Below are 57,671 nucleotides of genomic sequence, written 5' to 3' on the forward strand. Positions count from 1 at the left end.
AAACGCCCGGTCCCATTCCGAACCCGGAAGCTAAGCCCTCCAGCGCCGATGGTACTGCACTCGACAGGGTGTGGGAGAGTAGGACACCGCCGAACACAACTTGAACCAGACAACCCCCGACCATCACGGTCGGGGGTTGTCTGCATTCGAAACCACCTACAGTCACAACAGTATTCGTGGCCTTGCCCGTCGTCGGTATTCCTGAATTCCAGGGCTCCGACATCTGCACCGCAGGTCCCATCATTGCGATGCGGCCGCGCGTCTCGCCCCCACCCGGGTCGCACACGCGAGCGCACTCGCCAGACGCGAGCAGAACAGCGACACCAGACTGCGCGCACCTGACAAACGCACGCGCATTCGCATAATCCAGAGGTGTCAGCACCGCTGGTTGCCTCCAATAGTGCCGGCCGCCGACCTTTTACTGTCACCTCCCTCGCACACGCAAGCGCATTTCCCGTAGACAAAGGGAATCGGCGATGCCCAGCCGGGTCGGCCGGCTGACTTGTCGGTGCCAACCCTGGTCACAAACGCGTGCGCGTTTGCGAGACGCGAGCAGAACAGCGACACCAGACTGCGCGCACCTGACAAAAGCGCGCGCGTTTGCGGGCCGCCGAACCGGACTGAACCCCAACAAGTCGAGTACTGCTATCGAAGCTTGGCGATCGAAGTTCGCGGGCTTACGCAACACCTGGATTCTGCAGACGCGCTCGCCTTCGCGAGGCGCGCGCAGAATCGTCAGCGATTTCGTGAGCGTTCGACAAACGCGAGCGCGTTTGCGAGGGGGACCGGGCAAAAGACGGCCGAGTCGTCAGTGATGAAAACGGCAGGGACGCAGGGCATTACACCTACCGAGCCCAACGATCGGGTCAGGCGCGAACGGCTTCGGGCTCATCCTCCGCGACCTTGACGTCCTTCGGATTTGCGAGAACTGTTTCCGCAGACCGTCCGCGAAGGGTGACTGCATCACCGAATTCCCAACGATGTGCTTCCTCGTCAGCAGCGCCGTCGACGGCAGTCTTGGACGCGAGGATGGCTCCGGGCGAATTCTTTGCCAGTTCGGAGAGACGAGCGGCCTCGTTCACCGGGTCTCCGATAACGGTGTACTCGAATCTGGACTTTGCACCGACGTTGCCGGCAACCGCCCGTCCGGCAGCGACGCCGACAGCGGCGCTGCATTCGGGCACTTCCACCAACAACCGTCGAGCAATTGCCCGTGCTGCAGCCAGTGCGGAGCCGCAGTGGTCGGAAATTTCGTTCGGGGCTCCGAAGATGGCCAGCGCGGCGTCGCCCTCGAACTTGTTGATGAAGCCGCCGTGCTCGTCCACCTCGTCGACCACGACTGCGAAGAATCGGTTGAGTAGGTCCACGACCTCGGTAGGGGGCCGGGACGCTGCCAGCTCCGTCGATCCCACGAGGTCGATGAAGAACACTGCGATATCGCGTTCTTGTCCGCCGAGTTCGCTCTCGGACTGCAATGCCTTCTCGGCAACTTCGTGTCCGACGTGTCTGCCGAACAGATCACGGATCTTCTCTCGATCGCGCACACCGTCGGCCATGCGGTTGAAGCCACTCTGCAGCTCGCCGAGTTCGGTGCCGTCGTACACCGCAAGGCGGACGTCCATGTTGCCCTTCTCCACCTCGGCCATACCCGCGCGGACATTGTTGATGGGGGAGGTGGTCGCGAAGCCGCCCAGCACGGTCAACGCGAGTCCGAACACGATGGTGATGCCACCCAACGCGAGGATGGAGATGGCCAACTGAGTCGATGTGGTTTCGGGGTTGATGAAGCGGAAGATCGCGATGATCATCAAGCCGCTGACCGGGACGCCCGTTCCCAGTAGCCACGACAGGATGGAGCGGCCCATGACTCCTGCAATACGAATTCGTCGAGGATCACCGGCTTCGAGGGCCCGAGCGGCAGCGGGACGAAGCGCAAACTCACTGAGTAGGTAGCTGAACGCACAGACGACGGTGCCACCTGCTGCGATGGTGAACGCAACCTTGGGAATCGACGCCGAGTCGATGATCCCGTCGATCGTGGGGAGCAGCAGCAAGGCTCCGATCCAGAGCAGAATCTGGATTCGCGTCAGTCGCCAGGGCATTGCGAGTGTCGCGACCTGCTCCTCGCGGCTGGGTTGACGGTCTTCGATTGCCCACCGCAAGCTTCGCAGTGCGTGCGTGGTGCCCCAGACAGCACCGACGACGAATGCCACGAACACGTAGACCGGTACGACGATGTAGTTGACCCACCAGTACTTGCTCGGATCGAGCACGTTCGGTCCCGGCACGACAACGCTGATCAACACACCGACGATGACGGCGCCGATCAGGTTCGACAGGATGAGGAAGACCGTCAGCAACAGCTGGATGCGAACCCGTCGTCGGCGCGGGGACTCGGAGGTGTCGCCGAGCAGTCGGGAACCCAGGGGAGCGGCAGATCGTCTCAATTGCGGCATGGTCGTCACAGACTAACGGGGAGCCTGCCTTATGGTGGTCGAGTGCGTTTAGTTATTGCTCGTTGCCAAGTCGACTACGTCGGCCGTCTCACCGCACACCTTCCGTCGGCTCGCCGTCTGTTGCTCGTGAAGTCCGACGGATCGGTCAGCGTGCATGCGGACGACCGCGCGTACAAGCCGCTCAACTGGATGTCTCCGCCGTGTTGGATGGTCGAGACCACCGAAGACGAGACGATCAAATGGGTCGTCACCAACAAGGCGGGCGAAGAACTTCGGATCACCATCGACGACGTCGAGCTCGACTCGAGTCACGAGCTGGGCATAGACCCGGGTCTGGTGAAAGACGGTGTGGAGGCCCATCTTCAGGAGTTGTTGGCCGAGCACGTCAGCACCTTGGGGGACGGATACACCCTCGTCCGACGCGAATACATGACGGCTATCGGACCGGTGGATCTGCTGTGCCGCAACGCTGATGGCGGAACAGTGGCCGTCGAGATCAAGCGACGTGGTGAGATCGACGGCGTCGAGCAGTTGACCCGGTACCTGGAGCTTCTCAATCGTGATCCGCTGCTGGCCCCGGTGAGCGGAGTCTTCGCTGCCCAGGTCATCAAGCCGCAGGCGAAGACGCTGGCCACCGACCGCGGCATACGTTGTCTCACACTCGACTACGACGTCCTACGGGGAACCGACAGCACCGAGTTCCGTCTTTTCTGACGACTGTCGGCACGAATCGGCCTGTTCTCTACACTGGACGGGTGCCCCGTCGTAACCAACCCCGCCGACCGAATCGGAGCGGCCCGAGTGATCTCGGTCCGGCAACCGACTCGGTACTGGGTGGCAACCGGGTCGAGGTCGGTCCGGATGGAGACACATACACGACGCGGATGATCCCGGGTGCCAAGGCCGTCAAGACGTATCGCTGCCCCGGCTGCGATCACGAGGTGCGGCCGGGCGTCGCGCATATCGTCGCGTGGCCGTCGGACGATTTCGGAGGCGCGGACAACCGTAGACATTGGCACACCGGATGTTGGAGCGGCCGAAACACGCGAGGCCTTACCCGCAGGTGGTCGTAGCGGGGGAGGCCCAGCGTGTACTGCGAAGTCAGGACGCCGAGTCGGCCGATTCCTTCTCGTCCTCGGCCTTCGCGGCTGCCTTCTCTTCTTCCTTCTTGAGGATTGCCGTCGGGTCGGGATTGTCGAGCAGTTCGCTCTCGCGGTTGACCGAGGCGAGCATGGCCGGAACCGAATCGAGCTGTCCACGGATTCCGAGCAGCTGGGCGAGTACGCGGCTGCGCAGCACGCGCAACTCCTCGGCCAGTTCCTTGGAGTGGGCGATCCGCCGTTCGGCTTGTTCGCTGGCGGATTGAAGCCGTCGAGCAGCCTCGGTGGTTGCCTCCTCGATGCGGCGGGCAGCATCGGCCTTGCTCGACGCTTCGAGTTCTTCGAGCGCGGTCAGCACCTTGGTGCGGCGCTCGGCCATCGTGATCTCGAAATCTTCCTGAACCTTGGCGCGCTTGGCCTCGGACTCGGCGGCCAGCTTGTCGCGCTCGGCCTGCGCGGCCTCGACCACCCGGGCTGCCTCGGTGCGCGCCTGCGCCATGGTCTGCTGGTGCTCGGTCTCGAGCGCCGTCCGGCGCTCTTCGAGTTCTGCCACCAGTGACTCGTGCCGTCCCCGCAGTCGCGCACTCTCTTGCTGCGCAACCGAAATCATTTCCTCGGACTCCGAGTGCGCCTTGGCGCGTACCTCGGATGCCTCGTCGGAGGCCAACCGCAGCATGCGCGAGATGCGATCACTCATACCCTCCGCTGTGGTGGGCGGAACCGACAGGCGATCGATGTCCTTGCGCAGTTCGTCGATCTCGTCACGCGCGTCGTCGAGTTGCTTGGCCAGATCACGAGCCTGGGCTGCGGCCGCATCACGATCAGCGGTCGTCAGCCGGAGCTCGGCGTCGAACCGCTCGAAGTAGTTGGTGACTTCGTCGCGATCGAACCCCTTCCGGACGATGGAAAAGGGAAGTTGCACCGTGGAAGTGCGCTCATGATCGATGGCCATGGCCGTCAATTTACCGGTGAGTCAAGTGGAGAGCCATACGGCTCGTTCACAGAGTTCGATCAGTGCGCGTCGGGATTCGGCTCGACAAGTTCAATGAGCACGCCACCGGCGTCCTTGGGATGGACGAAGTTGATCCGAGAATCGGCAGTGCCCCGGCGCGGGGCGTCGTACAGCAGCCGAACGCCGCGGGCGCGCAACTCGGTCGAGATCTCCTCGATATCGGTGACGCGGTACGCCAACTGCTGAAGTCCCGGTCCGTTGCGTCCGATGAACTTGGCGATGGTGGACGACTCGTCGATCGGGGCGAGCAACTGCAGTGCAGCGGACTTCTCTCCGGCACCGGGGAACGAGAGCATCGCCTCGCGAACGCCCTGTTCTTCGTTGATCTCCTCGTGCACGGCGACCATGCCGAGGTGGTCGGTGTACCAGGCGATTGCGGCGTCGAGATCGGGCACCGCAACACCCACGTGGTCGATAGCCGTCACCAGGTCGGAGCGCAGCGGGGCTCCCGTGTAAGACTGCGTGCTGGAGGTCATGGCCATGACGTTAGCGCCAGCTGCGTTTCGGTGCTCCGCCCGGCCGGTATCGGTAGGGGGCGTCGGAGCGTTGATCTCGACAAGGCCGTCTTCACACTTTCGGAGGAAATCGTGACCACAACAGTCATCGTTGCCGGTGCTCGTACGCCCGTCGGGCGCTTCTCGGGCGCACTCAAGGACTTCTCGGGATCGGACCTCGGCGGAATCGCCATCAAGGGTGCCCTCGAGAAGGCCGGTGTTGCACCGGATCAGGTCGACTACGTCATCATGGGACAGGTTCTGACCGCCGGAGCCGGCCAGATCCCGGCCCGTCAGGCTGCCGTCGCCGCCGGCATTCCGATGACCGTGCCTGCACTGACGATCAACAAAGTGTGTCTTTCCGGCGTCGACGCGATCGCGCTGGCCGATCAGCTCATTCGCGCCGGTGAGTTCGAGATCGTCGTCGCTGGTGGACAGGAGTCGATGACCCAGGCCCCGCACATGCTCGAGAAGTCGCGCGCCGGGTTCAAGTACGGCGACGTCACGATGCGTGATCACCTCGCATACGACGGTTTGTACGACATCTTCACCGACCAGGCCATGGGCGCACTCACCGAGCAGCGGAACCAGAGTGCCGAAGCCATCAGCCGCGAGGAGCAAGACGCTTTCGCTGCCGCGTCGCATCAGAAAGCCGCAACCGCCTGGAAGAACGGCGTATTCGACAACGAGGTTGTCGCCGTGTCCGTACCGCAGCGCAAGGGCGATCCGATCCAGGTCACGCAAGACGAAGGCATCCGCGCCGACACCACGGTCGATTCACTCGGCAAACTTCGACCCGCCTTCGACAAGGCCGGAACCGTCACCGCGGGATCGGCGTCGCAGATTTCCGACGGTGCTGCCGCCGTCGTCGTGATGAGCAAGGACAAGGCCGAGTCGCTCGGTTTGACCTGGCTCGCCGAGATCGGTGCCCACGGAGTCGTGGCCGGTCCCGACTCCACGCTGCAGTCGCAGCCGGCCCGGGCGATCGCCAAGGCGTGCGAGAAGGACGGCATCGATCCGAAGGACCTCGACGTCGTCGAGATCAACGAGGCGTTCGCGGCGGTCGGAATCGCCTCGACACGCGAGCTCGGCATCGATCCGGAGATCGTGAACGTCAACGGTGGCGCGATCTCCATCGGACATCCCCTCGGCATGTCCGGTGCCCGCATCGCATTGCACTTGGCCCTCGAGCTGCAGCGACGCGGCGGCGGAGTCGGCGCAGCCGCACTGTGCGGCGGCGGTGGACAGGGCGACGCCCTCATCGTTCGAGTACCGAAGAAGTAGGACCGCGGTGGCTCTGGTCGGGAGTGAGACCAGAGCCACTACGTTCTGTCGTAGCAAACCGGGCACAATGGCTGGCATGACCAACTTCTTCAACCTGAGCAGCACGGCCACCCGCTTCCGTTTCATCGCTGTACTCGAAGCGTTCACCTGGCTGGGACTGCTGATCGGAATGGCGTTCAAGTACATCCCCGCCGATGGCAACGAAATCGGCGTGAAGATCTTCGGGCCGATCCATGGCGGCGTGTTCGTCGTGTACCTGGGCATCGCGGTGTTGACGGCAGTGAAGTTGAAGTGGGACGTCAAGGCAACACTGCTGGCGCTCGTCGCAGCGTTCCCGCCGTTCGGCACGGTGATCTTCGAGGTCTGGGCCGCGCGCACCGGACGCCTCGCCGAGCTGAGCACGGACCGACCCGTAGCCGACGCGAAGGTCCTGTCCTGACTGCCCGCCAGTGGATGACGCATCGGGTTAGTGACAAACTGTAGGACGTGACTCGACCCGGTTCCCGTCCTCCCGTCCGCCCGTCAGCTGCCGTCCCCGCCTCGATCGCCGGTGCTGTCGACCTGTCCGTTCTCAAGGACCGTCCGGCACCTGCTCCCGCGGCCCAGCCCGCCGGTGAATCCGGGGGACTCGCACCGATCGTGGACGTGACCGCGGCGACGTTCGAGGCCGAGGTTCTGCAACGATCCACTCAGGTCCCGGTGATCGTCGATCTCGGTTCGGCCCGCTCCCCGCAATCGCAGGCGTTGACGCGACAGCTCGGCCAACTGGCCGTCGAGGCAGGCGGCACGTGGGTGCTGGCCCGCGTCGACGTCGATTCCAATCCACAGATCGCGCAAGCGTTCGGTGTGCAAGCGATTCCGACGGTGGTTGCCGTTGCGGCCGGTCAGCCGCTGGCCGACTTCCAAGGAACTCAGTCGGACGAGCAGCTGCGTCAGTGGCTGCAGGCCGTCGAGCAGGCGACTGCAGGAAAGCTCACCGGGCCTCCCGGGGCGGCTGCCGCCGAACCGGAACCCGAGATCGAGGACCCCAGAATCGTCGCTGCCGAGGAAGCCATCGACGAGGGCGACTTCGACAAGGCAGAAGCTGCCTACCAGGCGATCATCGACGCCGAACCAAAGAACACCGACGCCGTCGCGGCGCTGCGTCAGGTCAGGTTCTTGGCTCGGGTGCAGAATATTGCACCTGACGCCATCGAGATCGCCGACGCCGATCCCGCGAACGTGCAGGCCCGGATCGAGGCCGCGGACGCCGAGATGGCTGCTCAGCAACCGGAGCAGGCTTTCGCTCGGTTGATCGACGGCATCAAGATCAGTGCGGGCGACGACCGGACCGCACTGCGCACTCGACTTCTCGAGCTGTTCGAGTTGTTCGACGCAGCCGATCCGCTGGTGGTGTCCGCGCGGCGCAAACTCGCGTCCGCTCTGTACTGAGTTCCTCAGCTGTAGCGCGAGTCGCACAGCTCCTTGCCGCCGAGTACTCCCGAGCGGAAGGCGTCGACTCGGGAGAATCCGGATGGCAGCGTCGTTCCGTTGACGTCGCTGGCTGCGAGTCCGTCGCTGAGTAGGCCCGACACCGCCTCGTCGAGATCGCCGGGGGAGAGAAAGACTTCGAGGCCCGTCGAACCGTTCTCGGCGCTCATCGCCGAGGTGATGACCCCGGACAGGCACGCCGAACGCAGAGCGGTCTGCGGGTCGTCGAGGGTCTGGCCGGCTTCCTTCTGCACCGCGAGCGTGTAGCGGGAGGCGAACAGCACGTACGCGCTGTAGTCACCGGAGACGTTGAGCGGCAATATGTCTCCGCGCTGCGGGGTCTCGGGCTGGCCGACTTCGGCCAGGGCCTCGACGTCGACGCCGATGGTATTGGTCGAGGGGCAGTACGACACCGGCGCAGTGGCTTCGGCGTCGGCGCATCCGACGTCCGAACCGGTGTAGTCGACGGCCGGGGGAGCGGTGACGGGCAGTACCTGCTCGAAGGATCGAGTGAAGGCGTCGAGGGAGTCCTCGGTGACCGGTAGTTCACCCGAGTCGTCGGGATCATCGAACTTCTGCGGCAACGATGCTCGACGCGAGTCGATTTCGGCCTCGTCGATGCTCGTGCATGCCCCGGCACCGTCGGTGAAGCCGATCTGCACAGCCGTGACGCGCTCGAAGGCAGAGCCGTGCACCGATTCCGGATCGTTGGGATCGACATCGCGCACGGCGACGGTCGCGGCGAGAACGCCGTTGAGTCCGTCGGAGGTATTGATGGTGAAGTGCGGCGAATCGTCCTCTGCGACATGGCGAATGAACGCGCCGGCAAAACAGTCGGCCTGTTGCTCGGCCACGATAGTCGGTGTGTCGTCACCGACGAGTCCCGATTGATGCTGGATGGCATGACCGTATTCGTGTGCGATCACCATCACCACCGACATCGGTCCGAATGCGTCGACCAGAGCAGGAAGCAGAATGGTGCGATCCCACCCGATCGAGTCGTCGCGTGTGCAATACGCGGCATTGGGGACACCACCGGTTCGGTCTCCGCAGAACCTGACGCCGGATCCCTCGTCCTCGGACGCGTCCCACGAGACCACGTTCGAGATCGGTGTGAACGAGCCCTTGAAGAGGGCCGGGTACTGCTGGGCCCAGAACTGTTGAATGTCGTCGATCGCGTTGGTGGCGAGGACATCGGAGTCGGTGCCCTCGGCGTTCTCGACCTCGATCGTCGAATCGGGGACACCCGGTCGTGGCCCGCTCGGTCCGCTCGTGACCGGCAGTCCGGCGACAGTGAACGGGTTCTCGTAGATGGACACGGCGTTACCGCCGACAGTCTGCGCGCACGAGGCGAGGAGAAGGAGTCCTGCAGTGGCGGCCGCGGCCAGTAGTCGGGGTGTGCGGCCGCCACTCATCTATCGCTCCAGTTTTATCCAGATCGCCCCGTTGGCGGGAAGTGCGACCTGGCCTGACGCCGGTCGACCGTGCCACGAGTGCGATGTTGCCGTCACTTCACCCAGGTTGCCCATTCCGGAGCCGCCGTATTCCGTTGCATCGGTGTTCAGAATCTCGATCCAACGGCCGGGTTCCGGTAGTCCCACACGATAGCTGCCGTGCTCGGAACCGGAGAAGTTGAAAATACACGCGATGACCGAACCGTCGGACCCGTACCGCAGAAAGCTCAGCACGTTGTTCTCGGTGTCGTTGGCGTCGATCCACGAGTACCCGCTCGGCGAGGTGTCGAGTGTCCACAATGCCGGATGCGACTTGTACGTCGAGTTCAGATCGGAGACAAGGGATTTGACGCCGTTGTGCAGGGGCTCCTCGTCGATCTGGTACCAGTCGAGGCCGCGTTCTTCGGACCATTCACGGGTCTGGCCGAACTCCTGGCCCATGAACAGCAGTTGCTTGCCCGGGTGCGCCCACATGTAGGCGAGCATGCCGCGCAGCCCTGCTGCCTTGGTGTAGTCGTCACCGGGCATCCGAGTCCACAGCGTCCCCTTGCCGTGCACCACCTCGTCGTGGCTGATCGGGAGCAGGTAGTTCTCGCTCCACGCGTAGACGAGGGAGAAGGTGATCTCGTGGTGGTGGTAGCTGCGATGGATCGGATCACGCCCGAGGAATCCCAGGGTGTCGTGCATCCAGCCCATGTTCCACTTCATGTTGAAGCCGAGTCCGCCGACGTTCGTCGGGCGGGTGACACCGGGCCATGCCGTCGACTCCTCGGCCACGGTGACGACGCCGCGGTGCTTCTTGTGCACCGTCGCGTTCATCTCCTGCAGGAACGTGACGGCCTCGAGGTTCTCCCGGCCGCCGTAGATGTTCGGCGACCAACCGCCCTCGGGGCGGGAGTAATCCAGGTACAGCATCGATGCCACGGCGTCGACACGGAGGCCGTCGATGTGGAACTCGTCGATCCAGTACAGCGCGTTCGCGACCAGGAAGTTGCGCACCTCTCGGCGGCCGAAGTCGAAAACAAGTGTGCCCCAGTCGAGTTGCTCGCCGCGCTGCGGGTCGCCGTGTTCGTAGAGCGGGCCGCCGTCGAATCGAGCGAGGGCCCACTCGTCCTTGGGGAAGTGCGCAGGCACCCAATCGACGATGACGCCGATTCCGGCGCTGTGCAGATGATCGACGAAGTAGCGGAAATCGTCGGGGCTGCCGAAACGTGATGTGGGTGCGTAGTAGGACGTGACCTGGTAGCCCCACGACCCGCCGAAGGGGTGCTCCGCGACCGGGAGGAGCTCGACGTGGGTGAAGCCGGTTTCGGTGATGTACTCGGCCAATTGCTCGGCCAGTTCGCGGTAACCCAGGCCCGGTCGCCACGACGCCAGGTGGATCTCGTAGACACTCATCGGTGCCTGCGTTGGCTCGATTCCGGCCCTGGTGTCGAGCCACTTCTCGTCGTTCCACGTGTACGACGACGCGGTGACGACCGATGCGGTCGACGGCGGAACCTCGGTGGCAAAGGCCATCGGGTCTGCCTTGTCCTTGACCGAACCGTCGGCACCGTGAACGCGGAACTTGTACAACGCACCCGGCGCGATGTCGGGAACGAAGAGCTCCCACACACCGGTCGAGCCCAGTACTCGCATGGGCCAGCTGCGGCCGGTCCAGCCGTCGAAGTCGCCGACGAGGGTGACGCCCTGCGCTGCGGGGGCCCACACTGCGAACGAGGTGCCGACCACTGGACCGTCCGGTGTCGCGTACGACTGCTGATGCGCGCCGAGGATGTCCCACAGCCGCTCGTGCCGACCCTCACCGAACAGATGTAGGTCGAGCTCGCCGAGAGTGGGGAGGAACCGGTATCCGTCGGCGGATTCGGAGACGTGCCCGCCGGGCCACGTCACGACGAGCCGATAGTCGATCAGGTCCTCGAACGGCAGCAGCGCCGAGAAGACCCCGTGCGCGACGTGGGTCAGCTCGTGGTCGACACCGCCGACTCGGGCGACGACCTTCTCGGCGTCGGGCTTGAGCGCTCGGATGGCCGTTCCGCCGGGTACCGGATGGGCACCGAGAACGGAATGCGGGTTGTAGTGCCGACCCGCCGCGATGAGTTCCAGATCGTTGTCGGACGGGGCTGCGACGGTGTCTTCGGGCGTCGTCGGATTCTTGGTCACGTTGAATCCACTCACTTTCGGTTGCCGCGGTAGGCCAGTTCGATTCGTGCCGGGTAGGGAATGTGGGGGAGCGTGAAGATGTGCGCCACCGACGTCCAGGGCTCGAGTCGGACGAAATTGGTGTGGCCCCAGTCGTAATGAACGCCGCTCACCTCGTCCTTGATCGTGAGGGTGTCCTGCCAGTCGTGGCCGAGGGCAGGCATGTCCAGGTGGATGGTGCCTTCCTCGGCCCCGAACGGGTTGAGGTTGATCACCACCAGAACCGAGTCGCCGGTCTGCGGGTCGAACTTCGAGTACCCGATCAACGCCTCGTTGTCGATGGTGTGAAAGTGGATGTTGCGAAGCTGCTGCAGCGCCGGATGCGCACGCCTGATCGCGTTCAGCGTGGTGATCCAGGGCTCGAGCGACTCGCCTCGGGCGAGCGCACCCTCGAAGTCGCGCGGACGCAACTGGTACTTCTCCGAGTCCAGGTACTCCTCGCTGCCCTCACGCACGGCCTGGTGCTCGAACAGCTCGTACCCGGAGTAGACGCCCCAGGTCGGTGCCATCGTCGCCGCGAGAGCCGCTCGCAGAGCGAACATTCCGGGCCCGCCGTGCTGCAGGCTCTCGTGCAGGATGTCCGGGGTGTTGACGAACAGGTTCGGGCGCGCGTCGTCGGCGCGTCGAGCATGTTCCTCGGCGAACTCGGTCAGCTCCCACTTGGCGGTACGCCAGGTGAAGTACGTGTAGGACTGGGTGAACCCGCGCTGTGCCAATCCGTACATGCGAACCGGCCTGGTGAATGCCTCGGCAAGGAAGAGCACGTCCGGGTCGGTCTTCTTGACCTCGGCGATGAGCCACTCCCAGAAGTCCGGTGGCTTGGTGTGTGGGTTGTCGACTCGGAAGACCTTGACCCCCAGCGAGATCCAATACCGGACCACGCGCAGTACCTCTTCGTAGATGCCGCGTCGGTCGTTGTCGAAGTTGACCGGGTAGATGTCCTGATACTTCTTCGGAGGGTTCTCGGCGTAGGCGATTGTGCCGTCCGGCAGCACGGTGAACCACTCGGAATGTGTTGCAGCCCAAGGATGATCGGGTGCGGCCTGGAGGGCGAGGTCGAGTGCCACTTCCAAGTTGTGCTCCTGCGCGGCGGCTACGAAGGCACGGAAATCGTCCTCGGTTCCCAATTCGGGATGAATGGCGTCGTGCCCGCCGTCCTTGGATCCGATCGCCCACGGCGACCCGACGTCCTCGGGGCCCGGAGTCAACGTGTTGTTCGGACCCTTGCGGTTGATCGTGCCGATCGGGTGGATCGGCGGCAGATAGACGATGTCGAATCCCATCCGCTGGATGCGGGGCAACTGCTCGATCGACGTTGCGAACGTGCCGTGCCGCGGCGATCCGTCCTCGTTCCACCCGCCGGTCGATCGAGGGAAGAACTCGTACCAGGCACCGTTGAGAGCGAGATTGCGATCGACCCAGATGTTGACCGCGCGCGAGCGGGTCACCAGCTCGCGCAGCGGGTGCGCGAACAGCAGTTCGGCGACCGACGACGCGAACGCCGACGACACTCGGGCCGGCAGCGGTCGGTCGGTGTCGCGCAGCGCGGCAGCGACGTCGGCCAGCAGTTGCCTGCTTTCGGCAGGAACCCCGGTGGCGGCGCGCAGGAACAGGCGCGCCCCGATCTCCAGATCGTTCGCGAGTTCGTGCGCGCTCTGGCCCACTCCGAGCTTGGCTTCCACGGCATGCCGCCAGGTGCTGATCGGATCGCTCCACGCTTCGATGCGGCAGATCCAGTAGCCCGGCCGAGAGGGGACGAACACCGCGTCGAACGTGTCGGGTTCGCGGCCCGGTGTCATCGGGATGCGTTCGAGTTTGCCTCCCGGTCCGCGCACCGACAGTGTCGCGGCCACCGCGTCGTGACCCTCGCGCCAGACGTCGGCGGAGACTGGAAACGTCTCGCCCACCACCGCTTTCGCGGGGTACTTCCCGGTCGTCGTATCTGGAAGGACATTGTCGATACCAAGTCGACCTGTCACTTCACACTCCATTCTTCGCTAGAGGTATGGCTGCGCGGGCGCAACCTCTGATCGAACCGATATTGGTGTGCTTCTATTCGTCAACCGTAATGCAGCAATGCAGATAGCGCGTGCGCCGACGCATACTGCCCGCGACGGGCACCGCGGTGCAGATTTCGCGTAAGCCGCCCATCGACACAGGTGTCCGTGGGTAGGGTTCGATCCTGTGAAAGCTTTGCGCCGATTCACCGTCCGAGCCCATCTTCCCGCCCGCTTGAATGCCCTCGCCGAGCTCTCGACAAACCTCAGGTGGTCGTGGCACTCGGCGACGCAGGATCTGTTCGAGCACATCGATCCACTGTTGTGGACCGAACTCGAGCGCGATCCGGTGGCCGTACTGGGAGCCGTCGCACCCGCGCGGCTCGAGGAACTCGCGGCCGACGAGCGTTTTCTGGCCGAGCTGGACGCCGCCGAGGCGGATCTGCACGACTACCTCGCCCGTCCGCTCTGGTACCAGAACGAGCTGTCGAAGGGGCGGGCTCTGCCGTCGGGCATCGGGTATTTCTCCATGGAGTTCGGTGTCACCGAAGTGCTGCCGAACTACTCGGGCGGGCTCGGCATCTTGGCCGGGGACCACCTCAAGGAGGCCTCCGACCTGGGCCTGCCGTTGATCGGTGTCGGCCTGCTCTATCGCTCGGGGTATTTCCGCCAGTCGCTGACTGCCGACGGCTGGCAGGCCGAACGCTATCCGTCCCTCGACCCGCACGGTCTGCCGCTGCGGTTGCTCACCGACGACGGCGATTCTCCGGTGCTGATCCATGTGTCGATGCCGGGATCTCGCGTTCTGCGGGCGCGTGTGTGGATCGCCCAGGTGGGGCGCGTCCCGCTGTTGTTGCTCGACTCCGACATCGCCGACAACGATCCCGAGCTGCGCGGGGTGACCGACCGGTTGTACGGCGGCGACCAGGATCACCGCATCAAGCAGGAGATCCTCGCCGGTATCGGCGGAGTACGAGCGATCCGGGCCTACACCCGTGCACACGGACTGCCCGACCCCGAGGTGTTCCACATGAACGAGGGCCACGCCGGCTTCTTGGGCGTCGAACGCATCCGCGAACTCGTCACCTCGGGAACCCTGGATTTCGACGCGGCGCTGGCTGCGGTGCGGGCCGGCACCGTCTTCACCACCCACACCCCTGTCCCCGCCGGAATCGACCGGTTTCCGGCCGATCTGGTGCGGCACTACTTCGGAAGTGCGGACGGCGGTGCGGACTCGGCGCTGCTACCGGGTTTGGCGATGGATCGAATCCTCGCCCTCGGCGGCGAGAGTGACGCCTCGGTGTTCAACATGGCGCACATGGGATTGCGGCTCGGCCAACGAGCCAACGGTGTGTCGAAACTCCACGGCATCGTCAGCCGCGAGATGTTCAACGGTCTGTGGCCGGGATTCGATGCGTCCGAGGTGCCGATCGGATCGGTCACCAACGGCGTCCATGCCCCGACGTGGTCTGCTCGGGAATGGGCACAGGAGGGGGAGATGTCCTCGGAGCGCGTGTGGTCCACACGTAACGCTCTGCGTGCGCAGTTGGTGGACGAGGTACGCCGCCGAGTGCGGCGGTCGGCACTCGAACGCGGTTCCACGCAAGCCGAGATCAATTGGACCGCAAGTGTTTTCGATCCGAACGTGCTGACCGTCGGGTTCGCTCGACGCGTACCGACGTACAAGCGACTGACTCTGATGCTGCGCGAACCCGAGCGACTGCGGGCGATGTTGCTGGACCCGGAACGGCCGGTCCAACTCGTGGTCGCAGGCAAGTCGCATCCCGCCGACGACGGCGGAAAGGCGCTCATTCAGCAGATCGTCAGATTCGCCGATCAAGCCGACGTGCGGCACCGCATCGTGTTCCTGCCCGACTACGACATGTCCATGGCGCGCTTCCTGTACTGGGGATGCGATGTATGGCTGAACAATCCGCTGCGGCCGCTCGAAGCGTGTGGCACCTCGGGCATGAAATCGGCACTCAACGGCGGCCTCAACCTCTCGATCCGCGACGGCTGGTGGGACGAGATGTACGACGGCGAGAACGGCTGGGCCATCCCGACGGCCGATGGTGTCACCGACGACAATCGACGGGACGATCTCGAAGCAGCTGCTCTGTACGAGCTGCTCGAACAGGCTGTGCTGCCCAAGTTCTACGACCGCGGCGAGGACGGCGTGCCCGGTCGATGGATCGAAATGGTGCGGCACACCCTCGAACAGCTGGGCCCGAAGGTGTTGGCGTCGAGAATGGTTCAGGACTACACGCTCGGCTACTACGCGCCTGCTGCCGAGTCCGCTCGTGCGGCGTCGGCCGACGGTCACCGCGGTGCCACGGACGTGGCGTCGTACCGTCGCCGCATCGAACAGGCTTGGGGCGCAGTGAAAGTCACCCGCGTCGACAGTGAGGGGCTACCGGATACTCCGGTGATCGGTGCGGAACTGTCGCTGCGCGCGAACGTCGATCTCGGCGGCTTGGACGCGGCGGACGTCGTGGTGCAGGCGGTGGTCGGTCGCGCCGATGACGAGGAGAACCTCACCGACATCTCGGCGACGCCCATGACGCACGTGGGCACGGAGGGCGGCGAGCACGTCTATGCCGGCGAGAGCACGCTGCCGCACAGCGGCGCAGTGGGATACACCGTGCGGGTGCTGCCGCATCACGACGGCCTGGCCTCGGATGCCGAGCTCGGATTGGTCTCGACTCCGTAGCGGTAGTGGCGCTACTTTCCCGCCAGACGGGTGAGCGCCTTGCGCACCACCTCCGGGTCCGAGGTCTCCCAGAACGGAGGCAACGAGGCTCGGAGGTAACCGCCGTAGCGGGCGGTGGCGAGACGTGAATCGAGAACGGCGACAACGCCTTTGTCGTCCACGCTGCGGAGGAGCCGGCCGACGCCCTGCGCGAGCAGCAGGGCGGCATGGTTGGCGGCGACAGCGAGAAACCCGTTGCCGCCGCGGGATTCGACGGCCTGCTGACGGGCTACGAGCAGCGGATCGTCGGGCCGCGGAAACGGAATCCGATCCAGAATCACCAGACTGAGCGACGGGCCCGGCACATCGACTCCCTGCCACAGCGACAACGTCCCGAACAGGGAGGTGGCCTCGTCGCCGGCGAACTTCTGCACCAGTGCGCCGGTGGAATCGTCGCCCTGGCACAGGATCGGCGTATCGAGTCGCTCGCGCATTTCCTCCGCGGCGGCCTTGGCTGCACGCATCGACGAGAAGAGTCCGAGTGTGCGTCCTCCGGCTGCGCTGACCAGAGACTCGATTTCGTCGAGGTAGGACTTGGAGAGGCCGTCGCGTCCGGGCGGCGAGAGGTGCTTGGCGATGTACATGATGCCGGCGCGGGCATGATCGAACGGCGACCCGACGTCGAGCGAGTTCCACCGGATCGACCCGGTATCGGACGGCGGTTCCACTCCCGACGCCATCGCGGTATCGCTGCGGGACGGCGTCTCCGCAGGCAGGCCCCAGTTGACGGCCAACCCGTCGAACGACCCGCCGACGGTCAAGGTTGCCGACGTCAGGACCACGGTGGACTCGGCGAACAGGCGCGCTCGGAGCAGTCCGCCGACCGAGAGCGGGGCGATACGGACCGTGCGTTTGACGTTGCCGCGGAAATCGTCGACCGCGTGCCAGACGACGTCCCTGCGTTTGGCCGGATCGGGTTCGTCGAAGGCCGTGAGAACTCGGACGGCGCTGTCGTGCACCTCGTCGACCGCGACGAGTGCTGCGCTGCGGGCCGCGGCAGCCTCGGGATCGCTGGCCGCCATGCCCTGCTTGTTGGGGCCGATCGCGGTGCGCACTGCCCAGGCGGCGTCGCGGATGGAGGCGAGGGCCGGCCCGACGCCGTCGGGCAGAGATTGCCAGCGACTCGGGGGCAGCTCGTCGAGAATCGCGGCCCAGTTCTCGGCTGCACCTTCGAGCTGGTCCACCGTCTCTTCTTCGATCAACTTCGCGCTCCGGCGCGCCGCGGCGGTGACGGTCGCGGCAGACAGTTCCTCGGTGGCAACGCCGGTCACTCGGTCGACCAATTCGTGGGCCTCGTCGACGACCACGACGTCGTGCTCGGGCAGGATCTGGATGCCGGTGATCGCGTCGATCGCGAGCAGGGCGTGATTGGTCACCACGACGTCGACCTGGGCAGCCTCGGTGCGGGCGCGCTCGGCGAAGCAATCCTCGCCGACGGGGCAGCGGGACTTGCCGAGGCATTCGCGCGCAGTGACGCTGACCTGGCGCCAGGCCTGATCGCTGACTCCGGGCACGACGTCGTCCCGGTCGCCGGTCTCGGTCTCGGACGACCACTTGGTCAGCCGCACCACCTCTCGGCCCATCCGCGAGACCGCAAACGGGTCGAACAGTTCTGCATCCGGTGCCTCCTGCGCGGCACCGGTGTGGATCTTGTTCATGCACAAGTAGTTGTTGCGGCCCTTGAGGATCGCGAACTTCGGTCGTCGACCCAGAGCCTCGGTCAGTGCGTCGGACAGGCGCGGCAGGTCGCGATCGACCAACTGCCGCTGCAGCGCGATGGTGGCCGTGGAAACGATGACGGTCTTTCCGGATTCGACCGCGTGCCTGATGCTCGGAACCAGATAGGCGAGGGACTTTCCGGTACCGGTGCCTGCCTGCACCGCGAGATGCTCACCGGTATCGATCGAGTGCGCCACCGCCGAGGCCATCGTCAGCTGATTGCTGCGTTCCTTGCCGCCCAGTGAGTGCACCGCGACCTGCAATAGAGCGGGAACGGTTGGCAACTCGGTCTTCGACGGCACCGAAGAAGACTACTGCCGATTGCCCACCGGGTTCGGCATCGACACCGCCCCTAACCTTCGACGAAGCGGGTGGGTATCGCCGGTTCGCCCTGGGACAGTTTCAGGCCCTCCCACGGGAGGCTGACCAGGCGCCCGGCCAGTAGTTCACGGCCTTCGGCCAGCGTCGGCAGGCCGGGGACGCGCTCGCCGCCGCGGACCAACGGCGTGGTCAACGTCTCCACCGTCAGATCGTCGCCGATGGTCGGTGGAGAGTCGAAGGGGTGCACGATCTCCTCGACGGCGGTGCCGGTGCTGCGCGCCGTTCGTACCGCGGCCTTGGTGCCTCCGCGCGATTCCTTGTGACTGCTGCGTTTGGCGACAGGGATGCCGTCGACCGTGACCAGCTTGTAGACCATGCCCGCCGTCGGGGCACCGGAACCGGTGACCAGTGACGTGCCGACGCCGTAGGAGTCCACTGGTTCGGCCCGCAGTGCGGCGATGGCGTACTCGTCGAGGTCGCCCGAAACGACGATCCTGGTCTTCGGCGCACCCAGAGCGTCCAGCTGGTCGCGAACCTGCCGCGCGAGCACTCCGAGGTCGCCGGAATCGATGCGTACCCCGCCGAGTTCGGGCCCGGCGACCTCGATGGCGTTGGCGACGCCCTGGGTGATGTCGTAGGTGTCGACGAGCAGCGTGGTGCTCACGCCGAGTGCTCGTACCTGCGCCGCGAATGCGGACCGTTCGTCCGGGCCGTCGACGGTGGTGTGCAGCAGGGTGAACGCGTGAGCCGATGTGCCGGCTCCGGGGACGCCGTGCCGGCGGACGGCCTCGAGATTGGACGTCGCGGTGAACCCGGCGAGGTACGCCGCACGCGATGCGGCGACGGCCGCTTCCTCGTGGGTTCGACGCGATCCCATCTCGATGATCGGCCTGGACTTCGCGGACGCCACCATTCGTGCTGCCGCGGAGGCGATCGCACTGTCGTGATTGAGGATCGAGAGCACGAGCGTTTCGAGGACGACGCACTCGGCGAAGGTGCCGCGGACCGTCAGAACGGGGGAGCCGGGGAAGTACAGCTCGCCCTCGCGGTAGCCGTCGATGTCGCCGGTGAAGCGGTAGTTGCGCAGCCATTCGACGGTATCGGCGTCGAGGAATTCGGCGACGATCCGGAGCTCGTCCGGGCCGAATCGAAAGCGCGCGATGGCGTCGAGGATGCGGCCGGTGCCCGCGAGAACTCCGTACCGGCGGCCCGCAGGCAGCCGTCGCGCAAAGACCTCGAAGCTGCAGACACGATCTGCGTTACCGCTGGCCAGAGCGGCCGACAGCATCGTGTACTCGTACTGATCGGTCAGCAGCGCGGTACTGACGTCGTCGGTGAAAATCGCGTGATCTTTGGTCGCGTCGTTGCTCACCTCGCCCACACTACGAGCGCAGGGGCGAGCGTGTGACGCTGGCCCGACACGCCGTACCCTGTGGACATGCCTTGGTTGACGGTGGATGGAACGCTTCTGCCCGTGGACGGCGTCTCGGCAGGTGATGTTGTCGCTGCGTCACCGCAGGCGGTTCCGGCCCAGACCGAGGCCGTTGCTGCCGACGAGTCACACGACACTCCATGGGTCACGATCGTGTGGGACGACCCGGTCAACCTGATGCACTACGTGACCTACGTGTTCCAGAAGCTCTTCGGCTACAGCAAGGCCAAGGCCACCGAGCTGATGATGCAGGTGCACTCCGAGGGCAAAGCCGTTGTGTCGAGCGGCGAGCGCGACGCGATGGAGAACGATGTTCGACGCCTGCATGCGGCTGGTCTGTGGGCCACGATGCAGCAGGACAAGTAGTAGCTCACCACCTCTTTCGTCAGACAAGGACATCAGCAACAGTGCGCACGTGGACGAGACGGAATTCGCTGTCCGGGGTCAAGATCAAATCCGAGATCGACGCGCGTGAGGCGGCAGTGCTTCGGTCTCTCGTCGGCTCGGTACTGGGACTGCTGCGCGACCGATCCGCCGCTGCCCCCACCGACGAGCTGGCCGCGCTGACCGGTCTGCGTACCGGCCACAACACTCCGCCCGACGATGCCGCGCTGGCGCGGCTGCTTCCGGACTTCCACCGCGCCGATCCCAGCCGCGACGAGGAGGATCCGACCGACCTCAACGGCGCTCTGCGTGGCCTCCACGAGCCCGAGATCATCGACGAGAAGTTGGCGGCCGGATCGATCATCCTGGCCACGCTTCCCGAAGCCGGTGGCAAGATCGTGCTGACCCAGGAGCAAGCGGATGCATGGTTGACCGGCCTCAACGACGTGAGGCTGGCGCTCGGCACGACGCTGGGGATCAGTGCGGACACACCGGACGTCCTCGACGAGGGTGATCCTCGCGCTCCGCATCTCGATGTGTACCACTGGCTGACCTGGATGCAGGATTCACTCGTACAGGTCCTCATTCCCTAGGACGCGCGCGTGACCGCAGCCTTCTCCAACCCCGGACCGCGGGACTCTCTGACCGACGTGGCAGGTCTTCTGGTCGGTCACCATCACGAACTCGACGACGACGTCACGATGGGATCCGGCTCGGCCACCGGTGCCACCGTGGTGCGTGCACTCGGTGGAGCGACGGCCGCAGTCGACGTCCGCGGCGGCGGGCCGGGAACGCGCGAGACCGATCTGCTCGATCCGAGCCATTCCGTTCAGCACGTCAACGCGATCCTGCTGACCGCGGGCAGTGCGTACGGACTCGCGGCCGCGGACGGCGTCATGCGATGGCTGGAAGAGCACGGTCAGGGCATTCCGATGGGCAGTCCCGATCACGTCGTTCCGATCGTGCCGGCTGCGGTGATCTTCGATCTTCCGGTCGGTGATTGGACGGCGCGTCCGACCTCGGAGTTCGGCTATCTCGCGGCGGCAGCAGCGGCGGCCGAATTCGCGACAGGATCGGTCGGAGCAGGAGTCGGTGCTCGTGCCGGAGTGCTCAAGGGCGGCGTGGGCACCGCGAGCACGGTGATCGAAGGCGGTCCGGCCGACGGGGTGACGGTCGCGGCGCTGATGGTCGCCAATCCTGTAGGCGCGGTATTCGACCCCCGCACCGGATTGTTGTGGGGCACCGGCACACTCGGGCCTGCAGCGTTCGGCATGCGCAAGCCCGACGTCAACGAGGTGTGGACCGCCTCGGCGCTCGACCCCAAGGGCACTGCCCTGAACACCACGATCGGTGTGGTCGCCACCGACGCGACACTGTCGTCGGCGTCGTGCAAGAGGATTGCCGTCGCGGGTCACGACGGTCTTGCCCGGGCCATCCGGCCTGCGCACTCGCCCCTCGACGGCGACACGATCTTTGCCGTGTCCACGGGCACCAGAGCCGTCACTGCCGAGTCCGCGGTCCCCGCCGCGTTCTCGGCGGAGCTGCCGGTGCTGGCCGCGGTCACCGAAGCCGCGGCGATCGTCGTCGAGCGGGCCATCGTGCGTGCTCTGCTCGACGCCACCTCGGTGGCCGGCATCCCTACCTACCGCCAGATCTTCCCGTCGGCGTTCGCCGCGTCGCGTACCTGAGGGCAGGTCTCGACCCGTCCCTGACCGGTACCGTGGAGGAACCGAGGTTGGAGGCGATCATGAGTGATATCGGCAAGCTTCCCGGCAAGCGTGAGCGGCCGGTCTGGATGCAAGCCGCCGTCTACGTCGGGGCATTCACCGCTCTGCTGTGGATCATCGAGATCATCGATGTGGCCAGCGGGTCGAGGCTCGAACGCAACGGGATCCAGGCCCGCTCGGTCGAGGGGTTGTGGGGCATTCTGTTCGCGCCCGTGCTGCACGACGACTGGCAGCATCTGATCGCGAACACCGTGCCGATCGTCGTGCTCGGTTTTCTGGTGTTGCTTTCCGGTATGGCGCGCGGTCTGGCTGCCACCGGGATCATCTGGGTGGTCGGCGGGTTCGGTACCTGGCTCACCGCTGGCTCGTACACGAACACGATCGGCGCGTCGATTCTGATCTTCGGGTTCATCGCGTACCTGTTGGTGCGCGGCTTCTTCACTCGCAAGCTCGGGCAACTCGCGATCGGTGTGGTGGTGTTCGTGCTGTACGGCAGCGCCCTGTGGGGCGTGCTCCCGAGTGATCCGAACATCTCGTGGCAGGGACATCTGTTCGGTGCGGTGGGCGGAGTCATCGCCGCTCGACTGTTGTCGGCCGATGCGCGCGCCGAGAGGTCGCGCGCGAAATCGCTCGATCGGCTCACTCCGTAGGCGCGAGGTAACTGCAGACACACCTGTCGTCGCTGGTGAATTTCGCCGACTCGCGCTGTGAATACTGCCCGAACGTTTCTGGTGATGCTCTCGGCGTGGCAGCATGGCTTTCATGCGAATTACCGTCCTGGGATGTTCGGGCAGCGTGTCCGGACCCGATTCACCCGCGTCGGGCTACTTGCTGGAAGAAGAGGAGACCGCTCCGGTCGTTCTCGACTTCGGTCCCGGCGTGCTCGGGGCGTTGCAGCGTTACGCCGACCCGGGGGATGTGAGTGTTCTGCTCTCACATCTGCACGCCGATCACTGCCTCGATGTTCCTGGTCTGCTGGTGTGGCGTCGCTACCATCCGAACCCGCCGGAAGGTCGAGCGATCGTCTACGGGCCGAAGGACACGGCGTTTCGACTCGGAGTCGCCTCGGCCGAGTGCGGCGGGCAGATCGACGACATGTCCGACACGATCGACCTGCGACGCTGGGTGGACGGCCGCACCGTGGAGTTCGGCAAGCTGTCGATTCTGACGCGGCAGGTGTTCCATCCGCCGGAGTCGTACGGCATGCGGATCACCACCGGGGAGGGCCGCACCTTCACGTACAGCGGCGACACGGGAATGTGTCAGGCGGTGCGGGATCTGGCGCACGGAGCCGATGTGTTCCTGTGCGAGGCATCGTGGACCGACAGTCCCGAGCGACCCGAGGGCGTGCATCTGTCCGGAACCGAGGCCGGCCGAATCGCTCGCGAGGCCGGGGTCGGAGAATTGCTGCTCACTCACATTCCGCCGTGGACGTCTCGCGAGGACGTCATAGCCGAGGCCAAAGCGGAGTTCAGTGGACCGGTGCATGCCGTTCTTCCGGGGGACGTATTCACCGTCTGAGGACGCGCTAGGCTTCGAGTCGTGTCCAGACGAGAAGACGGCAGGGCGGACGACGAGCTCCGCAACATCAAGATCACCCGTGGATTCACCAGCCATCCGGCAGGGTCGGTGCTGGTCGAGTTCGGCAATACAAGGGTGATGTGCACGGCCAGCGTCGAGGAGGGCGTGCCGCGTTGGCGAAAGGGATCCGGCCTCGGTTGGCTCACCGCCGAATACGCGATGCTGCCGGCCGCGACGCATACCCGCAACGGCCGCGAGTCCGTCAAGGGCAAGGTCGGCGGACGCACCCAGGAGATCTCTCGCTTGGTCGGACGTTCACTGCGTGCCTGCATCGATCTGGCCGCCATCGGTGAGAACACCATCGCACTCGACTGCGACGTACTCCAGGCGGACGGCGGCACCCGAACTGCTGCCGTCACCGGAGCGTTCGTGGCGCTCAACGACGCCGTCACCTACCTGCGGGCAGCGGGACGCCTGGCCGATCCGCAGCCGATTTCGTGCATGATCGCCGCAGTCAGCGTCGGCGTCGTCGACGGACGGGTACGTCTCGACCTGCCGTACGAAGAGGATTCGCGCGCCGAGGTCGACATGAACGTGGTCGCCACCGACACCGGCACCCTGGTGGAAATCCAAGGCACCGGAGAAGGCGCGACCTTCCCGCGCACCACACTCGACAAGTTGCTCGACTCCGCGTTCGTCGGCATCGAGAAGTTGTTCGAGGTTCAGAAGGAAGCTCTGGCGCTGCCGTACCCGGGGGATCTGCCCGAGCCGGCCGCCGCGGGATCGAAGAAGAAATTCGGTGCCTGATACCAAGCTCCTGGTCGCGAGTCGCAACGCGAAGAAGTTGCGTGAACTGCGGCGAGTTCTCGACGCTGCCGGCCTCGTCGGCATCGAGTTGATCGGTCTCGACGAGGTGCCTCCCTTCCCCGAGGCACCCGAGACCGGAGCGACCTTCGAGGACAACGCGCTGGCCAAGGCTCGCGACGGAGCCGCGGCCACCGGATTGCCTTGTGTTGCAGACGATTCCGGAATCGAGATCGATGCACTCAACGCGATGCCCGGGGTGCTGTCGGCTCGCTGGTCGGGTACACACGGGCAGGACGAGGCCAACACCGCGCTGGTGCTGGCTCAGTTGACGGACACGCCCGACGAGCGCCGCGGGGCGGCATTCGTATCGGCATGTGCTCTGGTGCTGCCGGGCGGTAGCGAGACCGTGGTCCGCGGGGAATGGCGGGGGGTCGTGGGGCGAGAGCCCATGGGGGAGAACGGTTTCGGCTACGACCCGGTCTTCGTTCCCGAAGGCGACGGCCGCAGTGCAGCGCAGCTGAGCCCGGATGAGAAGGACGCGGCCTCGCATCGTGGCCGCGCGCTACGCAAACTTGTTCCCGCGCTCGAAGAACTGACGGGGCGGTAGCTCGTGGGGGCGCGCGCAGTGCTGGGGCGTACGTCGGTTGCGCTCGCCGGCGTCGCGGTGGTTCTGACTGGTATCCCGGCCTCGGCCACACCTGCGGCGGGCTCGTTCGCCGAGGCTTTCGCATATTCGATCGCGCACCCGGGAGTGACGCCTGCAGGCTCGAACGACTACTCGTGCGTCCCCAGTGCGCAGCACCCGGAACCGGTGGTGCTGGTGCACGGTTTCCTGGAGAACTCGTACGACAACTGGGCGTCCTTGTCGCCGAAGTTGGCCGATGCCGGGTACTGCGTGTTCGCGATCGACTACGGCAACACCGGGCCGGTGCCCGCGCTCGGAGCACTCGAGTCCATCCCCGAGAGCGCTGCGGAACTGTCGACGTTCGTCGATTCCGTCCTCGCGGCAACAGGAGCCGAGAAGGTGTCGATCGTCGGCCACTCGAAGGGTGGCACGGTGCCCCGCTACTACGCGCGCTTCCTCGGCGGGGATCGCACGGTGGCACGGATTGTCGCGTTGTCGCCGCCGAACTATCCGACTGCGGGCCCGCCCATGCAGGACGACGTGCTGCAGACCCTGAACGAGGGGAGCGACACCGTCACGGGGATCGAGTACACGACGATCGTCACCCGCTACGACCAGATCGTCGTTCCGTACACCGCGTCACTGCTGACCGGTGCAGGAAACACGAACGTGGTGTTGCAGGACGTATGCCCGGCCAACTTCGTCGAGCACACAGGGATCTCCTACGATCCGCTCGCCCAGCGGCTGGTGCAGAACGCACTGGATCCGGAGAACGCGCAGCCGATCAGCTGCTGACGTCAGACGGCGAAGTCGGCTTTGACCTGCTTGGTGCGCTTGTGCTCGATGTAGAACGACAGGAACGGGATGGTGCCGGCCAGTAGCGTGCCGATGGTGCGGCCTGCGGGCCAGCGCACCTTGATCGCGAGGTCGATCGTCAGGATCAGGTACACGAGGTAGACCCAACCATGTACGACGGCAATCCAATTCGGCACGTTCTCGACCTTGAAGATGTACTTCGCGACCATCTCGGCCACGAGGACCAGCAACCAGATACCGGTGGCATAGGCCAGAACGCGGTAACGCAGCAACGCGGATGCAATCTTCTGGGTCTTGTTCGCAGATGCCTGCGCCTTCTCCGGTGCCGAACTCACGTGGTGCTCCTGTCGGTCCCGCGGGATTCGTTCAGCTCCGCGAGGTAGCTGTTGTATTCGAGCAGTTGCCGGGCCTCGGGATCGTCGAGATCGTTCGTGTCCGCCGCCGGGGCATGCCGCTGGGGAAGCAGGTCGAGGGGCACCTCGGTGGGACCGTCGGGTCGCGTGGCTGCCGCTTCGTCCGGATCCTCGTCCTCGAGTCGGACGAATTTGCGGTAGGCGTACACCACGAACGCGGCGAACAATGGCCACTGGAACGCGTACCCCAGGTTCTGGCCGTTGCCACCGACCGACTCGAAGCGTTCCCACTGCCACCAGCCCAGGCCGAGGCAGACCGCCGCTGCCACCACGACCAGCGCGATCAACGCAGGTCGACGGTTCGGGCGGGAGGTGGTCACGCTTCGACGGTACCGGAGGTGCTACTACCGGAGGTAGTCGCGTGGTGCCCGCCCGCGGTGATTCTCACCATGGACGGTTCGGGTGCGCCTCATGCCCGACGACGGTTGGCCCGTGCCTGGGCGAGTTGCTCGGCACCGGGCCCGGTGACGTCTGCGAGAGCGCTGCTACGTCCAGTCAGAAGCAGCGCCAGCGTGCCCGCCGACCCTTCGATGATCGGACCGTCGCCGCGGGTCCAGTCGAGATCGGTTGCGCGCCACTGCAATCGAAGCTCGGGGCCTTTGAACGGTGCTGCGCCGGTTGCGGGCACCAAAAAATCGAGCATCGTGATCATGCGGTGGTCGGGAACGTGGTGCTCGATGCCCAGCGGTCGACACATGTCCAAACCGTGCACGATGACGTCGGACAAGGGAGCCATCGGCCCGTGTCCCGGCGGGGTGAACTTCTTGTCTGCGTGAGCTGTGAGGAGCGCGGGCAATTCGACGCCGTGCTTGCGACGCACACGCTGGGTCATCAGCTGATTGGCCCGGTCGAAGTTGCCTCGGGTACGTGCCATGGCGAGGCCGAATTGCCAGAGGGGGACGATCAGCGGGACCACCAGATGGGCGGCGACGTCGCGCACAGTCCAGGCGTCGCACAGCGACGGAGTGTCCCATTGTTCGGGGGTCAAGGTCTCGAGTGTGCGCGCTATGGAGCGTCGTTCGTCGGAAATTTCGGCGAAGATCGCGTCGTCGTCGGGATCGCTGGACATACGAGCCACCTTCACACGTCGGAACCTGCAAACCTGGGAGTCTCGAGAAACGCCGGGCCGAACGACCGTTGTGCGCGAGGGGGGACTTGAACCCCCACGTCCTGAGACACTGGAACCTAAATCCAGCGCGTCTGCCAATTCCGCCACTCGCGCGTGCCGATGAAGTCTACAACCGAAGCTCCTGCGCGTGCGACGCGGTTCGTCGAGCCAGGTCGACCTCCGATTAGGCTCGCCGGGTGGTGAAGAAGGAGAACTCGTTCGACCCTGCGCGCATCCTCGAGTTGCTGTGGCGAGTGGGGGCGAAGCCGAGCCGAACAGGGCTGAGCGTGGATGCGATCGTCGACGCCGCCATCGAGCTGGCCGACGCGCACGGCCTCGAGTCCGTGTCGATGCGCAACGTGGCCGAGCATCTCGGGGTCGGCGCAATGTCGCTCTACACCCACGTTCCGGGTCGAGAGGAGTTGGCGGATCTGATGATCGACCGATCCCTTGTCGGCCTCTACTCGCATGTCGACGAGCCGTCCTCTGTTCCCGGCGGGTGGCGTCCTGCTCTGCGGTTCGTCGCCGAACGTAATTGGTCTCTGTATGAACGGCATTCGTGGCTGCTGGAGGCGGAGGGGGCGCGGCCGGTGCTGGGTCCGCACACCAACGACAAGTACGAGGCCGAACTACGCCCCCTGGTCGGCACCGGCCTGACCGACATCGAGATCGACTCCGTGCTCACACTCGTACTCACGCACGTCTCCGGTACCGCGCGTGCCCTCGCGGGCGTCGTGCGGGTGAAGGAGCAGTCGGGAATGACCGACGCTCAGTGGTGGGCGGCCACTGCTCCGATCATCGAACGGGTGATGGACCGTGAGCGTTTTCCGGTGTCGTCTCGGGTCGGAACGGCCGCGGCGGCGTCGTACGACGCCGCCAGCGACCCTGTGCACGCCTACCGGTTCGGGTTGGAGTGCATTCTCGACGGTGTGGAGGCGCTGATGTCTCGCGGTCAGCCTGCCGATCGCAATTCCGCTTCGGAGTGACGCTGCTTCGCCCTGCGTGATTTGTGCTGGTATCGCCACACTGCGTGCTCGAGCGAGGCGAGGTCGGTGCCGAGTGCGTTCGCTGCCGCTGTGAGGATCACGGGGGAGCGGTCTTCGGCAATTCCAGCGGCGAGGTTCTGGTGGAGGGGTTCGAGTGCGTCGGCGACGAACGAGTTCAGATGTGCGGTCGCCTTGTCGGTGCGCACCCCGAGGTGCATGAGCATGCATTCCCAGGTGGTCTCGCCGAGGCCGGGGATCGCGCGGAACGCGTCGAATTGTTCGTTCGTGTGCTGCTCGAAATCGGTCGAACAACGCAACCCCACCGAGATCAACGTCTGTGCCGCCACGGTTGCAGCTGCTGCCTTGGTTCGACCGTTGCCCGGAACGAACTGACGGTTGGACAGAATCTCGACGAGTACATCCGGGTCCGAGGTCAGTTCTGCGAGTGTTGTCAAGTCGTCGAGTCGGTTATCGCCACGATGCGACCGCCATCGCGCGAGCACTGCGCGGACCCCGCTGGTCGGTCCGCCGTACGGGGCGCGGGCGGAGAACAGTGCATCGAGCAACGCGACCTCGCTCTCGCCTCGCCACCCGGGTGTCCAGTGCGGCGAACGTGATTGTGACGCAACCGATTCGATGTGCAGCAGTACTGCGTCGAGTTCGTTCGGCGTGCAGATGTCTGTTACCGATGAATACATGAATTCCCCCGAATTCTGTCGACCACCCTCGTGAGGAGTGGTTCGAGTGACGAAGCTAGAGGACCCCACCGACAGGGTTGGCCGGAGCTCATCTGTGCTCGAGATCACATCACGAAAAGATAACGAAAAATGCGAGGGTTTCCTCATGTTCTGCGCGCCGGGGCGATCCCCTCGCCAGCGTGAACGTGGGTTACCGACGAGTTGGGTAAACGAAAAGTAATGCCGCCCGACGGGGCGTACTCGCTGGTAGCACTCGGACGTCCGAGCAAACCTGAGGATTTCCTCATGATTTTGTGTCAATCTTGAGCAGCGCGGAGAGACCTGTCGACGACGACCGGCTCACTGCTTCTGCCGCGAAAGCCCACGACGCACTCGGGCAGCCATCACAGCGAGCGCCCCGACCCCCGAGGCGCCCACGAGAGGAATCTTCAGCCTTGACGATCAACGAGAGCACACCATCACACGGACGCGGCACGCGGGGCAACGGCAACGCAGGCAAATCCCCTAGAAGCAATGGCGGCTCTCGGACTCTGGCAGATCGTTTCGCCGCGGGTGAGCCCTACGCTCTGGCATTCGGTGGCCAGGGTGCACCGTGGCTCAGCTCCCTCGAAGAGCTGGCCCGCGACTCCGCACTCGAGCCCGAACTCACCGATCTCGTCAACGAGGCTGCAGCCGTACTCGCGCCCGTCTCCGACGAACTACTGGTCGTCCGCTCCGTCGGATTCGACCCCATCGGCTGGATGCTCGAGCAGGATCTCGCCGACGACGACACCGTCGGCTCGTACGGACCGTCCGAGGCTGCGCTGACCTCGGCCGCAGTCTCGCTTCCCGGAGTGTTCCTCACCCAGGTCGCAGCACTGCGTGCGCTGAAGCTGCAGGGACTCGATCCCTCCCAGACCCCTCCCGTCAAGGTGGTCGGACACTCTCAGGGGCTCATCGCTGCCGAGTCCGTCGCTGCGGACGGCACGCAGGATGCGAACTTCCTCGCGATCGCTCAGCTCGTGGGTGCAGCAGCGGGTCTCGTCGGCCGCCGCCGCGGAATCATCGGAGCCGGCGACCGTGCGCCGATGGTCTCGGTCGCCAACGTCGAGCCCGAACGCCTGCAGGCCATCATCGCCGACCTCGAGATCGTCGGAGCGCCGGAGCGATCCGCCGCACTCGCCATCCGCAACGGTCGTCGTCGCGTCGTACTCTCGGGACCGCCGGCCCAGCTGGCTCGCGTTCAGGAGAAGTGCGAGCAGATCGCTGCCGAGGAAGAGCGTGAGCGCGACGCCAAGAAGCGTGGCGGAGCCGTGTTCGCTCCGGTCTTCGAGCAGCTTCCGGTCGAGATCGGCTTCCATCACCCCGCTCTCGAAGACGCTGTCGAACTCGTCAGCGCCTGGGCTCAGCGCTGTGGACTCGACGTCGAGCTTGCTCGCGGCCTCGCACAGAAGATCCTGGTCGACTCCGTGGATTGGGTCGACGCCATCGACGGCGTTGTCGACGCCGGTGCCGATTGGATCCTCGACCTCGGTCCGGGCGACCTGCTCACCCGCATGACCACTCCGGCACTGCGCGGACAGGGCGTCGGCATCATCGCCGCATCCTCACGCGGGGGACACCGGAATCTACTCACTCCGGGAGCCGCACCCGAGGTGCAGCCCGCATGGTCTGCCTTTGCGCCCAAGCCGGTCACGCTGCCCGACGGCCGCGTTGTGGTCGAGACCTCCTTCACCAAGATGACCGGACGTTCACCGATCCTGCTCGCCGGCATGACACCGACGACGGTCGACGCGAAGATCGTTGCCGCAGCGGCCAACGCAGGCCACTGGGCCGAGCTCGCCGGTGGCGGCCAGGTCACCGAGGACATTTTCACCGATCGCGTCGCGGAGCTCTCCACTCTCCTCGAGCCCGGCCGCGCCATCCAGTTCAACTCGCTGTTCCTCGATCCCTACCTGTGGAAGCTGCAGCTCGGCGGACGCCGCATCGTGCAGCGCGCTCGCGCAGCAGGTGCCGCCATCGACGGCGTCGTCGTCACGGCAGGAATCCCCGAACTCGACGAGGCAGTCGCTCTCATCGAAGAGCTGTCCGAGGCGGGCATCAGCTACGTCTCGTTCAAGCCCGGCACCGTCGCGCAGATTCGCGCCGTCATCCGCATCGCCAACGAGGTGCCGTCCTACCAGGTCAACGTCCACATCGAAGGTGGCCGCGCAGGCGGGCACCACTCGTGGGAGGACCTCGACGACCTGCTGCTGACCACCTACGCGGAGCTGCGGTCGCGGCCCAACCTCGTCATCTGTGTCGGCGGCGGCATCGGCACCCCCGAGCGCGCAGCGGAATACCTCACCGGCACCTGGTCGGCCGTCTACGGCTACCCCAAGATGCCGCTCGACGGAATCCTCGTCGGCACCGCTGCCATGGCCACCCTCGAAGCCACCACGGCACCCGAGGTCAAGCAGCTTCTCGTCGACACGCCGGGAACGCCCGACTGGGTCGGGGCCGGAACCGCCACCGGCGGAATGGCTTCGGGCCGTAGCCAGCTCGGTGCCGACATCCACGAAATCGACAACGCGGCATCGCGTTGCGGTCGACTGCTCGACGAGGTCGCCGGCAACGCCGACGCCGTGGCCGAGCGCCGCGACGAGATCATCGCCGCACTCGACGGCACCGCAAAGCCGTTCTTCGGTGACGTCGCCGAGATGACCTACCAGCAGTGGCTCGCTCGCTACCTGGATCTGGCCATCGGCACCGACTCGCGTAGCGACTTCGATTGCGGCGGTGAGTTCACCGATGCCGTGACCGAGGCACGTGAATCGGTATGGCTCGACATCACCTGGCGCACCCGCTTCCTGGAGATGCTGCAGCGCGCCGAGGCGCGTCTGCACCCGGTCGATCGCGGACCCATCCCCACCCTGTTCGCCGACGCCGAGGTTCTCGAACGTCCGCGCGCAGCACTGAAGTCGCTGCTCGCACAGTTCCCCGACGCCGCCGACGTGGTGCTGCACCCGGCCGACATCACCTTCTTCACCTCGCTGTGCCGCATGCCCGGCAAGCCGGTCAACTTCGTCCCCGTCGTCGACGGCGACGTGCGTCGCTGGTGGCGCAGTGACTCGCTGTGGCAGGCACACGACGCCCGCTACTCCGCCGATCAGGTCTGCATCATCCCCGGAACCGTTGCCGTCGCCGGCATCACCCGCGTGGACGAGCCGGTCGGCGAACTGCTGAACCGCTTCGAGAAGGCCACTGCGGATCAGCTTCTCGCCGAGGGTGTCGAGCCGGCGGTCATCGCCAGCCGTCGCCACGCCGAGATCGCGCCCGGACTGCTGGGCATCGTGCTGGCAGCTCCCGACGTCACCTGGGCTTCGCGTATGACGCAGAACCCCGTTGCACGCCTGGGTGATCCGGCCGAGTGGACCGTCGATTCCGATTCGGTCGCCTCGCATCCGCAGACCGGCTCCTCACTGACCGTGCTCGATGCCGAGCATGTGGAGCTGCTGGTTCCTCTCGCTCCGGGCAAGGAAGTACGTATCCGTCTGACGGTGCCCGCCTCCACGATCGACGGCGGCGCTCCCGTCGTCACCGCGCAGGATGCCCAGCAGGCCATGTCGGCACTGCTCGGAGTTGCTGCCGGCCAGGAGCTTCCGGCCGTGAAGGGCGGCGTCGCGCGGCTGAACATCGCGTGGATTCCCGACCTGATCGCCGACCACGCCGGCGTCACCGGTTCCGGACTGCCCGACACACTGACCGTCAGCGGCAAGGCCGTTCCCGACGTCCTCGTCGGCGCGTGCTGGCCTGCCGTCTTCGCCGTCCTCGGTGCCACCCGCAACGCTGAGGGCATCGACGTCATCGAAGGCATGCTCGACCTGGTGCACCTCGATCACAGCGTCAACCTGGTCGGTGAATTGCCCACCGACACTTCGATTCTCGTGGTCAAGGCCGCTGCAGGAGAGGTGCTCGACACCGATCTCGGTCGCGTCGTCGAGGTCACCGTCGAGATCGGTGCCATGCTCGGCGAGGGCCTCGATGCTCCTTCCGTCGCAACCCTGGTGGAGCGCTTCGCAATCCGTGGACGCACCGGCAAGGGCGAGCTGTCCGATCCGGCTCGCGCCGGCGGATCCCTCAGCGCCGACGCCAAGGACACCCCGCGTCGTCGTCGCCGCCAGGCCACCATCGTGGCCCCACGCAACATGGCCGCGTTCGCTCAGGTTTCGGGTGACCACAACCCGATTCACACCTCGGACGCCGCTGCACTGCTCGCCGGTCTCGGCAGCCCGATCGTGCACGGCATGTGGCTCTCCGCAGCTGCCCAGCAGACGGTCACCGCAGTCGACCACGCGGACACCAAGACTCCGCCGCGTCGTCTCACCGCTTGGACGGCACGCTTCCTCGGCATGGTTCGTCCCGGAGCCGAGATCGACGTTCGCGTCGACCGCATCGGGTTCGATCAGGGTGCCGAGCTGATCGAGGTCTCCTGCCGTGTCGCAGGCGAACTCGTCATGGTCGCCACTGCTCGCACCGCTGCCCCGAAGACCGTTTACGCATTCCCCGGCCAGGGCATCCAGCGCCCGGGCATGGGACTGGACGCACGGGCTCGGTCGAAGGCCGCTCGTGAGGTGTGGGAGCGTGCCGACAAGCACACCCGCAGCGCACTCGGATTCTCGATTCTTGCTGTGGTGCGCGACAACCCGACAACCCTCAAGGCGCGCGGTGTCACGCACAAGCACCCCGACGGCGTGCTCCACCTGACCCAGTTCACCCAGGTCGCGATGGCCGTTCTCGGTGTCGCACAGGTTGCCGAGCTGCGTGAATCCGGTGCGTTCGTGGAGAACTCCATCCTCGCCGGCCACTCGGTGGGTGAGTACAACGCACTCGCCGCTGTCGCCGGTGTGCTTCCGCTCGAAGCCGTCCTCGAGGTCGTCTTCCAGCGTGGCTCGGCCATGCACGCACTCGTTCCTCGTGACGAGAACGGCCGAAGCGATTACCGGATGGCAGCCATTCGCCCGTCTCAGATCGGCCTGGCCGACGAGGACGTGCAGGGCTTCGTCGCCGGTGTCGCAGCAGAATCCGGTGAGTTCCTCGAAATCGTCAACCTCAACCTGCGCGGTTCGCAGTACGCCATTGCAGGCACGGTCGCCGGCCTCGGCGAGCTCGAGAAGAAGATCGCGATTCGCCGGGCAGAATTCGGTGGCAAGGCCGCGTACATCATGGTTCCGGGCATCGACGTGCCGTTCCACTCGACCGTGCTGCGCGGCGGAGTCGACGACTTCCGCAACCGCCTGCAGACCTTGCTGCCCGAGCAGCTCGATCCGGCGATCCTGGTGGGGCGCTACATCCCGAACCTGGTGCCCAAGCCGTTCTCGCTCGACCGCGAGTTCGTCCAGGAGATCGCCGATCTGGTGCCGTCCGAGCCGCTGAACACCGTTCTCGCGGACTTCGATTCGTGGGCCGCACGGCCGAGCGACCTGTGCCGGGTGATTCTGACCGAGCTGCTGGCATGGCAGTTCGCCAGCCCGGTTCGATGGATCGAGACGCAGGACCTGCTGTTCGCGGACGAGTCCGACGGCGGCATGGGCATCGAGCGCTTCGTCGAGATCGGCCTCGGTGCAACGCCGACCGTCGCCAACCTCGCGTCGCAGACCCTCAAGCTGCCCGGCCGCTTCGGTCACCCGGTCGAGGTGCTCAACCTCGAACGTGAAGCCGCGATCGTCTACGGAACCGACACCGACCCGGCTCCGGCCGACGAGGACGAGGCAACTCCCGCTCGCGAGACCGCTGCTCCTGCAGCCGCGGCTGCTCCGGCGGCAGCACCCGCTCCGGCGGCTGCACCGTCGGGCGGACCTCGCCCGGACGACATCGCGTTCGTCGCGGCCGATGCGACCAAGATCCTCATCGGCCTGTGGACCAAACTGCAGCTCGATCAGATCGGGCCCGCCGACACCATCGAGGCGCTGTGCGACGGCGTGTCCTCACGTCGTAACCAGCTGCTCGTCGACCTCGGCTCCGAGCTCTCGCTCGGTGCCATCGACGGCGCAGCCGATGCCGACATGGGCGCGCTCTCGGGCACGGTCAACAAGCTGGCTCGTACCTACAAGCCCTTCGGCCCGGTACTCAGCGATTCGATCAACGATCACCTCCGCAAGGTCTTCGGCCCCTCGGGTCGACGCCCGGCCTCGATCGCCGATCGCGTCAAGAAGACCTGGGAACTGGGCGACGGCTGGGCGCATCACGTCACCGCCGAGGTCGCTCTCGGTACCCGTGACGGAGCCTCGGTCCGCGGCGGTGCACTGGGCGGCCTGGCCGACGGCGCACTCGCCGACGGCAACGCAGTCGACAACGTCATCGATGCAGCAGTGGCCGCAGTGGCCGCACGTCGCGGCGTGGCAGTCTCGATGCCACAGGCAGGCGGTGGAGCCGGCGGAACCGTCGACGCTGCTGCTCTGGGTGAGTTCACCGAGCACATCACCGGCCGCGACGGCGTTCTCGCCTCCGCAGCCCGGTTGGTGCTCGAACAGCTCGGACTGGCCGATGCCCCCAACTCGCTGCTGGCCGAGGATTCCGACGCCGCTCTGGTCGAGCTGGTCTCCGCCGAACTCGGATCGGACTGGCCTCGCCTGGTCGCTCCCGCGTTCGACGCCAAGCGCGCCGTGCTGATCGACGACCGATGGGCCACCGCTCGTGAGGATCTGGCCCGGTTGTGGCTCGGTACCGCAGGCGATGTCGCCGTCGAGTCATTTGCCGGCGCAGGCAATGCTGTTGCAGCTCAAGCACAGTGGTGGAAGGCCAAGGCCGACTACGAGAACAAGACAGTGCTGGCCGAAACCTTCGGACGCATCGCGGACATCGCGGTCGCATCCGAGGACAAGGGCCAGTGGGCCGACGAGGTCGCGGTCGTCACCGGTGGCAGCAAGGGATCCATCGCAGCAGCGGTGACCGCCAAGCTGCTGGCCGGGGGAGCGACGGTCTTCGTCACCACTTCCAGGCTCGACGACGAGCGGCTCGGCTTCTACCGCTCGCTCTACCGCGACAGTGCACGTAGCGGAGCGTCGCTGTGGGTGGTTCCGGCCAACATCGCGTCGTACACCGACGTCGATGCTCTCATCGAGTGGATCGGCAGCGACTTCATCGACAATGCCGGTGGCGCAAAGACTCTGGTCAAGGCCGCCACCACGCCGACGATGCTGTTCCCGTTCGCCGCACCCCGGGTCATGGGCGAGATGTCCGACGCCGGAGCTCGCGCCGAGATGGAAATGCGCGTGCTGCTCTGGTCGGTCGAGCGTCTGATCACCGGACTGGCGAAGGTCGGCTACGACACCGACATCGACACCCACCTGCACGTGGTGCTGCCGGGATCGCCGAACCGCGGAATGTTCGGTGGCGACGGTGCCTACGGCGAGTCGAAGGCTGCACTCGATGCGGTTGTCGCCAAGTGGGGCTCGGAGAAGAACTGGGCCGAGCGGGTGTCCATCGCCCACGCTCACATCGGGTGGGTGCGCGGCACCGGCCTGATGGGTGGCAACGATCCCATCGTCGAGGCCGTCGAGGCCGAAGGTGTACGCACCTGGTCGACCGAAGAGATGGCGACCGAGCTGCTCGAACTGTGCACACCTGCCGCTCGCCGTCAGGCTGCGCAGGAGCCGATCGTTTCCGATCTCACGGGCGGCTTGGCCAACACCAAGCTCAACCTCGTCGAGCTCGCTCGGGATGCAGCTGCGGCCGCTGCCGAGAAGACCGAAGAGGCAGTGGACAACTCGGTGATCGCGGCACTGCCCGCACCGCCGCGGCTGTCGACGTCGACCACGGCTCCGGCCTGGCCGGCACTGGACGTCGATCCGAAGGACCTGATCGTCATCGTCGGTGCCGGTGAGCTCGGACCGTACGGTTCGGCGCGTACCCGCTTCGAGATGGAGGTCGACGAGCAGCTCTCTGCCGCAGGCGTTCTCGAACTCGCATGGAACACCGGCCTGATCGCCTGGGAGAACGATCCCAAGCCGGGTTGGTACGACATCGAGTCCGGTGACCTGGTGCCCGAGGAGGACATCGCCGACAAGTACCACGACATCGTGGTCGAGAAGTGCGGTATTCGTACCTACGGCGACGACGGCGCGATGGTCGGCAACACCGCTCCGCTGATGACCTCGATCTTCCTCGACAACGACCTCACCTTCGTGGTCGGAACCGAGATCGATGCTCGGTCGTTCGCGGCAGCCGATCCCGAGCACACGCTGATCACACCGGTTCCCGATTCGAGCGACTGGCAGGTCACCCGCAAGGCGGGCACCGAGATTCGCGTTCCGCGCAAGATGAAGCTCACCCGCACCGTGGGTGGACAGATTCCGACCGGATTCGATCCCACCAAGTGGGGCATCTCGCCCGACATGGCCAGCTCGGTGGACCGTGTTGCCCTGTGGAACATCGTCACCACGGTCGACGCGTTCATCTCCTCGGGCTTCAACCCGTCGGAACTGATGCGCTGGGTGCACCCGACGTTGGTCGCCAACACGCAGGGCACCGGCATGGGCGGCATGGAGTCCATGCGCTCGCTGTACATCGACACCCTGCTCGGCGATGCTCGTGCGAACGACATCCTGCAGGAGGCTCTGCCGAACGTCGTTGCTGCGCACGTGGTCCAGTCGTACATCGGTAGCTACGGCGCGATGGTTCACCCCGTTGCCGCCTGCGCCACCGCTGCAGTCTCGGTCGAGGAAGGCGTCGACAAGATCAAGCTGGGCAAGGCTCAGCTCGTGGTCGCCGGCGGATTCGACGACCTGAGCACCGAAGGCATCATCGGCTTCGGCGACATGTCGGCCACCGCGGACTCGGCGGCGATGTCCGCCAAGGGAATCAGCGATCGACGCTTCTCCCGGGCCAACGATCGCAGGCGCGGTGGATTCGTCGAATCGCACGGCGGCGGAACGATTCTGCTCGCCCGCGGCGATCTGGCACTCGAGATGGGCCTACCGGTTCTCGGAGTGGTGGCCTACGCACAGTCGTACGGCGACGGAGTGCACACCTCCATCCCGGCTCCGGGACTCGGCGCGCTCAGTGCCGGTCGCGGCGGCAAGGATTCGGCACTTGCGCTCTCGCTCAACGCACTCGGCGTCAGTGCAGACGATGTGGCCGTGATCTCCAAGCACGACACGTCCACCGCAGCGAACGACCCGAACGAGGCTGAACTGCACACCCGCCTCGCCAAGGCCATCGGCCGTTCGGACGGCGCTCCGCTGTTCGTCGTCTCGCAGAAGAGCCTCACCGGACACTCGAAGGGTGGAGCGGCTGCCTGGCAGCTGATCGGCCTGTGCCAGGTGCTGGCCAACGGCGTCATCCCGCCGAACCGCAGCCTCGACTGCGTCGACGACAAGATGACCGGCTTCGAGCATCTGGTGTGGGCACGGGAGCCGCTGCGCTTCGGTGATTCGGTTCCGCTCAAGGCGGGTCTGCTCACCTCGCTCGGCTTCGGGCACGTGTCCGGACTCATCGCTCTGGTGCACCCGCAGGCGTTCATCGAGGCCGTTCCCGCGGAGCGCCGTGCGGAGTACATCGCCAAGGCGAACGAGCGCCGAATTGCCGGTCAGCGCAGGCTGATCTCCGCAATGGTGGGAGGCGACTCCCTCTACGAACGGCCCGACGATCGACGGCTCGGACATGACGGGACGCCGGCCAAGGCGTCGCGCGAACTGGAGGCAAACGTGTTGCTCAACGAGTCCGCTCGCCTCGGCGAGGACGATGTCTACTCCTCCGGTCTGCCGGGTGCCATCTGATGGCGATTCTCGGAGTGGGTTTCGACCTGGTGACGGTGTCCGACTTCGCCGAGCAGATGGAGAAGGTCGGCACGACGATGATTCGCGACAGCTTCACTGCGGGTGAGCGTCGGCATGCTGCGACGAAGAGTTCCGATCCGACCCGTCACTACGCAGCACGGTGGGCCGCCAAGGAAGCAGTGCTGAAGGCTTGGGCGACATCGCGATTCGCTCGGCCGCCGCAGATCGGTGACAATCCGTACCCGTTGATCGAGGTCGTCAACGATGCGTGGGGCCGTCCGTCCATCAAGCTGCACGGCATCGCGCAGGAGTTCCTGCCGACGGTCAAGATTCACCTGTCGCTGACGCACGACGGCGACATCGCTGCCGCGGTGGCGATCCTGGAGGAGTGAGTCTCCGCTGAAACGAGTAAGGCCCGTCCGATCCACGAGATCGGGCGGGCCTTTCGTCTGTGCGGGCTCGGGTTGCTCAGGCTTGCTCGTTGTCGCTCGCCGAGCCGCCGGAACGCCTGCTCTCCTTCTCGGCGACGAGCAGATAGGCCATCATGATGCGTTTGAGTTCGGCGACGGCGTCCTCGTGGCTCTGGCCGTCCTGCACGGAGAAGTTGAGCATCGAGTAGACGATGTGCACCAGCACCTGAGCCATGAGGTTCCTGCGGTGCCGTGGTGTGCGCGGAGTCAACGGCCCGAGCATGCGCGAGACCTGATCGGCGAACTCTCGCTCGTGGATGACTCCGGTCGCACGCGTCGACGGCGTCGACTGCATGGCGAGCCACACCTCACGGCGCGACGGGTCGGTCATCCACATGCCCGCCATGTGGTCGACGAAGTTGTTGAGGAACCGCACCCAGTCCAGCGACGGGACCTCGCCGTCGAATTCGGCCAGCTCTTGTTGTACTCCGACGAGGTCCTGGCGGTTGAGCTCGCAGACGATGACGTACTTGTTGGCGAAGAACTGGTACAGCGTTCCGATCGGCAGTTCGGCGCGCGACGCGACTTCCTCGCAGGTGAACGACTCGAACCCCACGTCGCTGAGCAACTCGCGCGAGGCCTGCAGCAGGGCGTCGAATTTGCGTTGACTGCGTTCCTGGGTGGGTCGGCGGCGCGGCATCAGTTCCTGCGTCTGTGCCGTCGACTCGAGCGCGGCGTCGAGACGGCGCGAGGACTGAGCACGAGCAGAGGATTCCACCCGGTCAGGCTATCCGGCGGACGGGCCCGGTAGCCACACCTGGTCCGCTACCTGCGGGTCGGCAGGCAAGAGTTTCGAACGAACCTGGGGTTGGCGACAACGGCCGGTTCCAATTCCTGTGACAAACTCCAAGACCGATCTGGACCAACTTAACCGTCAACAGGTATGGTTCAGGTAACAGAATCAATTTCCGTGCAGGGTGATCGTCGTTCTGATCCGCTGGATGACGTTCATGGTCGGGCGCCTCCACCCTGAGCACAGGGAGACTGCCATGGCAACTATTGGTATAGCGATCGAATCTGGCTCGATGCAGACAATTCTTGTCGAGCCGACCTCAGGCGAGGTACTCGCCGATCGGACGACGCCACTGCACCCCGACGCGGCCACCGCACTGACCGAAGCGATCGAGATCATGCGTACCGAGGCTGCGACCCTGGATGCCGACGTCGACGCTGTAGGCGTGGTGTATCGATCCGAGGCGGAACGTGCCGAATTCAGCGGCGCTCTCGGCGACGAGCCTGTGACGTTGTGTTCGGCGTCCGAGTCGTTTCTGACCTGGCTGGCCCAATCGGAAGAACTCGCCGACGCGAAGACAGTGCTCTTGTACTACATGGGTGAGGCGGGCGTTTCCATCTCTCTTGCGGACGCAGCAGAGGCATCGTTCACCCCTACCAGAACCGCCGAGCTGGATTCGATGTCGCCCGAACGCATCGGCAGCACCATTCCACTGGCATGGGACGTAGTGGATCACTCCGGCAAGAAGCCCGAGTTCGTGGCCCTGTTCGGCGACTCGTCGAGCAATCGCGACCTCGTCGACATCCTGGCTCTCGGACTCGGTGTTCCCGTGGTGCGAGTGGGAGATGCCGATCAGATCGCCGCACGAGGGGCTGCGCTACTCGCGCTCGCAGACGGGCCCGCCCCTGTGGAAGAGGCAGTGGACGAGGCAGTCGCAGCGCCGGCTGTCGCGCCGGTGGAGCCGTTGTCCGCCGAATCGGAGCCGGAGCAGGCTGTCGAACCCGACGAGTCCGACGCTCGGGACACCGTCGCGACGCCATTGCTCGTGACCGCTGTTTCCGCGTCCGAAGTGCCTACGGGTGCCGACTCGGAGCCAAGACAGGCAGGGTGCTCCGGTCGCAAGCTCGTGTTCGCAGCCGTGCTGCTGGCAGGCGTGCTGTCGGCAGGTGTTGCCGTTGCTGCAACGTTGCCGGGTGACTCGGAATCCACTGCGGGGCAGAGCGTCGACCAGCGTGATGCCGGTGCCGATCTGGCCGGGGCAACCCGTTACGTGGACCCGACGACGACGACCGACCCGGCTGCCCTGGCCGCACCGGCCCTTGCACCGGTACCGGAGACGATTCCACCTACCGTGGATCCATCAACAGTTGCCACACCGACACCGACAACGGACGCGTGGGTCACGCAGGATGCGCCGCAGGCCGTGGTCGCTCCGCAGCCGGCTCCCGCTCCGACGAAGGTCGACCCTCCCCAGTTCACCGTCCCGGTCGTTGTGCCGGAGCCGGGAAAGTCGCAGGAGCAGCTGGAGCAGGAAGCGTGGGATCGACACTGGCAGCAGACTGGTGAGTGGATTCATCAGGAGTTGGCCGGGGGCTGACAGCGGGCGCTCAGCGGACGATCCCCGCTACGAGTGATGACAGACTGGCGAGAGCCTGTCTGTCATTTTCTCGTTTGGAGGACCCATGCCTGCCGATGCACCACCCGTGGACGTTCGATCCGACATCGAAGCGGCGATGCCCCGAGCGAAAGCGGAGTTGGCAGAGCTGGTTCGGTTCACGTCGGTACACGATCCCCGGCAGTTTCCGGTCGAGGAATGCTTCGGTGCAGCACGCTGGGTGCAACAGGCTTTCCTGGACGCGGGTGTTCCGGACGTCCAGTTGATCGAGACGGTCGACGGCTCGCTGGCGGTTGTCGGCTCGCGTCCGGCACCCGCGGGAGCGCCGACCGTTCTGCTCTACTCGCACTACGATGTTCAGCCTCCGGGAGATCGAAATCTTTGGGACAGTGAACCTTTCGAGCTGACCGAGCGCGACGGTCGGTGGTACGGGCGAGGCTCGGCCGACTGCAAGGGCAACGTGATCATGCATCTGCTGGCGCTGCGGGCGCTGGGGGAGTCCGTCGGCGTCGGTGTTCGGATCGTCTGTGAGGGTTCGGAAGAGACGGGCACGGGTGGGCTCGAAGCGCTCGTGGAGCAGCGACCGGAATTGTTCGCCGCCGACGTGGTCGTCATCGGCGACACCGGGAACGCGCGGGTAGGCCTGCCGACGGTGACCACCACTCTTCGCGGTATCGCCAATGTGGTGGTGCACGTGGAAACGCTTGCAGGAGAGGTTCATTCCGGCATGTACGGCGGCCCCGCACCCGATGCACTCGCTGCGTTGGTGCAGGTGCTCTCCACGCTGCGCAACGAGCAGGGTGACACCGTGGTCGACGGTCTCGACGGAGTGCAGACGTGGGACGGAGTCGCGTACGAGACGGAGCAGTTCCGCTCCGATGCCGGGGTGCTCGATGGTGTCGGGCTGGCGGGCTCGGGCACTGTGGCCGACGCGGTGTGGGCGCGGCCGGCTCTGACAATTCTGGGGATCGACTGCCCACCGGTCGTGGGGTCGGCTGCTGCGATCTCGCCTCGGGCGTCGGCACGGCTCAATCTGCGGGTGCCGCCGGGAATGGATCCCAAGACGGCTCAGGATGCTCTGGTGGCTCATCTGGAGGCGCGAACGCCGTGGAATGCGCGCGTCACCGTCGAGCGTGAGGCTGTCGGATCGCCCTTCCGGGCCAGGACCGACGGACCGGGCTACGCAGCACTGTCCGAGGCGCTGGAAGAGGCGTTCGGGCATCCGATGGGGACGGCCGGGCAGGGCGGGTCGATTCCGCTGTGCAACGCGTTGGCTCAGGTGCTGCCGGACGCCGAAATCGTGCTCATGGGCGTCGAGGAACCTCGGTGCCGGATCCACGCTCCCAACGAGAGCGTGGACCCGACGGAGATCGAGAAGATGGCCGTCGCCGAGGCGTTGTTCCTGCAGCGGCTGGCAGTGTCAGACAGCTAGATCGCGGCGGAGCTTGGCGACGTGGCCGGTGGCGCGGACGTTGTACTGCGCCACCTCGATCTTGCCGGCCTCGTCGACGAGGAACGTGGAGCGGATGACGCCCTCGTAGACCTTGCCGTAGTTCTTCTTCTCCCCGAATGCGCCCCACGCCTGCAGCGTCGTCTTCTCCTCGTCGGAGAGCAGCGGGAACGTCAGCTCTTCCTTGTCGCGGAACTTCGCGAGCTTGGCCGGCTTGTCGGGGGAGATGCCGATGACTTCGAGGCCTTCGCCGTTGAGCTCGGCGAGACTGTCGCGGAAGTCGCAGGCCTGCTTGGTGCAGCCGGGGGTGCTCGCGGCGGGGTAGAAGTACACGATCACCTTCTTGCCTGCATAGTCGGCGAGGGAGACGTCGTTGCCATCGGCATCGGGCAGGGTGAACGCCGGAGCGGTGTCGCCCGGCTCGAGCTTGCTGTATTCGGTCACCGCACGAGACTATCGAAATATCGTCGTGCTCTAGGCTCGACTGCGACCGAGACTATTTGCAACAAGTTGGAGGACACGTGGCCAAGGACACCGACCGAATCGAGCGCGAGATCGAGGCCGCTCGCAATCAGCTCGCCAGCACCCTGGACGAGCTGAGCGTCCGTGCCAGCCCCAAGAACATCGTCGCCAACACCAAGCAGTCCGTGGTGGCCAAGCTCAACGAGCCGGCAGTGAAGTTCACTCTGCTCGGAGTGGGCGCAGTGGTGGCAGTTCTCGTGGTTCGCAGGATCTTCAACTGACGCAACAGGCGCTTTGACCAGCCGATTTCACATCTGGCGGCATCTGCTGTTAATGTTTCTCCCGCACCGCAGAGAACACGCGGTGCGGATCGGCGCCATTAGCTCAGTTGGTTAGAGCAGCTGACTCTTAATCAGCGGGTCCGGGGTTCGAATCCCTGATGGCGCACAACAAGTGCCTCTGAACAGCATATTCGCTGGTCAGGGGCACTTTTTGTTGTCCGGATATGTTTGGGAGTCGGCAAGCTTCGCGAAAATGGACAGCTCCGTGACCTGCGGGTTCTCAAGCGGCTAAGGGCAATTCGGAGACTTGACTCTTAATCGCAAATACTGGGAGTCAGGTTCCGGCTGCCATGCCGCTGACCTGCGAGTTGTATGCCGGATTCGCACCGCCGGGTAGCTGATGGACGTCTGTGGACGCTCCAGTCATCACTTACTCATCTTTTTGAGCCTCCACAATCGAACGCAGTGAACCGTGCAAGGGGGCTACTCACCCAGGTGGACCTACAGGCCGTTCGGAGTACTCCCACCGATCCCGTCACGCCTGAGAGGGACAGAGTGAACCCGCCCGCGCCCGGACTTTGATGCGCCTGCCACCACGAAGGCAACAGTGCGGCAACTGACGAGGGCGAGCTGACTACGACGCCTCGTGCCGTGGCTTGTGGAGAAATGGCCGGGCGTGTTTACTGGCGTTTGGTGACCCCGCGCCCGTCGGCTTCGTCTGGCGGTCCTCCTAGTTCGCGGGTTTTCATATGTGGTTGCAAGAAGTAGAGGGTCGAGTCCTCGAACAATGCATCTACGACGGTGTCTCGTTGGCCGACGCGAACGCGATGCGTCGCTTACCGCCGGTGCACCGAGATCTGTTCGACAACTTCGTGTTTGCCGCCACGGCCGTAGCGGTGGGGGAGAGCGACTGGAGCAGATTTCCCATCGCTTGCTTGGGCTATGTGTCGGCCGTGCACGGGGACCTCACGTTGGTGCCGCCATTGATACCTCCCGACACCGCCGACGTGGTGGCGGACGTGCTCTCACGTTTCACACCGTTCAAATCCGGAGATGAGCGCGTTGCGGATGGGTCGCGCATCAACGAAGGACAGCACCGACTTGCGGAGGAATTGTTCACCCGTCTCGGGGGTGATCGTGGGGACGGCGCACGTGCTGCCGGGGCGAGAGCGCACAGCAGGATGATGTCCGCGCGTATTGCAGATGGGTTCGTTCATCCTGTGATCGGGGCGCACATCTGGAGCGATGTTCCTGACGCTCCGCGGGCACACCCGGGCAGCGGCCCCGAGGTCACCGTGCTCGAACTCGTTCAGCAGCTTCTCGCTCGGTGGCGCTTGTTCCCGGCCGAACGTGCTGGTGTCGAACGCGACATCCTCGCCGAAGCTCGTTCTATCGGCTTGGTCGGGGGTTCGCGCGCCGATGGCTACGCTCGGTCTCAGCGGCTGGTACGCACACTTACCCGAAGGCGTCGGCGTCACCGGCCGCGAGGCGCACGCCACCAGTGACGATCCCACGCGCCGTGTGGTCGACGAGCAGGCGCGACCGCGACACGAAGATCGGTGACCGCACTGTGACGGTGAACCGGCTCGCTGTGCGCACGGGCCGTGGGGGACTGGTCGCTCACGTCAGCGTTCTGGTGGACGCGATCGCGGGTGGGGATCGGTGGGCGGTGGCGCGCCGCGCGACGGGCCCACTGCTGGAGCAGTTGCTATCAGGTGAGAACGACGACACGTTCGGAAGGGCAGCGGAATTCGATCGATCCGTGGGTCTGGGCGGAGCGCCGGTGGTGGTGATCGACGGCAGCGTGGCGATTGTGTTTGCGCCGGTGACGAACTCAGGATCGGGGTCGGTGGCCGTGGTTCGTGGCGTCGCTGACTCAGGACCAGATGCTGGATCATGAGTTTCAGCGGCGGGTGCAGCACGAGGCATTTCCTATCGACGCCGACCTCGACATCATCGCCGCCCACGGACCTCTCCATGTACGCGCTGCCTCGATGGACTGGGACGACGACTTGGTGATCCTCCGGCACAACGACACCGGCGTGGTGACCGTGGCTGACGCGCGCGTCGAGGCGGCGACGTGGCCGCGAGACAGCTGGCAGTGGCTTGCCGACGAAGCGCATACCTTGACCGGCTTGTACCTGCGCGGGCGTCGTCCGGAGCTGGTGTGCGAGTTCCCACCCAGAGGAGCCAATGGTTGACGACACCGACCTCTGCTCCGGCGCGGGTTGGTGTCGGGAAGAGTCGACCGGTTCCCGCTCGACGCGTCGGAGACTTCGACTGTCATGGGGAATGTGCCGTGGTCGGCCAGTGGGCTGGCTCGCTCAGCCCACGGACGTCGCGGCTGGCCGCGAGCGGCGCGAGGCTGGCGACCAGGAGTGTGGAACCGATGAACATCGACACTGCCCCGCCGGCAGCGGCGATCGACAGCCCCGCTGCTGGTGGGGCCAGCGGGGCAAGTCCGAGCGACAAGACTCCACCGGCGGCATTGACGCGCGCCTGGAGGTGTGCGGGCGTCACCGACGGGAGATGCCGGCGTTGTTGGCGGGGAGCAGTACGATGCCGGCGGCGAACAGCGCACCGATCAGCACCACGTTTGTCGTCAATCCCATCGGGGCGACGATCACGGCCAACATCAAGCCGGTGAAGATCGTCAACCGCCCGGTCCGAAAGGTCGCAACCAGTCTCCCCGCTGCAACTGCACCGATCAGGCCGGCGGCAGCGGCAACCGTGTCGATCAGACCGATGGCCACCGGGTCCACACCATCTCGGATCAGACGCAGAGTCACGGCGGTGAAGACGTACGCCATGGCGAAGTTGAACAGTCCTCCCCAGATCAAGATGGCGCGCACTGCACCGTGTCGCCACACGAAGATGAAGCCGTCGCGCGCGTCGCTCAGAAAGGACCTGCTCGATTGGTCCGATGTTTTCGCTGTCGTTGGCAATCGGCTCGAGAGGAGCCCGAATGTCAGGTAGCTGATCGCGTCGACGATGAACGGCACGCTGCGTGCAATCGAGTACAGCGCCCCACCCAACGGCGGCCCGATCAGACTCGCAAGGTGCTCCCGGATCTGAATGCGTGTGTACGCCAGTGGAAGCTGGCCTGCCGGGACCACGTGCCGAATCGCTGCCGATACCGCCGGACCGACGAACGCGTCGGCGACCCCGATCGCCACCCCGGCGATCACCAGGTGGATCAGCGTCAGCATGTGGGTGAGAGAGGCGGTAGCGACGCTCGACATCGAGACTGCTGCAGCAGTATTGGCGATAGTGAGTGTCCTGCGGTGGGGCCACCGGTCTACGAGCGGGCCGGACACCAGCCGCCCCACCAGCTCACCGGTCAGGACACCGGTGGCGGCCAGGCCCGCCAAAAATGTCGAGTCGGTCAAGGCAAAGCCGACCAGGGGGAAGACCAGGCTGCTCATCGATGAACCCACACCGGAGACGACGCCACCGGTCCACAGGATCAGGAATGGTCGGTTGCGGTGCAGTGGAGACTTGTCGATGTCCTTCCTCGAATCCACCAGGTTTCTCCTTCTATCGTGAGTGCAACGTATACCGGTCTGCCGGTTCGGACCGGGTCTGCGGCGGGAGTTGTTGCTCTGGGGCCGGCCAGTGATATCTCCAATGAGTTGCCCGCGGTACGAAGCTAGGCTCAGATGCGGCGTGGTCGACTCGTGTCGTTGCCGAGTTGCGTGCGGAACGACGGTGCTCATCACTTCGAATTCATTGTGGAGTCGAGTGTGCGCGGCGGTCCGTCCAGGCGGTGAAGGGTCCTACGGGACGCCGATGGACGCGAGTGCATCCTCTCGAATTGTTATCTCTAGTACAGCGGGTCCGGGGCTCGAATCCCTGATGGCGCACAAAAAGACCCCGTGAACAGCGAGAATGTCGGTCAGGGGGTTTGGCCTCGGAGAAGTCAGGTCTACTCAGGCGATAGTTCCAGGGTCTGCACCGATCGGGATTGTATTGGTGTATGTACTACTTGCTCGTACGCCATGTGTGCTCCTCTCGTGCTGGCCTGATCGCTCGGCTGGGTTGGCACACGGGCGGATAACGGTCGACGCGGGAGCGGAACTCGGCGCGATGCGGTCGTTGTCACTCCGACGGCGGTTGTGCGGCAGACCGCGCTGATGCATTCGTTATTCTCGCAGCGTTTGGGACCCCTAGCGGAGCTGGACGGTATTGCCCCAAAGTCGAAGCTGACCACAGAGGGGCTGATGGTCCGAGTGTCGCTGTCTGTCAACAGCTTTGATGTGTGTCTGCTCGCTAGACAGTGGCCTTGCCGGCGCTCGCGATCGGACGATTCGACGAGGGGCCTGCCCCCAGGAAACGCAGGATCTCCTCTGCAAATGGTTCGGGGCATTCGAAGAAGGGGAAGTGTGCTCCGCCTTCCTCGTCGGTGAACATCCGGAACTCTGCCCCGGCGATGTGATTGCTGGTCCAGATTTGAGATGCGGGGGCGACGTGACTGACCTCGCCTGCGGTGACCAGCGTCGGTACGTCGATGGTGGGAAGGAGGTCGCGCCAGTCCTGCATGATGTGGTCGAACAGCAGCCGGGCACCCCACGCCGCCGGTAGTTTCAGGTTCTCTCTGTACAACCATTCCAAGTCGTCGGCATCAATGTGCGGGGTGAGCATCGACACCAGGAAGTCGTGGCGAGCGAGGTCCCCGTCCGGGCCCGCGACTGCGGCGGCGAATTGCGCTGCCCCGTCGACGTCGAGTATCGCTCCCGCGTCCTGGGCGTCCTCGGGCGTCATCCACGGTAGTACGGCGCAGGCACTGGGCTGATCGACGACGACGAGCTTGTCGAATCGTGAAGATCCATGCGAGTCGAGGTAGCTCCACAGGACGGATGCGCCCAACGAATGTCCGAGGAAGGTTGCGGTGACAACACCGAGATGTTCGAGGACTTCGTGGAGATCAGCGGCAAGACGGGCGATCCGTGCGCCCGTGGCGGGCTTGCCTGATTCGCCGTGGCCGCGTTGGTCGAAGCTGATCACTCGTGCGGCGGGGGACAACAGGGGGATCACCCGATCGAACATGGCACGTGATTGTGACCATCCATGCAACAGCACGAGCGTGAGTCCGGACTCGACCGGCCCCGAGTCGTGCAGATCGAGAACGCAGCCGTCGCTTGTCTTGAATGAGTTCATTGTTCTTCCTTCGTTGCGGTGATCGCGGTCCATCCGGCAGTGCGACGCGAAGCGGCTCGGGTCTGATTCTGACGCGCACGTGACCGCGGTCACCACGACTGAACGCCGAAGGGTGGGGCGAATTTTTTCTCGTTTTGTAGAAAAGCGCTCTTGGGCCGTGGGTCTGGCTCAGTATCGGGCGCACTGGGCTGACGCCCGAACCCGCGCGGCAGGCGGGCTCAGGGGCGCTCGACGATGTCGAGCAGGTGCAGACCGACATGCATCAACAATCTGTCGGACCCGGAGTCGAGGTCCATTCCGGAGGCGACACGAATTTGCTCGAGCCGGTAGTACAGCGATGTTCTATGCATGTGCAACGCCGTCGCTGTCCGTGAGATCGAACCACCGTGGTCCAGAAAACTCCTCAGGGTGTGCACGAGCTTGCCGCTGGCGTCGGCTGCTATCAGGGCTCGAAGTGGCTGCGGGACCGCGGTCCATACCAATGACGTCTCGGGCAGGTCGAGGAGAACCGCATCGACCCCGAGATCATCCCAGAACACAATCGGACCCGTGATGGTGGCGAGGCGCGTAGCTGCCTTGATTGCAACGTCAGCGCGGTGCTTTGCTACCGATGTGTTCGACAAGCCGCCCGTGGTGGTTCCGATTCCGATCCACGCTCGATCCGATGCGTCGCCCAGCAGGCGATGGAGTTCGGTCTTGATCTGCTGCGCCTGCCGTTCGAGGTCGTCCCTGTTCATCGGCCGACTCGTCACCTGTAGCAGTAGTGCACGGTCGTCGGCGATGTAGATGCGCGCGTTCTTGGACCGCATCCTCGTCACGGTGTCGATCGAGATCCTCAGTGCGATATCGAGGGGCGTCTCCGAGTCTTCCGATCGATCGGCCGCGACCACGGTCACAGCGATACTGTCCAGTGCCGGTAGGTCTCTGCTCTCGTCGAAGAAGATGAGTGCGCTCTGTCGCGCCTGCGCGTCGCCGGACACAAGGTCCCGCAACGCATTTCGTCTCTCCAGTTGTCGGGGGTCCGAGGCGAGGGAGTCTGCGTACATCTGAGTGGCGATGTCGCGACTGGCCTTGTCGATGTGGTCGATCTCTGCGGTGGTCAGCGACCGGTCTGCATCGATGACCATCAGGAGGCCGATCAACATCCCCGACCCGTACAACGGCACGCACAGCCGTGACTCGAGGCCGAGTTCTTCGCTGCCTTCGAGGATGTGCGGTCCGTGCCACCGTGCGGCACCTTGGCCGAGGACGAACCGCCCGATCTCATCGCCGGCATCTCGGTCCAGCATTGCTCGGACCCGAACTTTGTCCTCGTCGCCGAAATGGCGGCTCGAACAGATCAGTCGTACGGCGGGATCGTCGATCACGACCGAACGACCCAACGCCTCGCCGAGTTCGTCGACCATCGACAGGACCTCGGCACCGGCAATGACGGAACTCGACATACGACGCATCCTGCCAGGCCGTTTCTACATAACGTGAATTAGTGAACTCAACATCGCGACGCTGTGCCGTGTTGCGTGGCTCACTTCGTCTCGATACTCGAACCTACAAGGCGGCTTCCCTTCATTGGTCGGCCGAAACCAGGCATACCCAACATCGTCGGATGGGCTGGCACCGAGTTCGGCGCGAAGCCCATCACCCACGCAAACATACGAATCCGGTGGACATGGTCAGCGACGACGCTGGAACTACTGGTGATCGAGGAGCGAGAAGCACATGAGTAACAGACTTGCGGGGAAGGTGGCCATCGTCTTCGGTGCCGGCTCGAGTGGAGCGACACTCAGCAACGGCCGCGCAGCCGCGCTGGCGTTTGCGCGCGAAGGTGCCGTGGTGGCCGCGATCGACCGTAACGCGGCCGAGGCGGAGCTCACGGCCAAGGAAATCGTCGGGGAAGGCGGAACGGCCCTGGCATTCACCGCCGATGTCACCGACGAAGACCAGGTGCGCACCGCGATCGCTGCGTCGACCGACAGTCTCGGGCCACCGACGATCCTGCACAACAACGTCGGGGCTGCAGAAGTTGGTGATATCACCGACCTCGACCTCGCATCGTGGGATGCGGCGATGCGAGTGAACCTGACCGGTGTGTTCCTCGCCTGCAAACACACCATTCCCCTGATGCTGGAGGCCGGATCAGGGTCGATCATCAACGTCTCGTCGCTGGCCGCTATCCGCTATACCGGGTACAACTACCCCAGCTACATGGCCTCCAAAGGAGCCGTCGACCAACTCACCGTTTCCGTTGCTCTCGAATACGCCTCTCGTGGGATTCGAGCCAACGCTATCTTGCCTGGTCTGATCAACACACCGCTAGTATCTCGACAGCTCGTGACCGGCGACGAGAACCGAACTGCCCGAGAAATGGCGGCCCGTGACGCTGCCAGCCCCACGGGCAGAATGGGTACGCCGTGGGACGTCGCCAATGCCGCAGTATTTCTCGCTTCCGACGACGCCGCCTACATCAACGGCGTCTGCCTTCCTGTCGATGGCGGATTGGCAGTCAGGTCTCTGTGATAACCGAACAATAGCCGTGAAGCTGCTCTGGCGGCCTTCGACGCTATCTCCGAGGTCAACACGACGCAGTGTCGATGGCGCGGAGCGTGTGATGAAAGCAGCGTTGGGATCCGGCCAGAGCGTCCGCACGGTTGCATATGAGGCCTGAGGAGATTTCGCTCGACCGGGTCAGAGCAGTCACAGCCGGCAGAGGGTCTTTCCGCTGGTTCGTCCGTTGAGTAGATCGACCAACGCGGTGGAGGCAAGCTCGAGGCCGTCGTAGACGGATTCCTCGTAGATCATGGTCCCGTCGGCCAGTCGGCTTCCGACGGTGGATCGCATTCTGTCGTAGAGGTGCCCGAACGATCCGGCTCGAAATCCCCGTATCGACAAACTCTTGGCCGTGATCTGAAAGAGGTTCGACGGCAGCGTGTTCGAAGTCTCGTAGGTGGAGATGGCCCCGCACATCGCGACGCGTCCCTCGGGTCGAAGTGCGTTCAGGGCAGCTGTGAAGTGGGATCCGCCGACGTTGTCGAAGTATGCGTCGATCCCTTGCGGCGCTGCCTGTGCGAGCAGGCTGTCCATGTCGCCGTCGTGGTAATCGAACGATCGGGAAGCTCCGAGGGCATCGACCAGGTGATCGGCCTTGAGTCTGCTGCCTGCGGACGCGATCACCGTGCACCCGTGGTGGCCAGCGAGTTGGGTAGCGATACTGCCGACTGCTCCTGCGGCGGCCGAAATCCAGACAACATCGGACGGTCGAATGTCCAATACCTCGAAGAGACCGACATACGCTGTGAGGCCAGAACTTCCCAGGGGCCCTAGAAACCACTGATGTGGCCAGTCACCGGCATCGATCTTGGTGAGGGTGCCAGCGCCGCCCAATCCACCGGCGGTAGCAGAGACCGTCGCATAGTCGCGGTAGCCGTACATGTGCGACACCAGATCTCCCGGCTGAAAATTCTCGTGCCGTGACTCGACAACGGTGCCGAGTGCCAACCCCACCAACGCCTCTCCGACAGAGAGCGGTGGTAGGTACCCGGACGGTGCCGATTCACCCAGTCTGAGTCGAATCGACGGATCGACCGAAAGCCACGTATTTCTTACCAGCACATCGCCATCGAGCAGCGGAGCGAGCGGGATTTCCTGCAGTTCCAGATGCATCGTCGCCAACTTCCCGCTCGGGCGGGCGGCGAGGCACAGCGTTCGGCTGAGCATGGGCGGGTGCCGTCCCTTCGAGTCGGGGTTCAGGAGAACTTGCTTTCCCATTCCTGTTGGAACTGCGAGACCTTCTCGGGCGTCAGCGAATCCGAATCGGGCAGCGAAATGTCCTGAGCCGACCCGACCGAGTTCTCGACATCGGGCAGTGCGCTGCCGTACCCCTTCGACAGGGCGCGTTGCCCCTCGGCCGACACCATGAAGTCGGCCAGCACTTGCGCGGCGTTGGGATGCGGAGCCGACGACAGCACGTGGGAGTAGTACGGCGCGCCCCACGCCGGATCGGGAAGTATCCAGTCGACGGGTGCGCCGGCGTCCTTCTCTCGGACCAGTGGGGGAACCATCGGCGATGCGGCGATCTCGCCCGAGCTCAATGCCTGCGCCACGGCCAACGTGCCCGGGTACACCCGCGGTTCCTGAGCGGCGAGCTTGTCCAGAAAGCCGCCACCGGTCCAGTTCTCGTCGAAGAACCGATACTCGTCGACGACGGCGGCGAACCCAGCAGGATTCACGACGCCCAGCCGGCCTTTCAACGCCGGATCCAACAGATCCTCCGGGGACGACAGCCCGGCAGGAACGGCATCGGTGTTCCACCCGAGTGCAAATATTGCTGCGCTCGTGAGGAAGAACGTGTCGTTCAGCATGCTCGTCGACCGAGCGTACGCCGGATCGTCGAAGGCCGGCCCGACCACCGGCGTCGAGTAGGTACCAGATTCGGACGCATTCGTGATCCATGCGGCATCGGTCGACATGTGTACGTCGGCAGTTCCACGGCCGGTGCGGGCTTCGGTCTCCACGCGCGGGTTGAGCTCGACGTCACTGCCCCGCGTGAACTCGAGATCGATGTCGGGATACTTCGACTCGAAGGCGGTCTCGAGTAGCGCGAGGTTCTCGGGATGCTGACTGGAGTACAGGTACACGGTTCCTTCCTCGTCGGCCGCGGCCACGACGTCGTCCCACGTGCCCTGCACCGGTGCGGATCCGGCTTCCTGCGAGGATTGCCCGCACGCCGCAGCAACGACAGTCACCGCGGCGATTCCGATGGACATCATCGAACGACGAAGTACGTTCACAGCATTCTCTTTTCGTTCAGGACGCGAGTGTATGGACGCGCTCTCCGCGCATTGCTCTGTTTACCAACGACTCCGGCGGCTCGAAGTGAGCCCCGTACTTCGATGCCAATTCTCGAGCCCGGTCGACGAAACCGGTCAGCCCGCCGTCGTATTGGTCGATGTACTGGATCACGCCCCCGGTCCACGGTGGGAAGCCGATGCCCAGCAAGGACCCGATGTTCGCGTCGGCCACGCTCGTCAAGACACCTTCGTCGAGGCACTTGACCGCCTCGATCGCCTCGGCGAACAGCATCCGTTCCTGCATGTCCACGAACGGAATTCGGGTCGAGCCCGAGTCGAAAGACGTACGCACGCCCGGCCAGATGCCGGTTCTCGTACCCGACTCGTCGTAGCTGTAGAAACCGCCGCCGCCGGCACGCCCGGGGCGGTCGAGTTCACCGACCATCCTGTCCATCACCGCGTCCGAGCCGTGTCGACGAGGCGGCTTGCCTTCGCTCTCCAACGCGCGTTCGTTCTCCTTGCGGATCTTCTGCGACAGCGACAAGGTCACCTGGTCCATCAATTGCAGCGGTGGGACGGGGTAACCGGCTTGTGCGCCCGCCTGTTCGACGAAGACCGGGTTGACACCCTCACCGACCGCGGCCATCGCTTCGTCGAGGAACGCGCCGATCACTCTCGATGTGAAGAAGCCCCGACTGTCGTTGACGACGATGGGCGTCTTACCGATCTGGAACACGAAGTCGACGACCTTCGCCACGGTCGAGTCGGAAGTCTCCCGCCCACGGACGATTTCGACCAGGGGCATCTTGTCGGCGGGGGAGAAGAAGTGGATTCCGATGAAACTCTCGGGTCGGCTCACCCCGTCGGCCAAGATGGAAATCGGAAGCTGGGAGGTGTTCGAGCCGAGGACGGTATCGGCGGGAACGATACCGTCGAGCTCTCGAAATACCTGATTCTTGACGTCCACGGACTCGAATGCGGCTTCGATCACGAGATCGACTGCGGCGCAATCGGTCGCGTCCGCGGTCGGCCGGATCCGGTCGAGCAGTGCCGCCGACCTCGCAGCCGTCGTCGAGCCCCGCTCGACAGCTTTCGCTTCGAGTTTCTCGGCGTAGAGTTTTCCACGATCGGCGGCGTCCCGGTCGAGGTCTTTCAGTACCACCTCGATGCCGGCCTTGGCGCACACGTAGGCGATCGCGGCACCCATCATTCCGGCCCCCATCACCGCCACACTCCGGGCGGTGAACTCGTCGTGGCCGTCCGGGCGCGACGTGCCGCGCCGGATGGTCTGCATGTCGAAGAAGAACGCCCGAATCATGTTCTGCGCGACTCGATCGGTCATCAGAGAGACGAAGTAGCGGGTCTCGATTCGGTCTGCAGTGTCCACGTCCACGGTGGCGCACTCCGCTGCGGCGGCGAGGATAGCCCTCGGTGCAGGAGCGGGCGCACCCTTGAGCTGCTTACGAAGCAATGCCGTTGCAGCAAGGAGATTCTGAGCGACGGCCGGGTCGGTGGGCCCGCCGCCGGGGATCTCGAAACCCTTGACGTCCCAGGGCTGCACGGCCGACGGGTTCTCGGCAATCCATGCCTTCGCTGCCGGAACCAACTCGTCGACACTGTAGACCCCAGCGTCGATCAGACCGAGCTTCATCGCGTCGGACACCGAATGCTGCTGGCCCTTGGTCAACACCTTCGCCAGGGCGGCATCGATTCCCATCAGTCGGACTGTTCGGACTATCCCACCGCCACCGGGCAACAGTCCGAGCGTGGCCTCGGGGAGACCGATTCGGGTGCCCGGCAGGTCGGCTGCGATGCGGTGATGGGTGTGCAACGCAATCTCGAAGCCGCCGCCGAGGGCTGCGCCGTTGATCGCGGCCACCACCGGACGACCGAGGGTTTCGAGCCGTCGCAGCACACCCTTGATTCCGTCGATCCGCTCGGTCAAGGTGCGCGCAACGTCCCGCTGGTCGACATCGCCCGGGTCCGCCGTCATGTCGTCGAGGTCGCCACCCGCGAAGAACGACTTCTTGGCCGAGGTGATCACGACACCGGCAATGTCGTCCTTCTCGGCTTCGAGCCGCTCGACCGTAGCGGCCATGGACGCGATGTAGGTATCGTTCATCGTGTTCGCGCTCTTGCCCGCGTCGTCCATCGTGAGTACGACGACGCCGTCGGCACCGCGTTCCCACCCGATCATGTTCTCGCTCATGTTCTCTCGATTTCTGTGTGTCGACGACGGGCGGTTCAGAGGCGTTCGATGACGGTGGCAACGCCCATTCCGCCACCGATGCAGAGGGTGATCAGGCCGTACCGGCCGCCGATTCGTTCCAGTTCGTCCAGCACGGTGCCCACCAGAATCGCGCCGGTAGCGCCGAGCGGATGGCCCATAGCGATAACTCCGCCGTTGACATTGGTCTTCTCGTGCGGGATATCGAGGTCCTTCATCCACTTGAGCACGACGGACGCGAACGCCTCGTTCAGCTCGAACACGTCGATGTCGTCCACGGTCAAGCCCGCTCGCTCGAGCACCGCGACGGTGGCCGGGGTCGGCCCGGTGAGCATGATCGTCGGTTCGCTGCCGACCTGCGCCGTGGCCACGATGCGACCGCGCGGAACCAGGCCCGCGCGGGCACCGGCCGCTGCACTGCCGATGAGAACCAGCGCGGCACCGTCCACGATGCCCGACGAATTACCGCCGGTGTGAACATGATCGATGCGTTCGACGTCGACGTACTTCTGCAGCGCAACGTCGTCGAAACCTGCAGCCTTTCCCAACGCGGCGAAGGCCGGCTTCAACTTGCCCAGGCTGCCGGTGGTGGTTCCCGGTCGGCGGTGCTCGTCGTGGTCCAGCAAGGTGACGCCGTTGAAGTCCTCGACCGGGACAACGGACTTCTTGAAATAGCCTGCACTCCAGGCTGCCTCGGCGCGTCGCTGGGACTCCGCCGCGTAGGTGTCGACGTCGTCACGAGAGAACCCCTCGACTGTCGCGATCAGGTCGGCACCGATTCCCTGCGGAACGATGTAGAGGTCGTACGCGGTGGCCGGGTCGGTGAACAAGGCGCCGCCGTCGCTGCCCATCGGCACCCGAGACATGGACTCGACGCCGCCGGCGATCACCAGATCATCCCAGCCGGAAGCGACCTTCTGTGCTGCCAGGTTGGTCGCTTCGAGTCCGGACGCACAGAAACGGTTGATCTGGGTACCGGGGACCGATTCCGGTAGACCCGCCACCAAAGCGGCTGCGCGAGAGATGACTGCACCCTGTTCTCCGACCGGTGAGACAACGCCGAGGATGACGTCGTCGATGTCGGATGGGTCCATATCCGGGAATCGGCCGCGGAGTTCCGTGATCAAGCCCGCGACGAGGTCCACCGGCTTGGTGCCGTGCAGAGAGCCGTTGCGCCCCTTGCCTCTAGGAGTACGAATGGCTTCGAAAATCAATGCGTGCTCTGACATCTCGCTCTTTTCTCTGTTTCGCGAGCCGATCGGCTCCTAGTCGAACGCCAATTCCGGCGTGCGGGCGATGAGCAACCGTCGGACGTGCCCGTTGTCGTCGAGTTGGGCCGAGGCGTTGAACGACGCCTCGAAGGCTCCGTCGCGGGTGGTCCGTCCCAGCACCATCTCGGTGCCGTCGACCGAGGCACCGCGATCGAGATGATGAATCAGGGTGCTCTTCTCGCGTTGCTGGAGGTAGGCGACGAGCCCGTCGCGGTCGCCCACGAACTCGGCTGCCTCGCCGTGTCCCTTGGAAAACTGCACGGACATACGGAAGTCCGCCGAGATCATGGTCAGGACCCGATCCGGGTCGTCGGAATCCATGTATTCGAACCAGCGGAGCAGAGTGGGGGTCGGGTGCGTGTCGGAGTTCATCGGCCCTCTCCTGCATCGGTGACCAGTAGGTCGAATTCGGTGTCGAACGAGACCTGGTAGCGGTCGATCAGACCGTCCGGGCGAACATGCATGGTTCCGACGAAGTAGCCCGTGGTCCGGTCGCCTTCGGTCACTGCACCGTGTGCGAACTGCAGGTCCTGGTCGACGGCAGATCGGAGGACTCGGTGCTTGCGGTCGACGGGGGGTCTGCCGGACAGGTATTCGAGCATGGCGGCTCGTCCGGTCTTTCGACTCGTCCCGCTCGGCAGGACCATCGAATATTCGACATCCTCGGACAGCATCGCCACCGCGTCGTCCAGGTGCCCAGCATCCA

Annotated in this window: 48 protein-coding genes, 2 tRNA genes and 1 rRNA gene (1 of these 51 running past the window's edge); 26 read left to right on the plus strand and 25 right to left on the minus strand. The window is 65.0% G+C overall.

Features of this window, described 5'->3' with window-relative positions:
* Nucleotides 1-95: ribosomal RNA gene (gene rrf, locus ACQR3T_RS18245) — 5S ribosomal RNA — on the plus strand; the annotation flags it as partial.
* Between the two features lie 771 nt (nt 96-866).
* On the opposite strand, the gene ACQR3T_RS18250 is transcribed toward rrf, so the two are convergent.
* Nucleotides 867-2,456, minus strand: a complete 1,590-nt coding sequence (locus tag ACQR3T_RS18250; RefSeq protein WP_428694417.1) for an adenylate/guanylate cyclase domain-containing protein — start codon at nt 2,454-2,456, stop codon at nt 867-869.
* Between the two features lie 42 nt (nt 2,457-2,498).
* Here ACQR3T_RS18250 and nucS point away from each other — a divergent pair, with 42 nt between their 5' ends.
* Entirely contained in the window at nt 2,499-3,170 is a 672-nt protein-coding gene (gene nucS / locus ACQR3T_RS18255; protein ID WP_037177141.1) for an endonuclease NucS, read from the plus strand.
* Nucleotides 3,171-3,211: 41 nt separating this feature from the next.
* Nucleotides 3,212-3,529, plus strand: a complete 318-nt coding sequence (locus tag ACQR3T_RS18260; protein WP_032375952.1) for a hypothetical protein — start codon at nt 3,212-3,214, stop codon at nt 3,527-3,529.
* 28 nt (nt 3,530-3,557) lie between these two features.
* On the opposite strand, the gene ACQR3T_RS18265 is transcribed toward ACQR3T_RS18260, so the two are convergent.
* Together ACQR3T_RS18265 and mce are read right to left on the minus strand one after the other, a co-directional pair.
* Nucleotides 3,558-4,508: a hypothetical protein gene (locus ACQR3T_RS18265; protein ID WP_032375953.1), complete on the minus strand. Its 951-nt coding sequence runs from the start codon at nt 4,506-4,508 to the stop codon at nt 3,558-3,560.
* Between the two features lie 59 nt (nt 4,509-4,567).
* The gene (mce, locus tag ACQR3T_RS18270) at nt 4,568-5,050 is read right to left on the minus strand and encodes a methylmalonyl-CoA epimerase (protein ID WP_371828250.1); all 483 of its coding nucleotides are present in this window, start codon (nt 5,048-5,050) and stop codon (nt 4,568-4,570) included.
* 105 nt (nt 5,051-5,155) lie between these two features.
* On the opposite strand from mce, the gene ACQR3T_RS18275 reads away from it, so the two are divergent.
* The 3 genes from ACQR3T_RS18275 to ACQR3T_RS18285 all read left to right on the plus strand — a co-directional run bounded on the left by ACQR3T_RS18275 (nt 5,156) and on the right by ACQR3T_RS18285 (nt 7,777).
* Entirely contained in the window at nt 5,156-6,346 is a 1,191-nt protein-coding gene (locus ACQR3T_RS18275; protein WP_428694418.1) for an acetyl-CoA C-acetyltransferase, read from the plus strand.
* A 67-nt stretch (nt 6,347-6,413) separates the two neighbouring features.
* On the plus strand, nt 6,414-6,785 hold the full coding sequence (locus ACQR3T_RS18280; RefSeq protein WP_428694419.1) for a DUF3817 domain-containing protein: 372 nt from the start codon (nt 6,414-6,416) through the stop codon (nt 6,783-6,785).
* A 104-nt stretch (nt 6,786-6,889) separates the two neighbouring features.
* On the plus strand, nt 6,890-7,777 hold the full coding sequence (locus ACQR3T_RS18285) for a tetratricopeptide repeat protein (protein WP_428694711.1): 888 nt from the start codon (nt 6,890-6,892) through the stop codon (nt 7,775-7,777).
* A gap of 5 nt (nt 7,778-7,782) precedes the next feature.
* Here ACQR3T_RS18285 and ACQR3T_RS18290 read toward each other — a convergent pair whose 3' ends face one another.
* The 3 genes from ACQR3T_RS18290 to ACQR3T_RS18300 are packed head-to-tail and all read right to left on the minus strand — an operon-like array spanning nt 7,783 to nt 13,451.
* Complete coding sequence (locus ACQR3T_RS18290) at nt 7,783-9,231, minus strand: metallopeptidase (protein WP_428694420.1); 1,449 nt, start codon at nt 9,229-9,231, stop codon at nt 7,783-7,785.
* Nucleotides 9,232-11,433 carry a 1,4-alpha-glucan branching protein GlgB gene (glgB, locus tag ACQR3T_RS18295; protein WP_037151345.1) on the minus strand — a complete coding sequence of 734 codons (2,202 nt, stop codon included), beginning with the start codon at nt 11,431-11,433 and terminating at the stop codon, nt 9,232-9,234.
* An 11-nt stretch (nt 11,434-11,444) separates the two neighbouring features.
* Entirely contained in the window at nt 11,445-13,451 is a 2,007-nt protein-coding gene (locus tag ACQR3T_RS18300) for an alpha-1,4-glucan--maltose-1-phosphate maltosyltransferase (protein WP_037177145.1), read from the minus strand.
* Between the two features lie 205 nt (nt 13,452-13,656).
* Here ACQR3T_RS18300 and glgP point away from each other — a divergent pair, with 205 nt between their 5' ends.
* Nucleotides 13,657-16,179: an alpha-glucan family phosphorylase gene (gene glgP / locus ACQR3T_RS18305; protein ID WP_428694421.1), complete on the plus strand. Its 2,523-nt coding sequence runs from the start codon at nt 13,657-13,659 to the stop codon at nt 16,177-16,179.
* Between the two features lie 11 nt (nt 16,180-16,190).
* Here the strand turns inward: glgP and ACQR3T_RS18310 are convergent, their stop codons facing one another.
* Both ACQR3T_RS18310 and ACQR3T_RS18315 read right to left on the minus strand, forming a co-directional pair.
* Nucleotides 16,191-18,239 (minus strand): ATP-dependent DNA helicase, encoded by a 2,049-nt coding sequence (locus ACQR3T_RS18310; RefSeq protein WP_428694422.1) that lies wholly within the window; start codon nt 18,237-18,239, stop codon nt 16,191-16,193.
* Between the two features lie 50 nt (nt 18,240-18,289).
* Nucleotides 18,290-19,546: a nicotinate phosphoribosyltransferase gene (locus ACQR3T_RS18315; RefSeq protein ID WP_428694712.1), complete on the minus strand. Its 1,257-nt coding sequence runs from the start codon at nt 19,544-19,546 to the stop codon at nt 18,290-18,292.
* A gap of 150 nt (nt 19,547-19,696) precedes the next feature.
* Between ACQR3T_RS18315 and clpS the strand changes: the two genes are divergently transcribed.
* The 8 genes from clpS (at nt 19,697) to ACQR3T_RS18355 (ending at nt 25,549) form a co-directional block, all read left to right on the plus strand.
* Entirely contained in the window at nt 19,697-20,056 is a 360-nt protein-coding gene (gene clpS, locus ACQR3T_RS18320; protein ID WP_170944785.1) for an ATP-dependent Clp protease adapter ClpS, read from the plus strand.
* Between the two features lie 41 nt (nt 20,057-20,097).
* The gene (locus ACQR3T_RS18325; RefSeq protein WP_428694423.1) at nt 20,098-20,667 is read left to right on the plus strand and encodes a DUF2017 domain-containing protein; all 570 of its coding nucleotides are present in this window, start codon (nt 20,098-20,100) and stop codon (nt 20,665-20,667) included.
* A gap of 9 nt (nt 20,668-20,676) precedes the next feature.
* The gene (locus tag ACQR3T_RS18330; protein ID WP_428694424.1) at nt 20,677-21,762 is read left to right on the plus strand and encodes a P1 family peptidase; all 1,086 of its coding nucleotides are present in this window, start codon (nt 20,677-20,679) and stop codon (nt 21,760-21,762) included.
* 107 nt (nt 21,763-21,869) lie between these two features.
* Entirely contained in the window at nt 21,870-22,451 is a 582-nt protein-coding gene (locus tag ACQR3T_RS18335) for a rhomboid family intramembrane serine protease (RefSeq protein WP_371829126.1), read from the plus strand.
* A gap of 112 nt (nt 22,452-22,563) precedes the next feature.
* Complete coding sequence (locus tag ACQR3T_RS18340) at nt 22,564-23,322, plus strand: cyclic nucleotide-degrading phosphodiesterase (RefSeq protein ID WP_176457261.1); 759 nt, start codon at nt 22,564-22,566, stop codon at nt 23,320-23,322.
* A gap of 21 nt (nt 23,323-23,343) precedes the next feature.
* A complete protein-coding gene (gene rph, locus ACQR3T_RS18345; RefSeq protein WP_032375961.1) occupies nt 23,344-24,129 on the plus strand; it encodes a ribonuclease PH in 786 nt (261 codons plus the stop codon).
* A complete protein-coding gene (rdgB, locus tag ACQR3T_RS18350) occupies nt 24,122-24,736 on the plus strand; it encodes an RdgB/HAM1 family non-canonical purine NTP pyrophosphatase (RefSeq protein WP_428694425.1) in 615 nt (204 codons plus the stop codon). The genes rph and rdgB overlap by 8 nt, the downstream gene beginning before the upstream one ends.
* Nucleotides 24,737-24,739: 3 nt before the next feature.
* On the plus strand, nt 24,740-25,549 hold the full coding sequence (locus ACQR3T_RS18355) for an esterase/lipase family protein (RefSeq protein ID WP_428694426.1): 810 nt from the start codon (nt 24,740-24,742) through the stop codon (nt 25,547-25,549).
* Between the two features lie 2 nt (nt 25,550-25,551).
* Here ACQR3T_RS18355 and ACQR3T_RS18360 read toward each other — a convergent pair whose 3' ends face one another.
* From ACQR3T_RS18360 to ACQR3T_RS18375, 4 genes are all read right to left on the minus strand, one after another.
* Complete coding sequence (locus tag ACQR3T_RS18360) at nt 25,552-25,905, minus strand: DUF3817 domain-containing protein (protein WP_094619761.1); 354 nt, start codon at nt 25,903-25,905, stop codon at nt 25,552-25,554.
* Nucleotides 25,902-26,303, minus strand: coding sequence for a transcriptional regulator (locus tag ACQR3T_RS18365; protein WP_428694427.1), 402 nt, complete (start codon nt 26,301-26,303; stop codon nt 25,902-25,904). The genes ACQR3T_RS18360 and ACQR3T_RS18365 overlap by 4 nt, the downstream gene beginning before the upstream one ends.
* A gap of 89 nt (nt 26,304-26,392) precedes the next feature.
* Nucleotides 26,393-27,052, minus strand: a complete 660-nt coding sequence (locus ACQR3T_RS18370; protein WP_428694428.1) for a maleylpyruvate isomerase family mycothiol-dependent enzyme — start codon at nt 27,050-27,052, stop codon at nt 26,393-26,395.
* Nucleotides 27,053-27,123: 71 nt separating this feature from the next.
* Nucleotides 27,124-27,205: transfer RNA gene (locus ACQR3T_RS18375), tRNA-Leu, on the minus strand.
* Nucleotides 27,206-27,288: 83 nt separating this feature from the next.
* Between ACQR3T_RS18375 and ACQR3T_RS18380 the strand changes: the two genes are divergently transcribed.
* The gene (locus ACQR3T_RS18380) at nt 27,289-28,077 is read left to right on the plus strand and encodes a TetR/AcrR family transcriptional regulator (protein WP_428694429.1); all 789 of its coding nucleotides are present in this window, start codon (nt 27,289-27,291) and stop codon (nt 28,075-28,077) included.
* Here the strand turns inward: ACQR3T_RS18380 and ACQR3T_RS18385 are convergent.
* Nucleotides 28,044-28,775: a hypothetical protein gene (locus ACQR3T_RS18385; RefSeq protein WP_428694430.1), complete on the minus strand. Its 732-nt coding sequence runs from the start codon at nt 28,773-28,775 to the stop codon at nt 28,044-28,046. The genes ACQR3T_RS18380 and ACQR3T_RS18385 overlap by 34 nt on opposite strands.
* A 434-nt stretch (nt 28,776-29,209) precedes the next feature.
* Here ACQR3T_RS18385 and ACQR3T_RS18390 point away from each other — a divergent pair, with 434 nt between their 5' ends.
* Both ACQR3T_RS18390 and acpS read left to right on the plus strand, forming a co-directional pair.
* Entirely contained in the window at nt 29,210-38,512 is a 9,303-nt protein-coding gene (locus tag ACQR3T_RS18390) for a fatty acid synthase subunit beta domain-containing protein (protein ID WP_428694431.1), read from the plus strand.
* Nucleotides 38,512-38,904, plus strand: a complete 393-nt coding sequence (acpS, locus tag ACQR3T_RS18395; RefSeq protein ID WP_032375969.1) for a holo-ACP synthase AcpS — start codon at nt 38,512-38,514, stop codon at nt 38,902-38,904. Before ACQR3T_RS18390 ends, acpS begins: the two co-directional genes overlap by 1 nt.
* Before the next feature lie 76 nt (nt 38,905-38,980).
* On the opposite strand, the gene ACQR3T_RS18400 is transcribed toward acpS, so the two are convergent.
* Nucleotides 38,981-39,622, minus strand: a complete 642-nt coding sequence (locus ACQR3T_RS18400; protein ID WP_371829127.1) for a TetR/AcrR family transcriptional regulator — start codon at nt 39,620-39,622, stop codon at nt 38,981-38,983.
* Nucleotides 39,623-39,971: 349 nt separating this feature from the next.
* Here ACQR3T_RS18400 and ACQR3T_RS18405 point away from each other — a divergent pair, with 349 nt between their 5' ends.
* Nucleotides 39,972-41,312 (plus strand): hypothetical protein, encoded by a 1,341-nt coding sequence (locus ACQR3T_RS18405; protein ID WP_428694432.1) that lies wholly within the window; start codon nt 39,972-39,974, stop codon nt 41,310-41,312.
* An 85-nt stretch (nt 41,313-41,397) separates the two neighbouring features.
* On the plus strand, nt 41,398-42,762 hold the full coding sequence (locus ACQR3T_RS18410) for a dipeptidase (protein ID WP_428694433.1): 1,365 nt from the start codon (nt 41,398-41,400) through the stop codon (nt 42,760-42,762).
* Here the strand turns inward: ACQR3T_RS18410 and bcp are convergent.
* A complete protein-coding gene (gene bcp / locus ACQR3T_RS18415; RefSeq protein ID WP_032375973.1) occupies nt 42,751-43,224 on the minus strand; it encodes a thioredoxin-dependent thiol peroxidase in 474 nt (157 codons plus the stop codon). The genes ACQR3T_RS18410 and bcp overlap by 12 nt on opposite strands.
* Nucleotides 43,225-43,301: 77 nt before the next feature.
* Between bcp and ACQR3T_RS18420 the strand changes: the two genes are divergently transcribed.
* The 5 genes from ACQR3T_RS18420 (at nt 43,302) to ACQR3T_RS18440 (ending at nt 45,724) form a co-directional block, all read left to right on the plus strand.
* Complete coding sequence (locus tag ACQR3T_RS18420; protein ID WP_032375974.1) at nt 43,302-43,523, plus strand: DUF3618 domain-containing protein; 222 nt, start codon at nt 43,302-43,304, stop codon at nt 43,521-43,523.
* Between the two features lie 92 nt (nt 43,524-43,615).
* Nucleotides 43,616-43,689: transfer RNA gene (locus ACQR3T_RS18425), tRNA-Lys, on the plus strand.
* A gap of 583 nt (nt 43,690-44,272) precedes the next feature.
* The gene (locus tag ACQR3T_RS18430) at nt 44,273-45,028 is read left to right on the plus strand and encodes a hypothetical protein (RefSeq protein WP_428694434.1); all 756 of its coding nucleotides are present in this window, start codon (nt 44,273-44,275) and stop codon (nt 45,026-45,028) included.
* On the plus strand, nt 45,025-45,423 hold the full coding sequence (locus tag ACQR3T_RS18435) for a hypothetical protein (protein ID WP_428694435.1): 399 nt from the start codon (nt 45,025-45,027) through the stop codon (nt 45,421-45,423). The genes ACQR3T_RS18430 and ACQR3T_RS18435 overlap by 4 nt, the downstream gene beginning before the upstream one ends.
* Nucleotides 45,410-45,724, plus strand: coding sequence for a hypothetical protein (locus ACQR3T_RS18440; RefSeq protein ID WP_428694436.1), 315 nt, complete (start codon nt 45,410-45,412; stop codon nt 45,722-45,724). Before ACQR3T_RS18435 ends, ACQR3T_RS18440 begins: the two co-directional genes overlap by 14 nt.
* A gap of 82 nt (nt 45,725-45,806) precedes the next feature.
* Here ACQR3T_RS18440 and ACQR3T_RS18445 read toward each other — a convergent pair whose 3' ends face one another.
* The 4 genes from ACQR3T_RS18445 to ACQR3T_RS18460 form a co-directional block, all read right to left on the minus strand.
* A complete protein-coding gene (locus ACQR3T_RS18445) occupies nt 45,807-46,043 on the minus strand; it encodes a hypothetical protein (protein ID WP_428694437.1) in 237 nt (78 codons plus the stop codon).
* Entirely contained in the window at nt 46,040-47,047 is a 1,008-nt protein-coding gene (locus tag ACQR3T_RS18450) for an MFS transporter (RefSeq protein ID WP_428694438.1), read from the minus strand. Before ACQR3T_RS18450 ends, ACQR3T_RS18445 begins: the two co-directional genes overlap by 4 nt.
* Nucleotides 47,048-47,792: 745 nt before the next feature.
* The gene (locus ACQR3T_RS18455) at nt 47,793-48,680 is read right to left on the minus strand and encodes an alpha/beta fold hydrolase (RefSeq protein WP_428694439.1); all 888 of its coding nucleotides are present in this window, start codon (nt 48,678-48,680) and stop codon (nt 47,793-47,795) included.
* 218 nt (nt 48,681-48,898) lie between these two features.
* The gene (locus ACQR3T_RS18460; protein ID WP_428694440.1) at nt 48,899-50,125 is read right to left on the minus strand and encodes a PucR family transcriptional regulator; all 1,227 of its coding nucleotides are present in this window, start codon (nt 50,123-50,125) and stop codon (nt 48,899-48,901) included.
* A gap of 274 nt (nt 50,126-50,399) precedes the next feature.
* On the opposite strand from ACQR3T_RS18460, the gene ACQR3T_RS18465 reads away from it, so the two are divergent.
* Nucleotides 50,400-51,197, plus strand: a complete 798-nt coding sequence (locus ACQR3T_RS18465; protein WP_428694441.1) for an SDR family NAD(P)-dependent oxidoreductase — start codon at nt 50,400-50,402, stop codon at nt 51,195-51,197.
* Between the two features lie 177 nt (nt 51,198-51,374).
* Here the strand turns inward: ACQR3T_RS18465 and ACQR3T_RS18470 are convergent, their stop codons facing one another.
* The 6 genes in view from ACQR3T_RS18470 to ACQR3T_RS18495 are tightly spaced (at most 37 nt apart) and all read right to left on the minus strand, a layout consistent with a single transcriptional unit that may run on beyond the window.
* Nucleotides 51,375-52,394, minus strand: coding sequence for an NADP-dependent oxidoreductase (locus tag ACQR3T_RS18470; protein ID WP_428694442.1), 1,020 nt, complete (start codon nt 52,392-52,394; stop codon nt 51,375-51,377).
* A 29-nt stretch (nt 52,395-52,423) separates the two neighbouring features.
* Nucleotides 52,424-53,446 (minus strand): ABC transporter substrate-binding protein, encoded by a 1,023-nt coding sequence (locus ACQR3T_RS18475; RefSeq protein WP_428694713.1) that lies wholly within the window; start codon nt 53,444-53,446, stop codon nt 52,424-52,426.
* A gap of 37 nt (nt 53,447-53,483) precedes the next feature.
* Complete coding sequence (locus ACQR3T_RS18480; RefSeq protein ID WP_428694443.1) at nt 53,484-55,676, minus strand: 3-hydroxyacyl-CoA dehydrogenase NAD-binding domain-containing protein; 2,193 nt, start codon at nt 55,674-55,676, stop codon at nt 53,484-53,486.
* Nucleotides 55,677-55,711: 35 nt separating this feature from the next.
* Complete coding sequence (locus ACQR3T_RS18485) at nt 55,712-56,923, minus strand: acetyl-CoA C-acetyltransferase (protein ID WP_428694444.1); 1,212 nt, start codon at nt 56,921-56,923, stop codon at nt 55,712-55,714.
* 36 nt (nt 56,924-56,959) lie between these two features.
* Nucleotides 56,960-57,337, minus strand: a complete 378-nt coding sequence (locus ACQR3T_RS18490) for a hypothetical protein (RefSeq protein ID WP_032379296.1) — start codon at nt 57,335-57,337, stop codon at nt 56,960-56,962.
* A protein-coding gene (locus ACQR3T_RS18495) for a nuclear transport factor 2 family protein (protein ID WP_032379295.1) crosses the window boundary here: on the minus strand, nt 57,334-57,671 show its 3' portion. Its footprint extends 34 nt past the window's final position; the window shows 338 of its 372 coding nt (coding positions 35-372); its start codon lies beyond the right edge, outside the window; it ends in the stop codon at nt 57,334-57,336. Before ACQR3T_RS18495 ends, ACQR3T_RS18490 begins: the two co-directional genes overlap by 4 nt.

It is taken from the genome of Rhodococcus sp. IEGM1428 (assembly GCF_050321865.1).
Classification (GTDB): Bacteria; Actinomycetota; Actinomycetes; order Mycobacteriales; family Mycobacteriaceae; genus Rhodococcoides.

Coding starts and splice junctions, on each gene's coding strand:
- ACQR3T_RS18250 (WP_428694417.1), bottom strand. CDS start 2,456: ATGCCGCAATTGAGACGATCTGCCGCTCCCCTGGGTTCCCGACTGCTC.
- ACQR3T_RS18265 (WP_032375953.1), bottom strand. CDS start 4,508: ATGGCCATCGATCATGAGCGCACTTCCACGGTGCAACTTCCCTTTTCC.
- mce (WP_371828250.1), bottom strand. CDS start 5,050: ATGGCCATGACCTCCAGCACGCAGTCTTACACGGGAGCCCCGCTGCGC.
- ACQR3T_RS18280 (WP_428694419.1), top strand. CDS start 6,414: ATGGCTGGCATGACCAACTTCTTCAACCTGAGCAGCACGGCCACCCGC.
- ACQR3T_RS18290 (WP_428694420.1), bottom strand. CDS start 9,231: ATGAGTGGCGGCCGCACACCCCGACTACTGGCCGCGGCCGCCACTGCA.
- ACQR3T_RS18315 (WP_428694712.1), bottom strand. CDS start 19,546: ATGCTGTCGGCCGCTCTGGCCAGCGGTAACGCAGATCGTGTCTGCAGC.
- clpS (WP_170944785.1), top strand. CDS start 19,697: ATGCCTTGGTTGACGGTGGATGGAACGCTTCTGCCCGTGGACGGCGTC.
- ACQR3T_RS18335 (WP_371829126.1), top strand. CDS start 21,870: ATGCAAGCCGCCGTCTACGTCGGGGCATTCACCGCTCTGCTGTGGATC.
- ACQR3T_RS18340 (WP_176457261.1), top strand. CDS start 22,564: ATGCGAATTACCGTCCTGGGATGTTCGGGCAGCGTGTCCGGACCCGAT.
- ACQR3T_RS18370 (WP_428694428.1), bottom strand. CDS start 27,052: ATGTCCAGCGATCCCGACGACGACGCGATCTTCGCCGAAATTTCCGAC.
- ACQR3T_RS18385 (WP_428694430.1), bottom strand. CDS start 28,775: ATGTATTCATCGGTAACAGACATCTGCACGCCGAACGAACTCGACGCA.
- acpS (WP_032375969.1), top strand. CDS start 38,512: ATGGCGATTCTCGGAGTGGGTTTCGACCTGGTGACGGTGTCCGACTTC.
- ACQR3T_RS18400 (WP_371829127.1), bottom strand. CDS start 39,622: ATGCCGCGCCGCCGACCCACCCAGGAACGCAGTCAACGCAAATTCGAC.
- ACQR3T_RS18405 (WP_428694432.1), top strand. CDS start 39,972: ATGGCAACTATTGGTATAGCGATCGAATCTGGCTCGATGCAGACAATT.
- ACQR3T_RS18410 (WP_428694433.1), top strand. CDS start 41,398: ATGCCTGCCGATGCACCACCCGTGGACGTTCGATCCGACATCGAAGCG.
- ACQR3T_RS18430 (WP_428694434.1), top strand. CDS start 44,273: ATGTGGTTGCAAGAAGTAGAGGGTCGAGTCCTCGAACAATGCATCTAC.
- ACQR3T_RS18440 (WP_428694436.1), top strand. CDS start 45,410: ATGCTGGATCATGAGTTTCAGCGGCGGGTGCAGCACGAGGCATTTCCT.
- ACQR3T_RS18455 (WP_428694439.1), bottom strand. CDS start 48,680: ATGAACTCATTCAAGACAAGCGACGGCTGCGTTCTCGATCTGCACGAC.
- ACQR3T_RS18460 (WP_428694440.1), bottom strand. CDS start 50,125: ATGTCGAGTTCCGTCATTGCCGGTGCCGAGGTCCTGTCGATGGTCGAC.
- ACQR3T_RS18465 (WP_428694441.1), top strand. CDS start 50,400: ATGAGTAACAGACTTGCGGGGAAGGTGGCCATCGTCTTCGGTGCCGGC.
- ACQR3T_RS18470 (WP_428694442.1), bottom strand. CDS start 52,394: ATGCTCAGCCGAACGCTGTGCCTCGCCGCCCGCCCGAGCGGGAAGTTG.
- ACQR3T_RS18475 (WP_428694713.1), bottom strand. CDS start 53,446: ATGATGTCCATCGGAATCGCCGCGGTGACTGTCGTTGCTGCGGCGTGC.
- ACQR3T_RS18480 (WP_428694443.1), bottom strand. CDS start 55,676: ATGAGCGAGAACATGATCGGGTGGGAACGCGGTGCCGACGGCGTCGTC.
- ACQR3T_RS18485 (WP_428694444.1), bottom strand. CDS start 56,923: ATGTCAGAGCACGCATTGATTTTCGAAGCCATTCGTACTCCTAGAGGC.
- ACQR3T_RS18490 (WP_032379296.1), bottom strand. CDS start 57,337: ATGAACTCCGACACGCACCCGACCCCCACTCTGCTCCGCTGGTTCGAA.